Here is a 53,999-nt window from a genome sequence, read left to right on the forward strand (position 1 = left end):
GACCAGCGGCAGCGGAGACCAGCGGCAGCGGAGACCAGCGGCAGCGGAGACCAGCGGCAGCGGAGACCAGCGGCAGCGGAGACCAGCGGCAGCGACCCCAAGCGCCAGCGCTATCTCGGTGAGGTAGGCGAGAGCGTCTCGCGAATGACCCTCTCCGATTCCCGGGCGGGGAAAACGGGCTTCGTGCCGTCCGTGAGGTCCACCCCTCATCACTGCTTCCGCACCTGGGCGCCCAGTTCGCCCCGTTTCACGTGAAACGCCAGCATGTCTGTCCAAATGCGCCGGCGAAGCCAGCCCTCGACTCGAGATCCATCCGCAGCCTCACCGAGAGGCAGACTCAGTTCACGTCGAGAGGCGACAGCGGCGTCCCACTCCTGATCGAAGCAGACAGACCGCGAGCGTCCGCATGTCGTGAACTGGATCCAAGCCGACTCACTTCAGAGACGGAACCAACGGGGGCTCCGACGACCCTCGGTGACTCCTTCCCTGCGCTAGTGTCGTCAGCATGGAGGGCGCGGCCGGCATGGCGATCCTCGTCTGGCTGTCTCCGATTCTCGTTCCGATACTCGCGGCTGGGGTCCTCGTCTTCGTGCAGCCCCTCCTGGTCGGAGTCGCGGTGGCGATAGGCACGTTAGTTGCGCAATCCGTCTATTGATTGACTCCTCGCCAGGACGGGCCGGGCGACGAAGTCCTGGGTTCTGACGACCCCTGGTCGCGTCTCGTTGCTCTCAGCGAATCTCCCCGAGCCCCGGGGGGTGGGGCGCAACCGGCCGACGAGTCGCCTGACCGAACGGTCCCAGGTCCAGAAGCGAACACCACTCGATGACGAAACGCGCGACGTCCGCCTCACACAGGCACATCACATCGCGCGAGCGCGCTGACACATGCGGCTTCCGCGATTGCCACACGTCCCGCTCGCAACGACACTGAAACCACGCGCGGCACGCCACCTCGTTGGCGCCAGCACCTCCGCCCGCGCGCTCGTTCCGAGCAGTTCCGCGACGCCACCCTCGCAAAACCAGGACGAGAAGCCGTCATCGGCAGCCCGAAAAAGAGCGGAAACGGCCGGCCGGCACTCCCACGGAAGGCCTTAGAACGGCTCTCACGCAAGCGAAGCGCGTGCTTCCGTTGTCTAGGAGGCATTCTCGGCCGCCGGCGACGGCGCCGACCTAGCGAATGACGGCCCGAATCACGCGGGTGACTTCATCCAGAACGCCTTCCCCGAGCATCAGAACCTCGATGTCGTGCACCGCGAACTTGCGGATCTCCTTTGCGGCAGCCTCGACCTCGGAGCTGGCGGCGGCGCCCTTCATCAGAACGAGTTCGCCGCCATCGCGAACCAGGGGAGCGGTCAGCGGGAGGAGCTTCCGGAATGCACTGACCGCCCGAGCCGTCACCTGGTCCAGCGGTCGGTCGAGCCGTGCATCCTCAGCCCGCGCGCGGGAGACCGTCACATTGGAAAGTCCCAGTTCATCCACCTGCTCCTTCAGCCACGCAACCCGGCGCTCCATCGGCTCGATCAGAACGAAGGACACATCCGGACGCGCAATTGCCAAGACCAGCCCTGGCAGGCCGGCGCCGCTTCCGACGTCGCCGACAAGGCCGGGCCGTAGCAGGGGAGCGACGATCACACAGTTCAGAATGTGTCGCGACCAGAGGCGGGGGAGTTCGAGCGGCCCGATGAGACCACGTTCTTCACCTTGATCGGCGAGGTTCCGGGAGAACTGCCGCGCGAGCCCGATCCGCTCGCCGAAGAGACCGGCCGCTGCGGAAGGTTCCTGTTCGAAGTCCGTCACTGTTTCACGTGAAACTTACGCAGCGGAGATGACGGTGTGGCGGTCGCGCCCCTCACCGTGCGACGTCGATACGTACCCGCGCTCCGAGACGAGGTCGTGCACGAGCTTGCGCTCATACGACGACATGGGCGGCAACTCCGCCTCGGCGGCGCCTTCCGTCAGTCGCTCGATGGCACGGTCTACGAGCCGCGCAAGCTCCGCCTGGCGTGCCTCACGGGAACCCGCGATATCGAGGATCAGACGCGAATAGCCGCCGGTCTTGTTCTGAACCGCGAGGCGGGTCAGCTCCTGGAGAGCTGCCACGGTGTCCGCCTGCGACAACACAGCGAGGTTGGAATCGTTCTCCGCGTTCACCGAGATGTACGCGCGACCGTTGCGCGTGTCGATGTCGATGTCGCCATCGATATCCGCGATGTCGAGCAATTCCTCGATGTAGTCGGCAGCGATGTCGCCTTCGCGATCGAGATCCGCCGGCGTCGGAGTTTCGGTGTCCTCGACGAGCGGAACGTTCTCGGAGACGTCCGAGGGCTCGGGGGAGGAGGTCTGCACGTCGGTCATCGGTTGGAGGTCCTCACTACTTTCCGGCCTGCTTCTTGGCGCGCGTCTTGCTCACGGGCTGGACGCGCTGGGCAGGCTGTCTCTTCGGCTGCTCTTCGACCGCCAGAACGGTTGAACCATCCTGAACCAGCTTGCCCTTCTTGGCGAGGCGTACCTCGCGCGCCTTCGCGGCATCCGATCCTGGCGTCGGCATGTTGCGGATCACCAGGAACTGCTGACCCATGGTCCACAGGTTCGAGGTCAGCCAGTAGAACATGACACCCAGGGGGAACGCGAAGCCCGAGAACAGGAAGACGAAGGGGAGCAGGTACAACAGGATGCGCTGCTGCTTGAACTGCGGGCTCGCCTTGGTCTCCGGCGACATGTTCTTGGAGACGATCTGCAGCTGAGTGAGGAACTGCGACCCCGTCATCAAAACAACCATAACGGCTGCTATCACCATGACGGCGATCTGCTGAGGGTGGGAGTTCATCGCTCCCTGGAAGCTCTGGTGCAGGGGAGCGACCCCGAACAGGGTCGAATTCCCGAACTGCTCGGCCAACTCTGCATTCAGAGGGCCGACTCCGGCGTGACCGCCCTGCGCACCGTTCAGCACCTGGAACAGCGAGAAGAACACCGGCATCTGCAGCAGCAGAGGGAGGCACGAACTCAGCGGGTTGGTACCCGTCTTCTTGTAGAGTTCCATGGTCTCGCGAGACATCGCCTCGCGAGAGAACTGGTCCTTCTTGCCCTTGTACTTGTCCTGGATCTTCTTCAGCTGGGGCGCGATCTCCAGCATCCTTCGCTGGTTCTTGATCTGTCGCACGAAGATCGGAATGAGGGCTGCACGAACGACCACCGTCAGACCGATGATCGCCAGCACCCAGGTGCCACCTGCTGCGGGGTCCAGCCCCATGAACGTGAAGAGCCCGTGGAAGGCGACCAGGATCAGCTCCACGACCCACTTGATAGGCCAGAGGATGGTACCGAAAATGTCAGGCATGACTAACTGCTAGGCCTTTCCGTGGCTGATGAAGCCGCCGTGGCTGGTGGAGACGACGAATCCGAACCGGGTCACCCGGTAGCGAGGCTTCCTCGCCGGGGGGACGTCGTCGACCCCTCCGGCCGCCCACGGGTGGCAGCGGGCTATGCGCCGGATGGCGAGCACGGATCCCACGATCACGCCGTGCTGCTGAATGGCCTGCAATGCGTAGGCCGAACACGACGGGTAGTAGCGGCAGACATCACCGTAGATCGGCGAGATCACAGCGCGATAGGCACGCAGTACCAGCACGGCCGCGTTCCGCGGCGCGAGGAGCACTGCTGCGATCGCGGTGTTCATGGACGGACGCTGCCCTTACTGGTGTGACTGCGGGTGGAGAAACGGATCGAGGCCCCGAGGAGCTCTTCGTGCAGGCTAGCCCACGGCGCTTGGGCGGAGGCTGGCAATGCGCGGACCACCACATCCACTCCCTGCCCGCCGGAGCGGAAGCCGGGGAGCAGCTCGTAGGCGGCAGCCTTGAGCCGACGACGAACGAGGTTGCGTTGAACCGCGTTGCCCACCGACTTGCTCACGATAAAGCCGAAACGCACCACGTCGGAGCCGGCATCGGGACGGACGTACGTCACAGTGCTCGCTCCAGTGAAGCGAGCGCCGCGTCGTACCACCGCCCGGTAATCCGCACCTCGCGTGATGCGATTCGCTTTGGCGAGCACCGGGAAGGCCCTCTACCGGGGAGGATCAGGCCGACAGCGTCTCGCGGCCCTTACGGCGACGAGCCGCGAGGATCGCACGACCCGCACGCGTACGCATGCGGAGGCGGAACCCGTGGGTCTTCGCGCGCTTGCGGTTGTTCGGCTGGAACGTTCTCTTGCTCATATCAATCTCCGTGGTGGTCTCTTCACAGGCCTGTGCTGAGAAAACGGCCAGCACGGGGAGGCCAGGAAAGTTTCAGGGCAGCCTAAACGGCTGAAGTCAACTGATTAAAACTACGGCCTTGCGGGGGCGAGGTCAAACCGATCGACCGAAAACCACCGATTATGCACGGTATTGGCAGCGAAGCGGCTTGCGACGCGCCGACGTATGCCGCGGATCGGATTTGATCGACGTTCTGTGGACAAGTTACCGTGAGGTCGAAAGTTATCCCCAGCCCATCCCAATTCCGGCCGGAGATCGCTACGGTATTTCTCACACAGCGGTGGATAACTCTGTGAATACCCACCGGCGGCATCCGAGCCGCCAACCCGACGAGAGTCACCGGGGGCGACTCGTTCCCTCGTCGGGCTGACGGCATCCGCAACAGACGAAGACGGGGAACGATGGCAGGCGGCGAAGAGTCCATAGCTACGGCATGGCAGGACGTGCTCGGCAAGCTCGAGACCGATGACCGCATCACCCCCCAGCTGTACGGCTTCCTCAGTCTGGTCGAGCCCAAGGGCATCATGGCCGGGACCTTCTACCTGGAGGTCCCCAACGAGTTCACTCGCGGGATGATCGAGCAGCGCAGCCGGCTCCCCCTGCTGAGTGCCATCGGCTCCCTCGACCACACCCTCGAGGTCAACACCTTCGCGATCGTCGTCAACCCCGAGATCCAGCAGGAGACCATGGCCGCGCCCACGGCCGAGCCCGAGAGCGCACCCTCCTACGTGGATCAGCCGGCCACGATGGTCAGCCCTCCGGCCGAGATCACGGCACCACCTCGTGGCGGCGACACCCGGCTCAACGCCAAGTACAGCTTCGACAACTTCGTCATCGGTCAGTCCAACCGCTTCGCGCATGCGGCTGCGGTCGCCGTGGCCGAGGCACCCGCGAAGGCGTACAACCCGCTCTTCATCTACGGCGACTCCGGGCTCGGCAAGACCCACCTCCTGCACGCCATCGGCCATTACGCCATGAGCCTGTACCCGGGCATCCGCGTCCGGTACGTGTCGTCGGAGGAGTTCACCAACGACTTCATCAACTCGATCGCCAACAACCGGGGGTCGTCGTTCCAGGCGCGCTACCGGAACATCGACATCCTGCTGATCGACGACATCCAGTTCCTGCAGCGAGCGGTCGAGACGCAGGAGGCGTTCTTCCACACCTTCAACACGCTCCACGACCACAACAAGCAGGTGGTCATCACCTCGGACCTCCCGCCGAAGCACCTGACGGGCTTCGAGGACAGGATGCGGTCCCGCTTCGAGTGGGGACTGATCACCGATGTCCAGGTTCCCGACCTCGAGACGCGCATCGCGATCCTGCGCAAGAAGGCGCAGAGCGAGAAGATCCAGGTGCCCGACGACATCCTCGAGTTCATGGCGTCGAAGGTGTCCAGCAACATCCGCGAGCTCGAGGGGACGCTGATCCGCGTCACCGCCTTCGCCAGCCTCAACCGCACGCCGGTCGACATGCCGCTGGTGCAGACGGTGCTGAAGGACCTGATCACGCTCGACGACGACAATGTCATCGCTCCGACCGACATCATCACCAACACGGCGGAGTACTTCAAGCTCAGCGTCGACGACCTCTACGGCTCGAGCCGCTCACAGGCGGTGGCCACCGCCCGTCAGATCGCCATGTACCTGTGCCGTGAGCTGACCAACCTCTCCCTTCCGAAGATCGGCCAGCTCTTCGGCGGACGCGACCACACCACCGTGATGTACGCGAACAAGAAGATCAGCGAGCTCATGAAGGAGCGGCGCTCGATCTACAACCAGGTGACCGAGCTCACCAGCCGGATCAAGCAGAACCACCGCTACGGCAAGTAGTCGACGACTCGTCGAGCGCCTCTGGACCCGCGAGTTATCCACATATCCATCCCCAGAGTGGGGAGAGTGCGTTATTAACACTTGTGGATAACTTGTGGATAGCTTCCGGACAACTCACCCCTTAATGGGGACGAACACCGAGCCGCTGTGAAAAGCGCCGCCTCGGGCCAGGGCCGACGGATCACTGTGAACACCCGGATTCCTCAGGTCATCAACAAGTCACCGCGGTGTAGTTCCCGCTGTTCGCCTGGCTTCAACAGAGTTATCCACATTCTCCACAGCGGTTAACACGATTACTTCTTAACTCTTCTTGAAGGGGGCGGGCGAGAACCTCAAGGGCTGAGGCCTTCGCCGCTTCCGCGTCACAGGCCAGGGGCTAGGATTTGTCACGTCCGTTATCCGTGAGCCGACAGAGGTGACTTCGTGAAGTTCCAAGCCAATCGGGATGTGTTCAGCGAGGCCGTCTCGTTTGCCGTGAAGCTCCTCCCTCAGCGGACCACCCTCCCGATCTTGAGCGGTGTGCTGATCGAGACGACCGACGCCGGCCTCAGGCTGTCGTCGTTCGACTACGAAGTCTCGGCCCAGACCGAGATCTCCGCCGAGGTGGAAGAACCGGGTCGCGTCCTCGTCTCCGGACGACTGCTGGCGGAGATCGCCTCCAAGCTTCCGAACGCACCCGTGCAGTTCTCGACGGAGGAATCGAAGATCGTCGTCCGCGCCGGTTCGGCGAACTTCACCCTGCTGTCCATGCCGGTCGAGGAATATCCGAGCATCCCGCAGGTCAGCGGCGAAGCGGGGCTGGTCCCGGCCGAGGAGTTCGCGGAGGCGGTCGCTCAGGTCGGTGTCGCCGCGTCGCGAGACGATGTGACCCCCGTGATCACGGGCGTCCAGCTCGAGGTCGGGGACAACACCCTCGGACTCGTCGCCACCGACCGGTATCGCGTCGCCGTCCGGGAGATCGACTGGGACAACGGGACCACCTCCGGCGAGTCCGTGACGGCACTGGTGCCGGCTCGGACCCTGACAGAGATCGGCAAGACGTTCGGCCACAGCGGCACCGTCTCGATCTCGATCACCAATCGCGACGACCGTGAGCTGATCGCCTTCACCGCCGACAAGAAGACCGTGACCTCCCTGCTGATCAAGGGCAACTTCCCGCCCGTCCGGCGGCTCTTCCCCGAGCAGGTCGACAACTACGCGGTGATCAACACCGCCGAGCTCATCGAAGCGACCCGCCGCGTCTCGCTGGTTCTCGAGCGCGAGGCAGCGCTCCGCTTCACCTTCACCGCCGATGGACTGACGCTGGAAGCGATCGGATCCGAGCAGGCGCAGGCATCCGAGAGCATCGACGCTCTTCTCACTGGCCAGGAGACGGTGGTTTCATTGAAGCCGCAGTTCCTGCTCGATGGTCTCGGGGCGGTGCACTCGGAATTCGTGCGCATCTCGTTCACCAAGACCGAGAATCCCAACAAGCCGGGGCCTGTGCTCATCACGAGCCAGACGTCGAAGGATCAGTCGGGAGCGGACTCGTACAAGTACCTGCTCCAGCCGAACCTGCTCCTGCGCTAGTTCCCGGCGCCGCTGAAGCAACAGAAGAAGGACAATCATGCACATCGGCCTCATCGGACTCGGACGCATGGGCAACAACATGCGCGCCCGTCTCGAGAAGAACGGCATCGACGTCACCGGTTACGACACGAACCCCGAGGTCTCGGACGTCGCGACGATCGCCGACCTGGTGGCCGCCCTTCCGGCCCCGCGCACTGTGTGGGTCATGGTTCCCGCCGGCGCCATCACGGATTCGGTCATCCGCGAGCTCGAGCCCGTCCTGGAGAAGGGCGACCTGGTCATCGATGGAGGCAACTCCAAGTTCACCGAGGACTTCGCACATTCGGCTCTGCTCGCTCCGCGGGGCATCGACTTCATGGATGCCGGAGTCTCCGGTGGCATCTGGGGCCTCGAGAACGGGTACGGACTCATGGTCGGCGGCTCTGCCGTGCAGGTGGAGCGTGTGATGCCGGTGTTCGACGCCCTGCGTCCCGAAGGTCCGCGCGACGAAGGTTTCGTCCATGTCGGCGAGGTCGGTGCCGGTCACTACGCGAAGATGGTGCACAACGGCATCGAGTACGCGCTCATGCAGGCCTATGCCGAAGGCTACGAGCTCCTCGACACCCGCAAGGACATCATCAAGGACGTCACCGGGACCTTCAAGGCGTGGCAGCGCGGAACCGTCGTGCGCTCCTGGCTGCTCGACCTGCTGGTGCGCGCACTCGAGCAGGATCCGGAGTTCGAGCACATCGAAGGCTACGTGCAGGACTCGGGCGAAGGCCGCTGGACCATCGAGGAAGCGCTCAACAACGCCGTCCCGGTTCCGACGATCAGCGCCTCGATCTTCGCGCGGTTCGTCTCGCGCCAGGAGGACTCGCCGGCGATGAAGGCTGTCGCCGCGCTGCGCAACCAGTTCGGCGGCCACGCCGTGAAGGCTGTGGACTGAGAATCCCGGCCGGCCGAAAATCTCTGTGCGTGTCACACATCTCTCCCTGACCGACTTCCGCAACTACCGCACGGCGGAGGTGCCGTTCGCGGCCGGCGCGAATCTGTTCGTCGGCCGCAACGGCCAGGGAAAGACCAACCTCGTGGAGTCGCTCGGCTACCTGAGCACGCTCGGATCGCATCGGGTGTCGAGCGACCAGGCGATGATCCGCAAGGACGCCGACGCCGGGATCGTCCGCGCCAGGATCCAGCACGACGGCCGCGAGCTCCTCATCGAGGTGCAGCTGAACCGCGGCTCGGCCAATCGGGCGCAGGTCAATCGCGGGGCCATCAAGCCCCGCGAGCTGCCGCGATACTTCTCCAGCGTGCTCTTCGCTCCGGAGGATCTGGCGCTGGTCCGCGGAGAGCCGGGCATCCGTCGCCGATTCCTCGACCAGCTGCTGATCCAAAGGAATCCGCGGTTCTCGGCCGTGATCGCCGACTACGAACGGGTGCTGAAGCAGCGCAACACCCTCCTCAAGTCGGCCCGTGCCTCGCGGGTGCGCGAGGACCAGCTCGGCACCCTGGAGATCTGGGACGACCGCCTCGTCCAGCTGGGCTCTGAGCTGATCGACGCACGACTCGACCTGATCGAACGGCTGAGCGATCCGCTGATCGCGACGTACCGCTCGGTTGCGGGCGACGATCACCATCCCCGGCTGATTCCTCAGCTCACCATCCTCGGCGCGCATGTCGAGGACGACGATGGGGCGGAGCCCGACGATGTGACCGGCTCAGCCGGTGTCGCGACGACCGAGGCGTTCCGCCGCGCACTGTCGGCCGTGCGCCGCAAAGAACTGGAGCGCGGACTCACCCTGGTCGGACCGCACCGGGATGACGTGCTGTTCGAGCTGAACGAGCTCCCCGCCAAGGGCTACGCCAGCCATGGCGAGTCGTGGTCCTTCGCTCTGGCTCTGAAGCTGGCGTCCGCGGAGTTGCTGCGGCGCGAGTCCACCACGGGCGACCCCGTCCTCATCCTCGACGACGTGTTCGCCGAGCTGGACCAGGCCCGGCGTCGGAAGCTTGCAACCGCCGTAGCCGGTTACGAGCAGGTCCTCATCACGGCGGCCGTGCTCGACGATGTGCCCGAGGAGCTCACGGCGCACACCGTGCGCATCGAGGCCGGCGCGATCGTGGAGGATCCGGATGCCTGAACGGATCCCGAGGGGAGTCGATGCAGGCGACAGCAGTGAAGCGAGCGCCGTGTACCTGCGGCTCAAAGCGCTCTTCACCGGAACGCCGTCGCGGGGCCGGCGGACCGCGCGACGCGAGGATCAGCCAGGGGTGAGCAAGCCGTTCGGCTCGGGCCGGGATCCGCACGGCGTCGGGGATGTTGTGGATGCGCTGGCCGCGCAGCTCGGCTGGACCTCGCCGCTGGCCCAGTCCGACCTGCTCGACGGCTGGCGTGAGCTGGCCGGCGAGGAGATCGCGAAGCACGCCATCCCGGACCAGATCGCCGACGGTGTGCTGGTCGTGCGCTGCGAGTCGACCGCGTGGGCGACGCAGCTGCGCATGATGAGGTCTGAGCTTCTCGCGCGGATCGCGGATCGCTTCCCGAACGCGGGCATCGAGTCGATCCACATTCAGGGCCCCGACGTCCCCTCGTGGAAAAGAGGCCCCAGGTCGATTCCAGGGCGCGGTCCGCGCGATACTTACGGCTGAGAGCGCAAAAGAGGTCGCCTCGTGCAGGAAAATGCGTCAGACGGCCGTTTTCGGGCAATTCGCCGCTTCGCACTTGGTAGAATGGAGAGTCACTGTCGAGTGCGGTCAGGAGCCTAATTTCATATGACGATGGAACCGAACAGGGCCGAGGCGGAACACGATTACGGCGCGAATGAGATCCAGGTCCTCGAAGGTCTCGAAGCCGTCCGCAAGCGACCCGGAATGTACATCGGTTCCACCGGTCCCCGGGGTCTCCACCACTTGGTCTACGAGATCGTCGACAACTCGGTCGACGAAGCGCTCGCGGGGCATGCCGACAACATCGAAGTGACCATCCTCGCCGACGGCGCCGTGCGCGTGGTCGACAACGGCCGCGGCATCCCGGTCGACGAGCATCCGGTCGAGAAGAAGTCGACCGTCGAGGTCGTCCTCACGATCCTGCACGCCGGCGGAAAGTTCGGCGGCGGCGGATACGCCGTGTCCGGTGGACTGCACGGCGTCGGCAGCTCGGTCGTGAACGCGTTGTCCGCGCGGCTCGACATCGAGGTGTACCGGCAGGGATACGTCTGGCGCCAGAGCTACCGCAATGGTGTGCCGGAGGCGCCGCTCGAGCAGGGCGAGGCATCCGACCGGACCGGGACCACGATCACCTTCTGGCCCAGCACCGAGACGTTCGAGACGGTGGTCTTCGACTACGAGACGCTCCGGACCCGCTTCCAGCAGATGGCCTTCCTGAACAAGGGGCTGCGGATCGCGCTGACCGACGAGCGCCCGCCGGAGATCGAGCCGGTCGAAGGCGAAGTGGATGACGAGATCCTCACCGCGCGCCACGACGTCTTCCGGTACGAGAACGGGCTGATGGACTACGTCCACTACCTCAACTCCGCCAAGAAGGCGGAGGTCGTCCACGACGAGATCATCTCGTTCGAGTCGGAGGACACCGATCGCAAGATCGCCCTCGAAGTCGCCATGCAGTGGACGACGAGCTACAACGAGAGCGTCTTCACCTACGCGAACACGATCAACACGCACGAGGGCGGAACCCATGAAGAGGGCTTCCGCGCCGCGCTCACCACGCTGGTCAACCGGTATGCGCGCGAGAAGGGCATCCTCAAGGAGAAGGACGACAACCTCTCCGGCGACGACGTGCGCGAGGGTCTGACCGCAGTGATCTCCGTGAAGCTTTCCGAGCCGCAGTTCGAAGGCCAGACCAAGACCAAGCTCGGCAACACCGAGGCGAAGGCGTTCGTCCAGAAGGTCGTCGGCGACCAGCTCGGCGACTGGTTCGACCGCAACCCGAACCAGGCGAGAGACATCATCCGCAAAGCGCTGCAGGCGGCCACCGCCCGCCTCGCCGCCCGCAAGGCGCGCGAGACGGCGCGACGCAAGGGCCTCCTCGAGAGCGGCGGGATGCCCGGCAAGCTCAAGGACTGCCAGTCGAAGGACCCGACGGTCTCCGAGATCTTCATCGTCGAGGGCGACTCGGCCGGCGGTTCCGCGGTGCAAGGCCGCAACCCCGAGACGCAGGCGATCCTGCCGCTGCGTGGCAAGATCCTGAACGTGGAGAAGGCCCGCCTCGACCGGGCCCTCGCGAACAACGAGGTCCAGGCGATGATCACGGCGTTCGGCGCCGGGATCGGCGAGGACTTCAACCCGGACAAGGCGCGGTATCACAAGATCGTGCTCATGGCCGACGCGGATGTCGACGGCCAGCACATCACGACGCTGCTGCTCACGCTGCTGTTCCGTTACATGCGCCCGATGATCGAGCTCGGCTACGTCTATCTCGCGCAGCCGCCGCTCTACCGGCTCAAGTGGACGAACGCCGACCACGAGTACGTCTACTCCGATCGCGAGAGGGACGCGTTCATGGCGGACGGGCTCGCGGCCGGCAAGCGCATCCCGAAGGACAACGGCGTGCAGCGGTACAAGGGTCTCGGTGAGATGGACTACCAGGAGCTGTGGGAGACCACCATGAACCCGGAGACGCGGACGCTGCTCCAGGTGACGCTCGACGATGCGGCCGCCGCGGACGAGATCTTCGCCACGCTGATGGGCGAGGACGTGGAGTCGCGCCGCTCGTTCATCCAGAAGAACGCCAAGGACGTGCGGTTCCTCGACATCTGACGCTGACGCGCCGATGAACTGCTGAGTGACCACGAGGAAGAGAAGACTGTGACGGACGAAGAGAACGTGTCGGGAGACGGAGCCGGCTTCGGCATCCACGGGAGGATCGACCAGGTCGACCTCCAATCGGAGATGCAGCGGTCGTACCTCGACTACGCCATGTCGGTCATCATCGGGCGCGCGCTGCCCGAGGTGCGCGACGGCCTGAAGCCGGTGCACCGCCGCGTCATCTATGCGATGTTCGACGGCGGTTACCGGCCGGACAAGGCGTTCTCCAAGTGCGCCCGTGTTGTCGGCGACGTGATGGGCCAGTTCCACCCGCACGGCGACTCGGCGATCTACGATGCCCTGGTCCGGCTGGTCCAGCCGTGGAGCCTTCGCTACCCGCTCGCGCTCGGCCAGGGCAACTTCGGCTCCCCGGGCAACGATGGCGCCGCGGCGCCGCGGTACACCGAGACGAAGATGGCTCCGCTCGCACTGGAGATGGTGCGCGACATCGACGAGGAGACCGTCGACTTCCAGGACAACTACGACGGTCGCACGAAGGAGCCGGCGGTCCTGCCCAGCCGCTTCCCGAACCTCCTGGTGAACGGATCGGTCGGTATCGCGGTCGGCATGGCCACGAACATCCCGCCGCACAACCTCCGCGAAGTCGCGGACGGCGCCCTCTGGTACCTGCAGCACCCGGACGCCCCGCGCGAGGAGCTGCTCGAGGAGCTCATCAAGCGGATCAAGGGACCGGACTTCCCGACCGGGGCGCAGATCCTCGGTGTGAAGGGCATCCAGGACGCGTACCGCACCGGCCGCGGTTCGATCACGATGCGTGCCGTCGTCACGATCGAGGAGATCCAGGGCCGCGTCTGCCTCGTCGTCACCGAGCTGCCGTACCAGGTGAACCCCGACAACCTGGCCATCAAGATCGCCGACCTCGTCAAAGAGGGCCGTATCGGCGGCATCGCCGACATCCGCGACGAGACCTCCGGCCGCACCGGACAGAGACTCGTCATCGTGCTCAAGCGGGACGCCGTCGCGAAGGTCGTCCTCAACAACCTCTACAAGCACACCCAGCTGCAGGAGAACTTCGGCGCGAACATGCTCGCGATCGTGGACAACGTCCCGCGCACGCTGTCGCTCGAGGGGTTCATCGTCGCCTGGGTCGACCACCAGGTCGAGGTCATCGTCCGCCGCACCCGGTACCGGCTGCGGAAGGCGGAGGAGCGTGCGCACATCCTGCGCGGATACCTCAAGGCGCTGGATGCGCTGGACGACGTCATCGCGCTGATCCGCCGTTCTCCCACCGTCGAGGATGCGCGCGACGGCCTCAAGGACCTGCTCGACGTCGACGACGTGCAGGCGGACGCGATTCTGGCGATGCAGTTGCGCCGGCTCGCGGCGCTCGAGCGTCAGAAGATCATCGAGGAGCACGACAAGATCGAGAAGGAGATCGCCGAGTACCTGGCGATCCTCGACGACCCGGCGCGTCAGCGCTCGATCATCAGCGAAGAGCTCACCGAGATCGTCGACCGGTTCGGCGACGACCGGCGCACCGAGATCATGTTCGGCTACGACGGCGACATGAGCGTCGAGGACCTCATCCCCGAAGAGGAGATGGTGGTCACCGTGACCCGCGGCGGCTACATCAAGCGGACGCGGAGCGACAACTACCGCAGCCAGCACCGCGGCGGCAAGGGCGTGAAGGGTGCGCAGCTGCGCGGCGAGGATGTCGTCGACCACTTCTTCGTGACGACGACGCACCACTGGCTCCTCTTCTTCACCAACCAAGGCCGCGTCTATCGCGCGAAGGCGTACGAGGTGCAGGAGGCCGGCCGCGACGCGAAGGGCCAGCACGTGGCCAACCTGCTGGCGCTGCAGCCGGGGGAGGACATCGCCGAGATCCTCGACATCCGCGACTATCAGGCGGCGAAGTATCTGGTGCTCGCCACCCGCGACGGACTCATCAAGAAGACCGCACTGGACGAGTACGACACCAACCGCACGGGCGGCATCATCGCCATCAAGCTGCGGGAGGGCGACGAGCTCGTCTCGGCGCTGCTGGTCGAGGAGGACTCGGACCTGCTGCTGGTCTCCCGCAAGGGCATGTCCATCCGCTTCACCGCGTCCGACGAGGCGCTGCGTCCGATGGGACGTTCGACCTCCGGCGTGATCGGGATGCACTTCCGCGGCGACGACAGACTGCTCGACGCGTCGGTCGTCTCGGACGAGGGATTCGTGTTCGTCGTCACCGAGGGCGGCTACGCGAAGCGCACCGCGGCCGACCAATATCGCCTGCAGGGCCGAGGCGGACTGGGCATCAAGGTGGCCAAGCTGCACGACGATCGCGGTGACCTCGTGGGGTCCCTGATCGTGGGCGAAGACGACGAGGTCCTTGTGGTTCTTGCCAGCGGCAAGGTGGTACGCTCTGCCGTGGCCGAGGTACCTGCCAAGGGCCGCGACACCATGGGTGTCGTCTTTGCACGTTTCGCCGAGTCGGACAAGATCATCGCACTGGCGAAGAACACCGAACGCGCCCTCGAAGTCTCCCTTCCCGCGGAGGACGACGAGGCGGTCGGGAAGGATGAAACCGTAGATGAGCAGTAGTGTCGCCGAGAAGTTGGCCAAGAAGTCGTCCCGACGACCCGCAACCGCGAAGCAGGTGCGGCTCAAGCTGGTCTATGTCGACTTCTGGTCCACCGTGAAGCTGTCGTTCCTCGCCGGCATCTGCCTGGCCGTCATCGCGATCGTCGGCACGTTCCTCATCTGGACCGTGCTCGACCGCACCGGCATCTTCGACCAGATCAACAGCCTGTTCAAGGACATCTCGGGCGCCGGCGGCAGCGACCTCCGTTCCATCCTGGGTCTCGGGCAGGTCATGGGCTTCTCGCTGATCGTGGCCATCCTCGACATCGTCGTGGTGACCGCTCTCGGCGCTGTTTTCGCCCTCCTGTACAACCTCTCGGTGAAGATCACCGGGGGCCTCCTGGTCGGTTTCACCAACAACTGATCGATTTCACAATGCCTGGGCGGATCGGGTAGTCTCGTATCTGCCCATTCGGGGATATAGCTCAGGCGGTTAGAGCGCTTCGCTGATAACGAAGAGGTCCGAGGTTCAAGTCCTCGTATCCCCACCCTGTGTCCATTCGGGGCCTTAGCTCAGTTGGTAGAGCGCCTGCTTTGCAAGCAGGATGTCAGGAGTTCGAATCTCCTAGGCTCCACATTTGCGGACACGCGCGTGGCGTGTGTCCGCGGGGGAAGCTAGGCTTGACGCGCAGGACGCCCCCGGGCCTCCCGCACCCAGCCAACACCCCGCCCCGCGGGGCGTTGTGTTTTCTACGGGTGCCAGACGTATTCGTCCACCGTGATGGATCGGATGCGCGCGACGATCTTGTAGAGCTGCGTCTGGTTCAGTCGGTGGGCGGGACGACCGGGCGGCTGGGGATCGGGCTCGAGTAGGAGACGCTCGTCGTGACGCTGCCGAGCGTCCCGACCGCGCCGCTGATCTGCTCCAGGTGCCGCATGGAGGTGGCGACCACCTTGAGGATGAAGCAGTCGTCGCCGGTCACGTGATGCGCCTCCACCACTTCCGGAATCCCGGTCAGCAGGTCGTACAGCGGCGAGTACTGGCTGCTCGGGTAGCGCAGCCGCAGGTAGGCGAGGATGCCGTAGCCGAGCCGTTCGGGCTCGACGACCGCACGGTAGCCCGCGATCACGCCTGCCTCCTCCAGCCTCCGGACGCGTTCCGCGACCGCGCTGTTCGACATGTGGACGGTGCGTGCAAGTTCGGCGATCGACTGACGGCCGTCGCGCTGCAACTCCGCGAGCAGCGTTCTGTCGGTGCTGTCGGCGATGAACGGAGAATTGGCGGCCATAGCGGGATTCTTCCACGAGATCGACGGTAGATACTGCCGGATGCCGTCGATCGTCTCTTCAGCGGCGGCCCCGGATTTCCTACTCTCGAAGCATGACGACACAGACCTCAGACGCAGCCCGTCACTTCGCCGCCAAGCTGCGGTTCGAGACCGACCCCTCCGATCTGAAAGCCGCGATGGATGCGGGCGAGCGCATCGTGGTCGTCGACAGCAGACGCGAGCCGGCGTGGCAGCAAGGACGGATCGCCGGCAGCATCCACCTCCCGACCGCCGAGATCGCCGCGCGAGCGGCGGAGCTGATCCCGCTCGACCTGCCGGTCGTCGTCTACTGCTGGGGCCCGGGATGCAATGGATCCACGCGAGCGGCCCTCGCGTTCAGCCTGCTCGGCTACGACGTCCGGGAGATGATCGGCGGCTTCGAGTACTGGGCGCGCGAAGGATTGCCGGTCGTGGACGACGCGGGCGACGTGCACCGGGATGCGGATCCCCTCACCGCCCCGGTCGCCGCGATCGACTGCGCCTGCTGACCGGCCGTGCTCTCCGGCCGCTACTTCAGAAGACGGGAGAGGACGCGGTCGGCCAGCGGCTTGCCGCCGGTCTGACAGGTGGGGCAGTACTGGAACGTCGAGTCGTGGAAGATCACCTGGCGGATGGTGTCGCCGCACACGGGACACGGCTGGCCCGTGCGTCCGTGAACCCGGAGGTTCGACTTCTTCTCGCTCTTCAACTCGGAGGCGGCGAGGCCGTCGGCACGCGACAACGCCTCCCGAAGCGTGGACTGCATCGCGTCGTAGAGGCGGGCGACGTCATCCGCCGGCATGCTCGCCGGCTTGTACGGCGACATCGTGGCGACGTGCAGGATCTCGTCCGAGTAGGCGTTGCCGATGCCGGCGATCACCGACTGATTGCGCAGCACGCCCTTGATCTGGGCGCGACCTTGCGCGGCCAGGATGCCGGCGAGGACATCCACCGTGAAGGACGGATCCAGAGGGTCGGGTCCGAGCCGGGCGATGCCGGGAACGTCGGAGGGCTCGTGCACGACGTAGATGGCCAGGCTCTTCTTCGTCCCGGCCTCGGTGATGTTGAGCCCGCTGCCGTCGTCGAGCACCAGGCGCGCGGCGAGCGGGCCGGAGCCCGGTCGCCCGCTCGGCGGGGGTGGTGGGCCGTCGCGCCAGCGGATCCAGCCCGCTCGGGCGAGATGCACCACGATGTGGAGGTCGCCGGCCGCGATGTCGAGGAACTTGCCGTGGCGGGAGACACCCGCGATCGTCAGACCCTTCACGGCCTCGACGGGAGGATCGAACGTCTTCAGCGCCGCGAACGCGAGGACGTTGAGCCGCTCGATGACGCGCCCCTTCAGCCGACGATCCAGGTCGGCGGCGAGGGCGGTGACTTCCGGCAGTTCGGGCATCGTCACTAGTCTGCCCGTCGCCTCCGACATTGGGCAGTACGTTGGTGCAATGGACATCAGGGTTGCTGCCTACGGCGTGATCACCGAGGGCGACCGGATCCTCCTCGCCCACTGGAACGAGGGCGGCCGGTCGGGCTGGACGCTGCCCGGCGGCGGGATCGAGCCGGGCGAGGACCCGGTGGATGCGGTGGTCCGCGAGATCGCGGAGGAGACCGGCTACCAGGCGGAGGCGGGCCCGCTGCTGGGCATCGACTCCAAGGTGATCCCGGCGGAGCACCGCTTCGTCCCGGAGGCCGGTCCGCTCCACGCGCTCCGGATCGTCTACCGCGCGAGCATCGTCGGCGGTCGACTGACGAACGAGCTGGACGGCACGACGGACGAGGCCGGCTGGTTCTCACTCACCGGCATGCCGAAGCGTCGTGTCGAGCTCATCGATATCGCGCTCGGGATGGCCGGCGCTCTCCAGGATTAGAGGGTCGCCGTCCTCGGCTGCTCGCCCGGGACGATGATCCACATCGCGATGTAGGCGATGAACTGCGGACCCGGCAGCAAGCACGACAGCAGGAACAGCAGGCGGACCGTCCAGGGCCGCATGCCGAAACGGTGTGCGAGACCGGCGCAGACTCCGCCGAGGATTCGACCTTCGCGAGGACGTGTCAAAGTGTTCATGCTGACCAGAATCGCAGGCGGCGCGCGTCCTGCGCCATCGGGGAAACCCCCGAAAAGACCCTGAGGCCGACTACAGCGCGGTGCTGTCGGACACCGGAGGAGTGGCCTCCTCGTCGGCGACCCAGAGCTCGTCGTCGGCGCGGAAGGTCTGCCAGACCGCATAGAGCAGGCCGACGGCCGCAATGACACCGAGACCGATGGCGATGACACCGCCTGCGCCGGGGCCGGACTTCGGCGGGGCCGCCTTCGGCTTCTTGGCCAGCTCTTTGCCGGCCTTCTTGAAGTCGCCGGCGAAGGCGGCAGCTCGGGCGGCGCGGGCGTGGTCGACCACGGAGAGAGCTGTTCCGACAGCTGTCCCGACAGCAGGGATGACGTCGCTCACCACTCGCCGGCGGGCCTGGTCGGCGTAGTGGCCTGCGGTGGACTTCGCCGTCTGGGCCGCCGGCAGCACGTACTGCTCGTATCCCTCACGGACCCGCGGCGCGAGCTCCTCGCGCGTGTAGTACGCCGCCTGCTTGCGGGCCTCGGCAGCCAGCGCGTTGGCGTTCGCCAGCACCTCCTGCTGCTGGGCCCACAGATCCTCGGCTCCGTTGCGCAGTCGCGTGAGCTCCTTCTTGCGCTTCCGTGTCAGGCTCATCTGTTCCTCCGTTGCATCGGGGTGGCGACTGAAGTCCATCTTGCCACCGAAAGGGCTGGGGATGGCCCGAGAGCTCCCGGGACGGCCCAAGTCGGCTATACGCGCTGTGCAAGAATTGGTGCCATGTCTAAGCACACCGCTGTCGCCACGCTCCACACTAACTACGGAGACATCAAGGTCAACCTCTTCGGCAACCACGCGCCCAAGACGGTTCGCAACTTCGTCGGGCTGGCGACAGGTGAGATCGAGTGGACGCACCCCTCGACGGGCGCGAAGTCGAACACTCCTCTCTATGACGGTGTCGTCTTCCACCGCATCATCCCGGGGTTCATGATCCAGGGCGGCGACCCGCTCGGTCAGGGTGTCGGCGGGCCGGGCTACCAGTTCGACGACGAGATCAACCCGGAGCTCGACTTCACGCAGCCGTACATGCTGGCGATGGCGAACGCCGGCATCCAGGGCGGCCGCGGCACCAACGGTTCGCAGTTCTTCATCACGGTCGGGCCGACCACGTGGCTGCAGGGCAAGCACTCGATCTTCGGCGAGGTGGCGGACGACGCCTCGCGCAAGGTCGTCGACAAGCTCGCCGAGCTCCCGACGGACGCACGCGACCGTCCGCTCGACGACGTCGTGATCGAGTCCATCGACGTCGAGCAGCTCTGAGGCACGCGGGCGAACGGTACCCATGACTCAGCCCGTCGACGCCCGCGCGAACTACTGCTACCGACATCCTGACCGTCAGAGCTTCGTCCTCTGCCAGAGGTGCGGCCGGACGATCTGCGGCGCCTGCCAGACTCCCGCAGCTGTCGGCGTGATCTGCCCGGAGTGCATGGCCCAGCAGCGCGCCACGCATCCACGGACCAAGCCGGCGTGGGTCACGCGCGCCACAGGGTCGGGCGCGCCGACGATCACGTACGCGATCATCGCGCTCTGCGTGCTCGTGTTCATCGTCCAGACGTTCGTGCCCTCGGTCACGCAATCGCTGGTCTATGCCGGGGCGTACTCGTACCCGGCATCGGCGTTCGGCGCCTTCCAACCCTGGCGGATGCTGACCAGCATCTTCGCGCACGCCAATTTCATCCACATCGGCCTGAACATGTACACGTTGTGGGTGTTCGGGATGGCGCTCGAGCCGCTCCTGGGCCGGGCCCGCTATCTGGCGCTGTTCCTGATCAGCGGGTTCGCGGGGTCGGTCGGCGTCCTGCTGCTGACCTCACCGTTGCAGCCCGTTCTCGGTGCGTCGGGCGCGATCTTCGGGATGCTGGGCGCGTTCTTCATCATCCAGCGACGGCTGGGCGGAAACGCGACGCAGATCCTCGTGCTCGTGGCGCTGAACCTGGCGATCGGCTTCCTCCCGGGATTCAACATCGCCTGGCAGGCGCACGTCGGCGGTCTGGTCGGCGGGTTCCTGGTCGGGCTGATCTACGTCGAGACCCGGCAGGCGCAGCGACGCCGGTGGCAGCTGCCACTGCTCGTGCTTCTCTGCGTCGCGCTCGTGGCACTGAGCCTCATCCACTTCTTCGTGTAGTTCCCACACCACGTGGATAAGTTATCCACAGGCTTATTAACACTGTGAGGAATTACACCGGCGTAACTCTCCACAGGCTTATTAACACTGGGGACACTGCGGGTGAACACGCGGGAACTACTCACAAGCGCCCTGTGGATAGTGTGGAGAACGACGAATCCGGGCCGGCGCAAGGCCGACCCGGATCCGGGAGACGAGAAGTGCTGGCGCGCTCGGTGCTAGCGCCAGCGCGTGGTCATCAGGAAGCCGATGAAGGCGATTCCGAAGCCGACCAGGATGTTCCAGGCGCCGAGCGCGGGGATGGGGTACTGGTTCTGGCTGACGTAGAACACGATGATCCAGACCAGTCCGAGCAGCATGAAGCCGAACATGATCGGCTTGAACCAGACCGGGTTCGGGGCCTCTTCGCCGGACGCAGCGGCGCTGCGCTCGGCTCGGACCGGTCGCTCGGGTCTCGTCTTCGACTTGCTGCGTGCCATAGCACCCCAGTCTAGCGGGGAAGGCCCAGAGGTTCCTGATGCCCCCGAACGGGGGATACGGGCGGACCCAGGGCTGTGGAGAGCGCGATCGTTTCCCAGCGAAGCTCTCTAGAATCTGGGACATGACCAGCCTCGAGACCCGGCCGCGCCGGCGGCGCCGGCCGCGACGCCGCGTCTCGGTCGTTGGCGTCATCGGAGAGCTGCTGATCACCGCCGGGGTGCTGGTCCTGCTCTTCCTGGGCTGGCAGATCTGGTGGAACAACCTCGTCGTCTCCGGGCAGCAGACGAAAGCCGCCGCCGAGCAGAGTCAGAAGTGGATCGATGACGCCCTCAAGGCGCCGAAGGCCGCTCCGGACACGAAGCCGGCCCAGGTGGACCCTCCCGTGATGGCGAAGCCGGCCCCCTACGAGCCGTTCGCGGTGATCTATGTCCCGCGGCTCGGCCCGGACTGGAAGCGCACGATCCGTCAGACGGTCGACGTCGAGCGCGTGCTCAACAGCTACACCGCCGGTGTCGGTCACTACATCGACTCGCAGCTGCCGGGACAGGTGGGGAACTTCGCTGTGGCCGGGCACGACTCCGGGTGGGGCAACACCTTCATCGACCTGTCGAAGCTGCACATCGGTGACCGTATCTATGTGCAGACGAAGGACGGCTGGTACACGTACGTCTTCCGCAACTTCGAGTTCGTCCAGCCGTCGGCCGTGCAAGTCCTTCTGCCCGTCCCGCGCCAGCCGCAGGCGACGCCGGTGGACCGGCTGATGACCATCACGACGTGCAACCCGCCGTTCCACGCGGGCGAGCGCCTGATCGCGTACAACGTGTTCCAGTCGTTCGCGCCTCCGCAGGACGTGCCGAGTGAGATCGCCGCCGCGGTCGGACAGGGAGGCTGACCGTGTACGGAGCGTTATGGCGCGTGCTGCCCGGGCCGGTGTGGCTGCGCATCCTCATCGTGCTGGCTCTCGTGGCGGTCGTGCTGTTCGCGCTGGTGAGCTGGGTGTTCCCGTGGGTGGATTCGCTCCTCGGTCCCCAGGAAGGTACCGTGGGGCCGTGACCCGAGTACTCGTCATCGACAACTACGACAGTTTCGTCTACACGCTGAACGGCTACCTGCGCGAGCTGGCCGCTGAGACCGTGGTCATCCGCAACGATGACATCGCGGCGGCCGACGTGCCGGCGACGCTCGCCGAGTACGACGCTGTCCTCATCTCTCCCGGTCCCGGGAAGCCGGGCGATGCCGGGGTGTCCATCCCGGTCGTCGAGGAGGTGCTGCGCACCGGTCAGCCTCTGCTCGGGGTGTGTCTGGGCCACCAGGCGATCGCGGAGGCGTTCGGCGGGGTCGTCACGAATGCCGAGGAGCTGATGCACGGCAAGACCTCGCAGGTGACCCACGACCAGAGCCGCCTCTTCGACGGCGTGGCGCAGCCCTTCACCGCCACGCGCTACCACTCGCTCGCCGTGGTGGACGGGACGCTTCCGGAGGACCTGACGGTCACTGCCCGCACGGCGGGAGGCGTCATCATGGCGCTGCAGCACCGCGAGGCACCCATCTACGGCGTGCAGTTCCATCCCGAGTCCGTGCTGACGGAGGGCGGCTACCGGATGCTCGGCAACTGGCTCGAGGTCGCGGGTCTCGCCGGTGCGGCGGAGGCCTCGCGCTCGCTCAACCCGCTGGTCAAGCTGGGCTGAGCGGCTCGCTACCGGGCCGGCTCGCTCAGCCCGAGCAGTAGGTCAGATCGACCGTGCTGCCCTGAGGAACGTCGCCGGGTGCCACCGATTGGGTGTGCACCATCGTGGCGCCCTTGTCCTGCGGACACGTCGGGTCGGGTTTCGGGTTGCCCGTCAGTCCCAGCTGGGACAGGATGCCCGTTGCCGCCTGGATGGTCTGCCCGGTGAGGTCCGTGAGCGTCACCTTGCCACTCGACACATGAAGACCGATGGCGTCGCCCTCGTGGGCGGACGTGTTCGCCGCCGGATCGGTGGAGATGACCACATTTGCCGGGACGCTGGGCGAATTCTCGGTCGTGGTCGGTCCGACCGTCAGCCCTGCTTGCTGCAGCGCCTGCGTGGCCGCATCCACCGTCATGTTGTGGACGTCGGGGACCGACACGGTCTTCTTGCCTGTGGAGACGTAGAGCATGATGGTGTCGCCCGTCGCGACGACGATTCCGGCGGCCGGATCGGTGCGGATCACCTGGCCTTGCGAGTAGGTGGGGCTGGACTCCGTGGTCTGCGACCACTTCAGCTTCATGCCGTCGAGCTCGGAGGTCGCCTTGTCGATGGTCTGCCCCGACAGGTTGGGCACCTTGCGCGAGCTGTCCGGCATCGTGGTGCTCGGAGCGAGACGCAGGACCCACCCGAGCACAGCGACGATCACGACCGCCATGATGGCGATGCCGGCCCAGATCCAGATGACGGGAGGGCGCCGCTGGGTGCGCGTCATCGTCTGGTCCTCGGCGAGCTGACGGAAGGCCGCTTCCGGTCCCGACACCGTGCTGGGCGGGGGGCCGAACAGGGTCTCCGCGAACTCGTCCTCGTGCTTGCGCTTCGGGACGCGGCCGGCCGCGGCCTCCTCGAGGTCGGCCCGGAACTCGGCCACGGTCTGATAGCGCTCGAAGCGGTCCTTGGTCAGGGCCCGGGCGACCACCACATCCATCGCGGGAGAGATCTTGGGATTCACCGTGCTCGGCGCGACCGCGGTCTCGCTGACGTGCTGGTAGGCGATCGCGACCGGGGTGTCGCCGCGGAACGGGGCGCGCCCGGTCAGCATCTCGAAGAGAACGACACCGGTCGAATAGAGGTCGGTGCGAGCGTCGACGGACTCGCCCTTGGCCTGCTCCGGTGAGAAGTAGCTGGCGGTGCCCAGCACAGCCGTGGTCTGGGCGACCGTCGCGGACGAGTCGCTGATGGCGCGGGCGATGCCGAAGTCCATCACCTTCACCTGGCCGGTCTTCGTGATCATCACGTTGCCGGGCTTGATGTCGCGGTGCACGACGCCCGCCCGGTGCGAGTACTCGAGGGCGGTCAGGATGCCCTCGGTGATGCGCACCGCCTCGGACAGCTCGAGCGGACCCTTCGCGATGAGATCTTTCAGAAGAACGCCGTCGACGTACTCCATCACGATGAAGGGCAGTTGCGCCTCGTGCCCGTTCGGCTCGCGCACCGTCTCTTCGCCGGCGTCGAACACGCGGACGATGGTGGGGTGCGTCATGCGGGCCGCGGCCTGCGCCTCCTGACGGAAGCGCGTGCGGAACGCGGGATCGGTCGCCAGGGACGGCTTGAGCAGCTTGATCGCGACCGTTCGCCCGAGTCGGGAGTCGGTGCCGCGATGAACGTCCGACATGCCGCCCCGGCCGATGAGCTCGCCCACCTGATATCGGCCTGCGAGCAGGCGGCTATCTGGGCTCAATGCGGACTCCTTCTGGCGTGATGACTCGGGTTAGTGTAGCGGGACCTGCCTGGAGATCTCCCCGAGCAGCGTCGTCGCGATCACTTGTTCCCGCCGCTCCCGCCCGCGGACGGGGGCGTAGTGGGGCCGCCGACCTCGTAGGCCAGCGCCGGCGACTGGCCCGACTCGACGGACTCCCCGCAGAAGATGGTGTACGTCAGCTGGTAGGTCCCCATGGTGGTCGGCGTCCAGGTCGTCTTGGTGTCGTTCACCGGCGTCTGGGGCTGCCCGTTGACGTACAGCCGGCGGCCGATCAGGTTCTGGCCGGCCGGGCAGGTGGCGGAGCCGAAGCTCACGGCGATCTGCGAGTTCGGGGCGCCCTGTCCCGAGGGCGGCGTGGCGGACACCGTATCGGTGGGCGTCGGGACCGGGGCGACCGGGCCGTAGACCTTGACTCCGATGGTCGCGCCCTTCGGGACCGGACCGGTCGGGTTGACCGAGTAGACCTTGTTCGCCTGATCCTGCGTGGTGGCCGCGGTGCCCTGCGACACGTCGGCGACCATCCCGAGCGACTGCAGCTTCGCGCGCGCCTGGTCCGCCGTGAGCCCGAGGAAGTCGGCCTCGGTGATCTGGACGGTGTTGCTGGTCGGGGTGGCCGAGGGCGTTGGCGACGGAGACGCCGAGTGGCTGGGGGTGTCCGAGGGAGTCGGGGTGGGTACGGGCTTCGGCTGCGCCAGCAGGGTGATGAGGGTGCCGATCAGCACGAGGGCCAGCAGCGCGATCAACGCGATCAACGGCCAGGTCCAGCGGCTGCGCTTGCGCTCCTCGACAGGAGCGACGGTCTCCTCCTCGGTCACCATGGGGGCGACCGCCGTCGCAGGCAGGACCGTCGTCGCCGCAGTGGGTCCGGCCGGCGACGACATGAGCACCGTCGCCGCGTCGGTTGCGACGGCGGCGCCGAGGATGGCCGGGACGGCGACCGCTGCTGCGCGCACATCCCCGCGCCGCAGGGCCTGAGCGGCCCGGGCGAGGTGGGCGGCGGAAGCGGGACGGTCGGCCGGGTTCTTCGCGATGCAGGCGAAGACGAGGTTCCGCACGGGCTCGGCGACCGTGGCCGGCAACTCGGGCGGCGCCTCGTTGATCTGCGCCATCGCGATCGCCACCTGCGACTCGCCGGTGAACGGCCGGCGGCCGGCCAGGCATTCGTAGGCGACGATCCCGAGCGAGTAGATATCGGTGGTGGGGGAGGCCGGGTGGCCGGACGCCTGCTCGGGCGAGAGGTACTGGACGGTTCCCATCACCTGACCGGTGGCCGTGAGCGGCACCTGGTCGGCGATGCGGGCGATTCCGAAGTCGGTGATCTTGACCCGGCCGTCCGGGGTGATCAGCAGGTTGCCCGGCTTGATGTCGCGGTGGACGAGGCCGGCGGCGTGCGCGGCGTGCAGGGCGGCGGCGGTCTGCGCCACGATGTCGAGGGTGCGATCGGTGCTGAGGATGTGTTCCCGCTCGAGGATGCTGGAGAGCGCCTCACCGGGGACGAGCTCCATCACGAGGTAGGCGCTGCCGTCCTCCTCGCCGTAGTCGTAGACGTTCGCGATGCCCTCGTGGTTGACCAGGGCCGCGTGGCGGGCCTCCGCGCGGAAGCGCTCGAGGAAGCCGGGGTCCCCGAGGTATTCGTCCTTGAGGATCTTGATGGCGACGGTACGGCCGATCACGAGGTCGGTGGCCTGCCACACTTCGCCCATGCCGCCGATCGCGATCCGCGACTGGAGCTCGTAACGTCCTCCGAAGGTGAGCCCTGCTGTGGGTCTCATTTATTCAGCACCGCCTCTAGTACTTTCCTCGCGATCGGAGCGGCGATGGAGTTACCCGTGCCGTTCTGACCCTGACCACCGCCATTTTCGACAACAACCGCCACAGCGAACTCCGGATCGTTCGCCGGCGCGAACCCCGTGAACCACAGCGTGTACGGGTCGTTCTCGCCGTTCTGCGCTGTGCCCGTCTTACCGCCGACTTGGACCCCGTCTATTCTTGCATTGCTCGCAACGCCGTGATCGACGCCGTCCACCATCATCTGCTTGATGACGTCGGCGTTCTGCTGGGTCAGTGGACGCGAGAACTCCTTCGGCTGGAAGGACTCCTGCGTCTGCATGTCCGCCGAGCGGATCGTGTCGACGAGGTTCGGCGTCATGAGCGTGCCGCCGTTGGCGATCGCCGCCGAGACCATCGCCATCTGCATCGGCGTCGCGCGGTCCGACATCTGGCCGAACGAGCCGAGGGCGCGCTGCGCCGGGTCCGTGTAGAGCGGGTAGATGCTCTTCTCCACCGGGATGGGGATGTCGAACGAGGTGTTGAAGCCGAACTTCTCGGCCTGGTCCTTGATCACCTCCGGCTTCAGCTGCATCCCGAGCTCGGCGAACGGGATGTTGCACGACAGGATCTGCGCGGTCGCGATGGACACCGTCGCCCCCGGGCCGCAGGTGGTGAGGGAGTCGTTCTTCACGACCGTGCCGGAGCCGGGCAGCGGAAGGGAGGCGACGTTCGGCAGCTGGCTGTCCTTGGTGTACTGCCCGGTTCCGAAAGCGGCGGAGCTCATCACCGGCTTGAAGGTGGACCCCGGAGGATTCAGGTTGCCGCCGATGGTGCGGTTGATGAGCGGGTCGCCGGGCGCGGTCAGCAGCTGGTTGTACGTCGTGTCGACCGCCTTGCCGTCGTGTGAGGCGAGCGTGTTGGGGTCGAACGAGGGCTTCGAAACCATCGCCAGGATCTTGCCCGTCTTCGGCTGCAGCAGCACGACGGCGCCCTGGTTGTCGCCCAGGGCGTCCCAGGCCGCCTGCTGTGCGACCGGGTCGATCGTCGTCTGGACCGTGGCGCCTTGAGGACTCTTCCCGGTCAGGATGGCGTTGATGCGATCGAAGAACTGGGAGTTCGAGGAGCCGCTGAGCTTCGCGTTGAGGGCGCCTTCCAGCCCGGTCGGTTCGCCGTTGATCGGGAAGAACCCGGTGACCGCCGAGTACAGCGGCCCATTGCTGTAGACCCGCTGCCACTTGTAGACGTCTTTCGAGGGCACGGACTGCGCGATCGGCTGGCCGGCCACGAGGATCGCTCCGCGCTGCGCCGAATAGCTGTCGTTCAGTGCGCGCGTGTTGCGCGCATCGGCGCCCAGCGCATCCGCCTGGAACACCTGGAGGATGGAGGTGGACACCAGCAGCGCCAGGAACATGACGAGGACGATCGTGCTCACGCGCTTGATCTCGCGGTTCATGTCAGCTCACCACCAGTCGGGGTTGATTGCGGACCGTGTCGGACAATCGCAGCAGCAGCGCCACGATGATCCAGTTCGCGACGAGGGAGGAACCTCCGGCCGCCAGGAACGGCGTCGTCAGACCGGTCAGCGGGATGACCCTGGTCACGCCGCCGATCACGATGAAGCACTGCAGTGCCACGGTGAACGACAGTCCGACGGCGAGCAGCTTGCCGAAGTCGTCCTGGCCGGCGAACCCGATCCGGAGGCCGCGCGCGGCGAAGATCAGGTACAGCGCGAACAGCGCGAACAGCCCGGCGAGGCCGAGCTCCTCGCCGAGGCTGGCGATGATGTAGTCGCTCTGGGCGACGGGCGTGATCCAGGGCTGGCCCTGTCCGAGGCCCGTGCCGATGAGACCGCCGTGCGCCAGGCCGAAGAGACCTTGCACCAGCTGGAAGCTGCCGCCCTGCGCGTTGTAGACGCCCTGCGAGAACGGGCTCAGCCAGTTGGCGAACCGGTCGTGCACGTAGGGCAGCACCTGGCTCGCGACGACCGCACCGCCCACGATCAGCAGCAGGCCCAGGACGACCCAGCTGATCCGGGCCGTGGCGACGTACAGCATGACGAGGAACAGCCCGAAGATCAGCAATCCGGTGCCGAGGTCGCGCTGGAACACGATCACGGCCATCGACATGAGCCAGACGATCAGGATCGGGCCGAGGTCCCGAGCGCGCGGGAACCGCATCCCGAGGAACTTCTTGCCCACCATGGAGAGCGAGTCGCGTGCCTGGACGAGGTAGCCGGCGAAGAACACGGCGAGGCACAGTTTCGCGATCTCGCCCGGCTGGAAGCTGAACGGGCCGATGCCGATCCACACCCGGGCGCCGTAGATCTCCTTGCCGATGCCCGGAAGCATGGGGAGCAGCAGGAGCAGCAGTGCAGCGAACCCGAAGAGATAGGTGTAGCGCTGCAGGATGCGGTGGTTGCGGATGATCACGACGACGAGGATCGCGCAGACGATCGCGATGGCGCTCCAGACGATCTGCTTGATGCCGGCGCTGTCCCATCCGGAATCCCCGTAATGGATGTCGATGCGGTAGATCTCGGCGATCCCGATCCCGTTGAGCAGGGTCGCGATCGGAAGGAGGAACGGGTCCGCCTGCGGCGCCACGAAGCGGAGGGCGATGTGCGTGCCGACGACCAGGGCCGAGAGGCCGGCGCCGAGGTAGACGAGCGTGAGGTCGACATGACCGAGGGCCCCGAGCTGGACGAGCACGATGGCGGCGGCGTTGATCCCGCACGCGATGACCAGGAGGAAGAGCTCCAGGTTGCGCAGTTTCGCCGGAAGGTGCAGCCGCTTCACCGGCCCGGTGGTGGTCCGGGCCGGTCTGGCTTGCGCGCGCTCGGGGGCTCTACTGTCGGCCGGCATCGCTCAGCTGTTCCACGATCGTCTTGGCCGCCTGGAGGTCGTCGGCGTTGATGGTCTGCTCCACCTGCTGCTTGTCGTACTCGGGGAGGTCGTCGACCGTGACATTCGACTCCTCGTACAGGTGGGAGAGGCCGATCGGACCGATCCCCTGCTGCACGCCCTGGTAGATGGCGACCTTGCCGTCGGGGGAGGTTCCGACGAAGTAGCGGGACTGCGTCCACTCGTAGCCGAAGAAGATCGCGAGCACGATCGCGACGACGAGGGCGATGAGGCCGATCATCCAGGTGAGGCGCCGTCGCCGGACCCGGCGCGCGTCCTCCTCGATGAGCTCGTCGAGGTAGTCCTCGGACTGCGGCTCGAAGTGCGTCGGGCCGGTCGCCGGGCGGATGGGGTGCAACCGCAGGCCGGGAAGGCGCGCCGGGCGGGCGGTCGGCTTCGGCTCGGCGCCGAACTGCAGAGGGGCGGCGGCGGAGCCGACGGTGACCGGCTCCTTCACGATGTCGCCGCGGGCGGTGTCGGCGATGTCGACGATCACGGCCGTGACGTTGTCAGGGGCTCCGGCGTCGAGGCTGTGCTTCAGCAGCCGCTCGGCGACCTGCTTCGGTCCGTCCTTGGAGGCGAGCGCCGCCTGCATGTCGTCGTGCTTCACGACACCGCTGAGGCCGTCCGAGCAGATCAGCCACCGGTCGCCGGGCCGCGTGTCGAGCGTCCAGGTGTCGATCTCGGGGGACGCATCCACATCGCCCAGCACGCGCATCAGCACGGACCGGCGAGGATGGACCATCGCCTCCTCCTCGGTGATGCGGCCGCTGTCGACGAGGCGCTGCACGAAGGTGTGGTCGGTGCTGACCTGTTTGAGCTCGCCGTCGCGCAGCAGGTAGATGCGGGAGTCGCCGATGTGGGCGAACGCGATCTGGTCGCCGACGCGGACCATCGCGCTCACCGTTGTGCCCATACCGGTCAGCTCGGGGTGCTCGAAGACGGTCTCGGCGAGCAGGGAGTTCGCCGCGATCAGTGCCGACTGGAGTGCGAACTCGGCCTCCGGCGCCGACGCGTACTCGCGGTCGGCCTCGCGGATGCGGGACACGGCGATCGCCGATGCCACGTCGCCTCCGGCGTGGCCGCCCATCCCGTCGGCGACGACGAAGAGGTCGCGGCCGGCGTAGCCGGAGTCCTGGTTGTTCGAGCGGATCTTCCCGACGTGCGAGACGGCCGCTGCCCTGTTCGCCGCCACGCCTACCGCCGCAGCTCGAACGTTGTCGTGCCGATCTTGATCGGCGTGTCGAGTGGGATCTGGGTCGGGACGGTGACCCGGCGGCCGTCGAGGAAGGTGCCGTTGGTCGAGTCGAGATCCTGGATCATCCACTCGTCGTTCCAGAGGAGCAGGCGGGCGTGGTGGGTGGAGGTGTAGTCGTCGCGGATGACGAGGTTGGACTCCCCGGACCGGCCGATGGTGATCGGGTCACGGCCGAGGGCCAGCTCGGTGCCGGAGCGGGGCCCGGAGGTGATCACCAGGCGATGCGCGGATTGGACGCTCGCGTTGGCGTGGCCGCCCGCGCGGTTGGCGCCCGATGGGAGGGACGAGACGGGGGCGGCCTTCATCACCGGCTCGGTCGGGCCGGCGGGCACGGGATGGGCGCTCGCCGCTGGGCTCGCTCCGGGGCCGGCCGGGAAGGGGGATGCGCCGCTCGCCTGAGACTCGGGCAGCTTGCGCACGCGCTGCCCGAACAGGTCGGTGCGCAGCGCATAGACGATGCCGAAGACGAACAGCCACAGCAGCAGGAGGAAGCCGAACCGCAGCACCAGCAGCGTCAGCTCGCTGGGGTTCACGAGGGACCCCAGAAGTTGCCGGCGTCGTGTCGGCGCGTCGGGTCGTTCGCTCCTCCACGCGGTGCCGGTGCGGCCTGGGGGAGAACGCGGAAGACGATCCGGGTCCGGCCGATGGTGATGACGGATTCGGGCTCGAGGATGGCCTTGCGGAGGGGCTGTCCGTCGAGCTTGGACCCGTTCGTGGAGCCGAGGTCCTCCGCCTGTGCGCGGTGTCCATCCCACGTGATCATGATGTGCCGGCGGGAGATGCCGGTGTCGTCGAGCGTGATGTCGGCGTCCGCGCCGCGGCCGACGACCGTGCGGGAGTGGCTGAGGGGATAGTGCCTGCCGTCGATGTCGAGCACCGGCGTCCAGGCGACATCGCCCTTGACGTTCTCGGACTCGACCTGCAGCATCCCGACGGACAGATCGGCGTCCTGCACGAGGTCGATGGAGATGCCGCCCGCGAACTGATAGTGCTGGGCGGCGGCATGCTTCTGCACGAAGTCGATGAGCTCGTCGGTGAGCGCGGCGCCCATCGACCGCATCCGCTCGTAGTCGGCTCCGGCCATGCGCAGCACGAAGCGGTTCGGCGCGAGCACGCGGTCGCGCGCGACCACGGCCGCCTTCGTGTCGAGCTCCTTGCGGAGGGCGCTGGTGAGCTCGACCGGCTGCAGCCCGGAGCGGAAGGTCTTCGCGAAGGCGCCGTTGACGGCGCGCTCCAGCCCCCGCTCGAAGTTGTCCAGAATGCCCACAGTCTCCCGCTTCCGGCTCGATGACTACATGCATGTTAGTCGGAACGGTTGGAAAGGCACTGGCTATCGGGTGAAGATCAGCCGTCGGGAGGACGCCACGATTGGTGTGCGATCCGGCCACCGTGTTAGAGTTCCTGGGTTCGCGCGAGTGGCGGAATTGGCAGACGCGCTGGCTTCAGGTGCCAGTGCTCGAAAGGGCGTGGGGGTTCAAGTCCCCCCTCGCGCACGAAGGGTTGGTTGCAGTTCCTACCGGAATTGTTTGCAATACCCTTAGCGAACACATCAGGCGCCCGAGAAATCGGGCGCCTGAGTCGTTTCTGGCCTATAACCCGCTGGTTGAGGCTTATAGGCCAAAAAGAGTGGATGGTTTGGACGTGTCTCATGATGTCCCGGCGGTGAGACCGCTCGTGGGACACGCATTGTCCCGTCCCGATGAAGGCGTGTCCCCGAAGGGGTCTCATCTTGGGTCCCAGGTAGGGGTCGAGTAGATCGGGTCCTTGTCTCTGGCCTTGTCCCTGCCGTGGCGGATATGTGGGGACGTCACTTGGCCTTCGGTAAGGACGTACCGGCCCCGGGGCTTCGCGGGTGTTTCAGTTGACGCCGACGACGAGTGTCCGGATCAGCGAGACCAGTTTCGTGGTGTCGAGTCGGCCCTTCAGCAGTGGTGTGCGGGCGGCGCGAATGATTGAGTCCATGCTGCGGGCGGCGTCCAGCCGTGTGCCTTGCAGTGGCGCCTGGTCCAACTGCCAGCGCCCGATCTCCGACCTGTGCTCTCGAACGACCAGGAGCAAGTTGTAGAGATCGACAGCGTCGCGCGGTGCTTTTCGCGCGTCCCAGGCGAACGCTTTGAGGATCACCGCGCCCTCGAGTGTGGGAACTTTGGTGGTGAACGTGAGCTCGTCACCGTTCGTGAGAAGAGCGGTCACGTCGATGATGATTGGGTCTTCGGCGAGGGGGACGAGCAGCGCGGGCGTGCTGTCGAACGTGTGCTCACCGATGGTGACAGGTTGACTGCGTGCGTCTAGGTCTCGGACCAGCAGGTCGATGACGAGCTCTTCACCGTCGGCCGGCGTTCGAAGGTAGCGGCTGCCTCCTGCGGGCCGCGCTTCGTAACCGCGTTCGGTTAGAGCGGCGTGGATTTCACCGCTGGCGGCGGCTTCTGGGGCAAGGCCGCCGTCGGCGTCCCGTGTGCGCCGTTCGATGGTCCCGGGTGTGGGGAACGCGGTGAGCAGCAACTGGACCATGTGTCCACCGATGATGCGAGCGTTGACCGGTTCGATCGCGTGGCTAAGGTCAGTGAGCGCGCGGAGTGCGAGGTCATCGGCCCGACTTGTCGCGACGAGATGGGCTGTACGGGTCAGGGGTAACGCCTGCTTTCGAGGAACCGTTTGAGTTGGGCGACGGCTTGGTCGGCGTCGCTGTCGGGGGACTGGGTGAGCTCCCACGCTGCGATCACCGGGTCTGTGAATTGCTCCGGTCTCGTGCGGTCTTTCGCCCATGCGCGGGCAGTGTGGAAGATCGAAGCGTCGGAGGGGATCCGTAGAACGATGTTCGCCTCTTCTGGTGATGCTTCGGCGACACCGTATCGGGTCATGTCGATTCCGGTCGGGAAGTAGAGCGCGAGGCGCGTGACCGATTTCCAGGGAGCGTATTCGTCGGCGGCGAGGTCGCCCCCGATCAGGGCGTTGTTGATGCCGATCACGTCGCGCAGCTTGTGCGCAGTCTCGGCCGCATGGTCGAAGCCGTACCAATAGGTGGTGATTCCGCCTGGTCCCGGGTATTCGGTGATCGCATAGTCGATCAGGGCACGGAGGCTGTGGGGACCTTCGAGCTGACCGGGGTCCACCGGAAGGAGCTGACGGTCGCGTAGTTGTCGGAGCGCTTGGCTGACTGCGGCTTGGCTGATCCCGGTTTGAAGCGCGATGGTGGTTTGGCTCTCGCGGTGTCCGTGATGGCGGATGATCTCGCGAACAGTGGCGAAACGACCCCACGGGCGACGTCGGACTGGGCGCTCGGGTGCTTGGTCCTCACCCAGGGTGATCACGTTTCCTTTGAACACGATCGTCTTGTCGTCGAGCCCGATCGCTGCCAGCCGAGGGTTGCTTTGGGTGATCATCCTGATCGTGTTGTTCGTTCGCGGCAGCAGATAGAGGAGAACGTCCGCGTCAGCTTCGTATTGAAGGTCGCGATGGATGTTCTCTGGGCGGGGGATCCGGTGGCGGTCGACGATACGTGCCTGCGTGATGCCGCCGTCATCGATGATGATGTCGCGCGAGGTCACGGGAACAACTTTGAAACCAGCCTGCGCGAGCAGGTCGAGGTGTCTGCTGATGTCCATGTCAACTTCCCGTATAGGTTCCCGCACCGACTCTACATAAGTTCTGATTCTGCAAACCTATAAGTTTTAACCCATTTTTTGGTTATAAGTTTTAACCCGTTTTTGGGATTTCGCTTATATTTGCTGCGCACCACCGAGAGTCCTGTGTTCTCCGAATACCACTTGGAGAAGGTGTTCGCCCCCTGTTTCATGGTGCGGCTCGGCCACTTCAAATACATACTCGTGCACGAGCACGATGAACAACTGTTCGACCTGGACGCCGACCCGGGGGAGCGGACAGACCTGAGCGGGATGCGATGCGACACAACGGCACGCATTGGGACTACGAGCCCCGGTTCGACCCGACCACGCAATTCGTTCGGTGAAGGGACCTCTGCGATCGCATCCACTCTGTTGAACTGTCTGAAGGAAGAGCCGCTGATACCAGGCAGCTTTCGTTTCTGGGCCTGCCGGTCGATACAGCCACGAGTACCGCCGCACACTGAGAGCGTGATGATCGATGCTCCCCTCCGGGGGTGAGGAGGCGGTGGACGAGCATTCCGCTCGTCGCGTCCGACCGCTCACCGCGCGGATCACGTGGATCGGATGCCCGCGAACAGCAGGTCCAGCATCCTCCCCGCCTGCCCGGGTTGGAGCGAGTCCGTGGCGAGGAAGATGCCGACCAGGCTGGCGGCGACATCCTCGGCTCGCACGTCCTCGCGGAGCGTGCCGGCCCGTGCGCCCGCATCCAGGAAGCGCTGCAGAGTCTCGGTGATGAGGGCGCGAGTGTCGGAAACGTTGATCACTCCTGCCTTCGACAGCGCGCGCAACGACTCGGCCATGCCGCGTTTGCGGCCGACGAAGTCGGCGTATTCGTCCATCCAGAGTCGAAGAGCGGTGGCGGGATCGTAGGTGGCGAGCAGTTCCGCGGCGCGGGCAACGACCAGCGCGAGTCCGTCGCGGTGAACGACCTCGACGAGCGACTCACGTGTGGGGAAGTGCCGGTAGAGGGTGCCGATTCCGACGCCGGCTTCCCGGGCGATCGCCTCGAGGCTGACCTGCTCGGCTCCTGAGGAGAACGCGGCGCGTGCCGCCGCGAGGATCCGCTCCCGGTTTCGTTGGGCGTCCGCGCGGACGCGAGGTGGGATTCGCTCCGGGGCGCCGGCGAGCGTCGGCTCGGCGATGGGATGCTCGGGAACCATAAGCGGAGGTGCCTCCGTTAATGCTATCGTTCGGGTTGCGGAGGAGCCTCCGCTACGTTCCAGTATCTCAGAGGAGCACCGCACATGTCAGAAACCACCACCCTCCGGCCCGGCGGCGAAGCGCTCCTGGCCGGCCGCCCTGTCGCGCGCATCGGGTACGGGACCATGCAGTTGGGCGAGCTGCCGGTGCACGCCGGCGCGGAGCCTGACGAGGCCGTCGCCCTTCTGCGTCACGCCGTCGAACTCGGCGTCAACCACTTCGACACGGCACAGTTCTACGGCTCGGGCTTCGCCAACGAGATGCTGCGCCGAGCGCTCGCGCCGTTCCACGACGACATCGTGCTGGTGAGCAAAGTGGGCGCGAAGACCAGCCCCGAAGGCACGGGATTGGTGCCGGCTCAGAAGCCGCACGAGCTGCGCGAAGAGGTCGACGCCAACCTCGCGGGCCTCGGCGTGGACCGGCTGGGAGCCGTGAACCTTCGGCGCACCGGCGGGGGAGTCGGACTGCAGTCGGTCGGCGACCAAGTGGTCGATCTCGACGATCAGCTCGCCGAGATGATCGCCCTGCGCGATGAGGGCAAGATCGGCGGGATCGGCCTGAGCAACGTGACGCTCGAGCAGCTGCAACAGGCGCTGCCCGCGGGCATCGTCACCGTGCAGAACTCGTACAGCATGCTGGATCGCTCCGATGAACCGCTGCTCGAACTCGCCGAGCGAGAGGGCATCACCTGGGCGCCGTTCTTCCCTCTCGGCTCGGCCTTCCCCGGATTCCCCAAAGTCACCGAAGCACCCGAGGTCCAGGATGCCGCCAAGGCCCTCGGCGTCACGCCCGCCCAGATCGGACTCGCCTGGCTGCTGCAGCACTCGCCGCAAATGCTCCTCATCCCGGGCACCCGCAACCTCGCCCACCTCACAGAGAACGTCGACACCGGCCGCATCGCACTGGACGCAGCGACAGTCGCAAAATTGGACGCGCTCGCCGGCGACCAGCGGTGATCGTCCCGCAATAGACGATCGCCGGTCAGAGCGGCGCGGCCTTTTCGTCGAACGTTACGTCGCTGACCAGGTCTGTGTGTTCGGGTCCCATTGTGATGCGGCGTCGACCTGGCCGGAGTAGACCGGGTCAAGAAACGCAACGATGTCGGCGAGCTGGTCATCCAGTTGAGCTCTAGTACGCCCTTCCAGCCCTTCCTTGCGGCACCAGGCGGACCATTTCGCCTGCATGTCGCGGACGGATCCGTACCCGGCGACGTAGCCGACGAGGGGTTCCAACTCGAACCCTCGATGGCGTGCGACAGCGGTCGCAGCCTGATGAATGTCTCCGGCGGCGAAGGTCTTCGACATCAGGAAGCCACGGATGTCCACATAGTCACGCCAACGTGTGCTGGTCGTTCCCCTCTGCAGAATCGTCATCGACTTCTCCGCGATCACGGTCGGAACGGGGTGACCGATCACCCTGACCTCCCTGCCGAGCAGGCGGGGAAGAGAGACCGTCTCCGGTCCATGCCAGATCGGATCACCCGTGCTGACATCGAGCTGGATCTTGACATCCCTGAGATCAAGTTTCGCCTTCACTGTGACCCGCAGCCCGGAGTACTCTGCGTCGTCTCGTATCTGTCCCACGGTTGTGCCGCCGACATCGATGACAATCCCATCGTCATCGCCGAGGGCGGCCACCGCCGCAACGACAGCGCGAAGATGATCCTCATCGAGCTGGAAATCCATAGCCTGGAGGTCAATGTCCCGAGTCGGACGACGCAGCTGGTACGCGGCGACCAGTAGACCGCCCTTGAGGACGAAGTCCTCCGCGAACTCGGTTCGGCCGAGACGGTCGAGGAATCTCTCCAGCGAATAGAGGACCTGCAGCTCGTACAGGTCACGGCCCTGCTCACGCGCCAGGTTGCTGAGCTGGCTGTTGATGTGCGCCGCGGTCGTCAAGACAGGAACTCCAGTGCAGTACGAAGCGGCCCTTCGGACCGAGGGATTTGACGGGCGAGCATGATCAGCTGACCGGGTCGGGCTCCCGGTCTGCGCAACCAGTTCGCGAGTGCCTCGTGCGCTATTTCGTAACCGACATACCCCCGAAGCCGAAACGCGTCGACGATGCACCGCTCGGGGCTGTACATACCGATGGTGAGGTGGGTGCCCTCGATCATCTCCGCCTGACGTTCGAGGTCGAAAGTGCTCCGGTCGAACGAGTGCCAGCGGACCGGAGCTGTCGTCTTCGGAGGCCGCGATCCGCGCGGTAGCGCGACCTCAAGCGCGGACGGGATGGCGTCGACCAAGTCGTATCGGGCCAACGCGGTAGTCAAGCAGATCGTGGATCGAGGGGCGCGAGTCGCGATTTCGATGAGATTGAGATCAGCGACCCCCGCGTTCGCCTTCCTGTAGACGCCGCGACCGATGCGTATGAGGTTCTTTCCGCCGACGAGGTCCTGAAGGTCTCTGGTCTGGAGGCCGGCCGCCCTCGCTTCTTGGAAGCTGAATGTGTCGGCGTCGATGATGTCGATTTTTGACTTCACGAAAGCTCCTCCTGCATCTGATTGCTTACAGATAAGTGTATCTGTAAGCAGTTAGGTGCGGCGGGCCAACCTCGACGTCTGCATCTAACTGTATACAGATAATGCGATCCGTAAACATTTGGATGCAGATGTCGGCTCGCCGAGGACGTGGGCGAAGAAGAACCCCTAGCCCAGGTGGTCGAGGTACCGCAGGATGATGCCCTCGCGGAGGGCCCACGGGCACACCTCGAGCTCCTCCACGCCGAAGGCGCGCATCGTCTCCCGCAGCACGACGCCGCCGGCCACGATCTGGAAGGTGCGGTCGGGCGTGATGCCGGGGAGGGCCGTGCGGGCGTCCGCGGGCATCCTGCCGAGGCGCGGCACCCAGTCGGCCAGTCCCGAGCGGGTGAGGGTCAGCCGGTCCGCCCCTCCGGGGCGCGTGGTGGACGAGCCGGCGAGACGGGCCAGCGAGCGGATCGTCTTGGAGGTGCCGATCACGTGCTCGTCGCCGGTCCGGTCGAAGCCGGACACGGCGGTCTGCAGCAGGCCGCGCGCGTGGTCGCGCAGGGCATCCACCTGTTCGTCGCGCGGAGGGTCCTCGTGCAGGAAGCTGATGGTGCTGCGGCCGGCGCCGAGCGGGACGGAGACCGCGGTGTCGGGGTACTCGTCCGTCCCGGTCGCGAGTTCGAGCGAGCCGCCTCCGATGTCGAAGAGCAGGATGCGGCCGGACGACCATCCCAGCCACCGCCGCACCGCAAGGAACGTCAGCCGGGCCTCGTCGGCGCCGGAGAGGACCTGCAGGTCGACGCCGGTCTGCTCCCGGATCCGCGTGAGCAGGGCCGGGCCGTTCGTCGCCTCGCGAATGGCGGACGTGGCGAAGGGCAGCAGATCCTCGATCCCCTCCTCCTCGGCCACCCGCATCGCGGACGAGATGGCGTCGAGGATCGCGTCGCATCCCTCGTCGCTGATCGCGCCGTCCGTCGTGATGTACCGCATGAGCCGGAGGACCGACTTGTGCGTGGCCGCGGGGATGGGACGTGCGCCGGGGTGCGCATCCACGACGAGCAGGTGAATCGTGTTCGAACCGACATCGAGGACTCCGAGGCGCACCATCAGAGACTACTGGCGGCCGAGGGCTCCGGCCGCCTCGGCGCTAGCGCAGGGTGACCGAGTTCGCCTGGTCGTTCATCGAGCCGAGGCTGGAGGCGTCGACGGCGTAGCCGTAGGAGGCGCCTGAGTAGCCGGTGCCCTGCCAGAGCTTCGTGCTGCAGCCCGAGAAGCTCTTGAACGAGCTCACCCGGCCGGACCAGCCGACGTTCCCCAGGGGTCCGAAGTACCAGACCGTGCTGCCGTTGCAGGAACTCGAGTTCGTGATCTGGAAGAACGCGCCGCCGTAGCCGACGTCGTCGTACAACTGACTCTGAACGAAGGTGGTCTGCACGCCGGCGGGTGTCGCTGAATCGACGACAGCTCCGCGCGCGTTGAGAGGTGCGACCACCCGGAGATGGGCTCGGTCGAGCACGGCGCGGTTCAGGTCCTCACCCGGGTGGACGCAGACGAGGGTGGCGGTGCCGAGGTCGTACGAGCAGGAGTCGCCGGCGCCGGCCGCCCGGGCATCCCGCACTCCGTCCGCCGGTGCCGCCGTCGCGGCTCCCGGCCCGGACAGGAGGGCGGCGAGCACGGAGGTCAGGCCGACAGTCCCCACCACGACGCGCGCACGAACAGCTTTCGAGAATCCCATTGGTCGCTCCCCCTGAAGCCCGGCCCCTGCCGAGCACGCCCATTCTGCACCACGAAGCACTTCGGAACAGGAAATCGACACTTCGTTGAGAGGATTCGACGGGGGGAGACATTACCTGAGTATGAGCGAGTTGGCGGAGCCGCATCCCGCGGCCGACGAGGGGGAGAGGTCCGTCCCGGCGGACCTCGACCTGCTGCGTCAACTCGCCGACGGCAGCAAGGCCGCCTTGGCGGCGCTCTACGACCGCTACAGCCGCGTCGTCTACGCGTACACCGCCGCGCGGCTTTCGTCCCGGGAGGACATCGAAGAGATCAGCCAGGACGTGTTCGTCACGCTCTGGCGGAAGCGGGCGACGATCTCGATCGCCGGCGCTTCCGCCCTGCCGTGGCTGCTGGTCACCAGCCGCAACCTGATCGCCAACCGGCGGCGCTCCCTCCAGGTGGTGGAGAAGCGCCGCAGCGACAGCCCTGTGGACGGATCGCTCGCCGACTCCCGTCCGGGGCCGGAGGAGCTCGCCGAACGCGGCCAGCTCCTCGCCTACGTGGAGGACGTGGTGGCGGCCCTCCCGGAGCCGGACCGCACCGTGTTCGAGCTGTGCATCCGCGGTGACCGGAGCTACGAGGAGGCTGCGGCGCAGGTCGGACTGAGCGAGGGAGCCGTGCGGAACCGGCTCTCCCGCCTCCGCGCGCGGCTCCGGAATGAGCTCCGCACCCTCAGGGGGACGCCATGACCAACCACAACCTCCTCCCCACCGACGAGCGCTTCGAGCAGATCAAGGAGCGACTGCTCGATGTGGTCGCCGCCGACGACCGCCGCCGGACCCGCAAGCACCGGCTGATCGCCATCGGTGTCGCCGGCGCGATCGTCGCGGGCACCACGGGCGCGGCGATCGCGATCGCCCTCGCGTCGCAGGGCCGGATCAACTACGAGACCGACTGCTATGCGGCCGCCGACCTGGGGTCGCGCCACGGGAGCTCGGTCCCGGTGACCGCCGATCTCGGCGAGAAGACGCCGACACCCCTCAGCGAGCGCATCCGCCTCGCCGAGGACATGTGCGCCGCCACCTGGCGGATCGGCACCTTCTCCCCGGAGGGGTCCTCGAGCACGGCCGAGTACCCCGTCCCCCACCTGGAGACCTGCCAGCTGCCCGACGGGCGGCTCGCGGTGTTCCCCTCCGACCAGGCCCTCGGCGAGCTGTGCTCGCGGCTGGGCCTCACCATCCCGCACGAGTGATGAACAGGGGTAGTCCACCACGTGCGGGATAAGGGACGGTGCCCGCCGCATCGAACGCCGGGGGATGGCGGCGGCGGGCACCTACCGACCCGATAGCTGAAGACCGGACCGGATGCACCCAGTGTGGCGCACCGGAAGAGAGGAAGGAGACGGCATGACCGCAATCGATCCGGCCGCTTTGGAGCTGCCGCCGACGGAGCCCGTCGACATGACCATCCTGATCCAGCAGGCGCTCGACCGGGGCCGCTGACGACGCGCTGGATTGATGCCGCTGACGGGTTCCATCGCGTCCATTGTGATCCAGCGCGCGCGCCTACGTGCCCGCGCGCCTGCTCAGCTGCGGCGGGGGATCCGCACCGTGACCACCGCGCCTCCGGCCGGGCGATTGGATGCGTCCACGGTGCCGTGGTGGCGGGTCACCACCTCCGCGACAAGGGCCAGGCCGAGCCCGTAGTGGCGGCCGCGCTCGGTGCCGGCCTGTGCATCCCGTGAGGTGGCGAAGCGCTCGAACGCGCGACTCTCGACACCGGCGGAGAAGCCGGGTCCGTCGTCCTCGACCGAGAGTGTGACGGCGTCCCCGGTGTAGGCCACGGTCACCTGCACCCGGGAGCGGGCGTGGTCGAGGGCGTTGTCGAGCAGCGCGACGATCATCCTCCGCAGCGACACCGGGGCACCGGTGACCAGGGCGCCCGACCCGGCCTCGGCCTCGACCCGGATCCCGCGCTCCTGGATGCTGCCCTCGGCCGAGCGGACGACGGCGGCGGCGAGCTCGCCGAGGTCGACGCCCTCGCTCTCGGCCGTCTGGCGCGGGTCGGCGGCGGTGAGCAGGTCCTGCACGATCTCGGTGAGCGCCCGGCTGTCGTCGACGATCTCATCCAACCCGGACAGGAGCTCGTCGTCCGCGGCCGCCGGCTCCCGGGCGACATGGCGGCGCAGCAGCTGGGCGCGCGTGCTCAGCAGGGTCAGAGGTGTCCGGAGCTCGTGTCCGGCGTCGGCGACGAAGCGCCGCTGCAGGGACAGCGCCTCCGCCATCGGGCGGAGCGAGCGGCGCGCCACCACCAACCCGATCCCTGCCGCGGCCAGTGTGGCGATGAAGCCGGAGACGACGAGGGCCACCAGCAGCCGATTCAACTCCTCCTGCTGCTCGCCCAAGCCGTAGGAGACCTGTACGACCTTGCCGCGGCGGACGTCCGTCTCGGTCAGGTAGCGCTGGCCTCCGGCCTCGACGATGCCGGATTGCGAGCCGCCGCGCCGGAGGACGTTCTGCAGCGCGGCCTCATCCGGGAGTCCCTCGGGCAGGTTCGGCGAGCTGTCGCGTCCCTCCGGGCCGACGACGGTGACCAGGAGGTCGCGCGGGGCATCGTGTACCGAGTCGACCATGGACGCGTCGGACAGCGCACGCTGGGCCGCCTCGACCTGTCCCGCCGAGACGACGCTGAAGACGACGACCCCGAGAGCCACGAACAGGCCCACGATGATGAGCGCGAACTGGGCGGCCAGCCGGAGGGATGCGGTGCGCAGCTCCCGCTCGTCGGAGCCGATCACGATCGGCCGCTCGTCACGAGAGCGAGCCCATCCGGTAGCCGACGCCGCGGACGGTCTCGATCAGCGTCCGGCCGAACTTCCGCCGGAGATGGTGGACGTACGTGTCGACGACGCCGGGATCGTCGGCGTCCGCGAACACGTCCTCGAGGAGCAGCGCCCGCGAGAAGACCTGGGCCGGGCGGCGGGCGAGACACTCCAGCAGGGCCGACTCGCGCTCCGAGAGGACGGTTCTGCTGCCGTCGGTCAGGGTCACGGTCCTGCTGTCGGTGTCGAGGCGTCCACCGGGGAAGCGCACGGTGGGGACCGTCGAGGAGGCGCGGCGCGTCAATGCGCGCACCCGGGCGACGAGCTCGTCGATGTCGAACGGCTTCGCGAGGTAGTCCTCGGCGCCGGCATTGAGGCCGTCGACGCGGTCGGGCGCGGTTCCGAGTGCCGAGAGCACCAGGATGGGCGTGGTGATCCCGTTCTCCCGCAGCCGGCGCAGGACATCGAGGCCGTCGACGGCGGGGAGCCCCCGGTCGAGCACCAGGACATCGAACGGCGAGGTGAGGCCGAGGTGGAGTGCGCGCTGGCCGTCGCGGGCGACCTCGACGTCGAACCCCTCCGAACCCAGCAGGGTGTCGAGCATGCTCGCGAGGCGACTGTCGTCCTCGGCGATCAGCACGCGCTGGTTCTCGGTCACCTGCGCAGTATAGGGCTGGCTTTCCCCGTGGCCGGCCCCATCCGCTTCCGGAGCGATGGCCGTCACCCCGCGCTCGCCGGCTGCGCGAAGGCGAGTTCTCCGGCTCCGAGGATCCGATCGTCGGCGTCGACGGCCAGCACCCCGCGTGCGCCCGCGTCGATCGCCCACGGGATGCCGCTCGGGCCGAGGGCGAACACCGCGGTCGCCAGAACGTCCGCGGTGGTCAGGTCGTCGGCCACGACGGTCACGCTGAGCAGGGAACGCGCGACGGAGCCGTCGCGCCCGTCGACGATGTGGGATCCGCGTTCGTAGGCTCCGGAGGTGGCGACGCCCGCATCGGTCACGGCGAGCACGGCCAGCATCTCGTCGGGCGTGTGCGGAGAACGGATGCCGACGCTCCACGGCCTGCCGTCTCGCGGCGTCCCCGCCACGACGACGTCACCGCCGGCGTTCAGGCAGTAGTCGCGGAGACCGGAAGCGGCGAGTTCCTGTGCGGCGCGGGCGGCAGCCCATCCCTTCACGACCCCGTCGAGGTCCCACGTGCCGTCCGGGCGGCGGATTCTGAAGGCGCCTCCGGACGCGGCGCTCGCCGCGTCCCCGATGGCGACGACCTCGCGGAAGTCCGTGCTGTGCTCGAGTCCGGCCGCACCCGCTGCATTCGCCCGGCTCACTTCGCTCTCGGGACGGTAGGCGCTGAAGCGCTCGTCGGCCTCGCGCAGAACCCGGAAGGCGCGCTCGGCGGCCGGGGCCGCATCCACGTCGTCGCGGATGTCGATCGACATGGGGATGCCCATGACCGTCTCGAGGAACCTCATCGCTTGTCGATCGCCGACTGCACCGACTGGATGTAGCCCTCCGAGGTGTAGGTCGCGCCGGACACCGTGTCGATGTTCGCGGACTGCGAGGAGAGCACCTCCTGCTGGAGGATCGGGAGAGCCTGCTGGTTGATCTCCTGGTCGCGGCCGTTGCCGTCCGGAGCCTGGACGGTGTCGACGGCCGTGATCGTGCCGCCCGTGAAAGTGAGCTTCACCTGGACCGCGCCGTACCGGGTGTCGATGGCCGAGCCGGTCACGGTCTTCGTCGCGGCGGCCTGTGCGGGCGCGGGCGTCGCGGTGGCGGAGGGGGAGGGCGATGCCGAGGCGGAAGCGGAGGCGGACGGCGTGGGCGTGCTCGTCGCGCCGGACGTCCCCGCTGTCGCCGCGGCGGTGGCCGCGTGCACCGAGGTGTCCGAGGCGGTGACCTGCTCGCCGATCCCGTAGAGCTTGAGGCCGACCGTCGCGCCCATCGTGACGAGGATCACGGTGAAGAGGATGGTTCCGCGCCAGGATCTGCTGTTCATGACATGCTCAGTTCTTCTCGGTGGATGAATCGCTTCGGCATCCGCAGGGCCCGGAGCGACGTCTCGGCCGTCTCGCCCATGCCCTCCGGGCCGCAGATGAACGCCTCCCAGTCGTAGAGGTCCGGGATGAGGCGGCGCAGCGCCTCCGGGTCGAGGGGGTCGTAGCCGAGCTCCGAACGCCGGCCCACCAGCGGGATGACGGTCACGCCCGGAAGCGACTGCAGCTCGCCCAGCAGCGCGAGGCGCTGCGCCGACCGCACGCGGTACAGGACGACCGGGCTGGCGCCGCGGCGGACGAGCTCCTCTGCCAAGGCGCGGATCGGGCCGATGCCCGCGCCGCCGGCGATGAGCAGGATGCGTGCGCGGCTCGCCCGGTCGGCGGTGAAGCGGCCGAACGGGCCTTCGACGAAGACCAGCGACCCGGGCTTCACGGCGGGCAGGCGGCTGGAGTGGTCACCCAGCGCGCCGACGGTGATCCGGAGGTAGCCGTCGGCCGGGACGGCGGACACGGAGTACGGATGCGCCGTGGCCAGATGGCCCCAGCTCAGGAAGCGGAAGAGGAGGAAGTTGCCCCCGCGCACGCCGAGCTCGTCGACGTGCGGCCCGGTCAGCCACACGCTGTTCACGCCCTCGCCCTCCGGGACCACGGTCACGACCCGCATCCTCCTCCGCCAGGCGTCGAGAGTCGGCAGGATGAAGCGCCAGGTCAGCACGGCGGACGCCGTCGCCAGGTAGAGAGCGATCCAGATCACCCGGTTGAGAGGGTAGGAGACGAAATGCGCGCCGCCGCTGAGCTGGTGCGAGAACGTCAGGAAGATCGCCACGTAGGTCGTCACGTGCAGCCAGTACCAGATCTCGTACGACAGCTTCGTGCGGAGGAGACGCGCGCTGCTCATCCCCACGACCAGGAACGCGATGGTCCCGACGAGGGCGGCGAGCATGTCCGGATAGGTCTGGAGGATCGACACGAACTCGGTCCACGGAGGGTTGCGGTCCGCCAGCTCGCCCCCGATCACCAGGAACAGCACGTGCGCGACGACGAGGAAGACCACGGAGGCGCCGAGCGAGCGGTGCCAGGAGACCAGCTTGTCGAGTCCGACCGCGTCCTCGAACCAGGGGACCCGGGCGATCAGGAGCACCTGCGCGCAGACCAGGAACGCGCCGACCATCCCGCTGAGCTCGCCGAGCGAGGTCAGGGCGTCGGCCGGGGTGGCCGCGAACCCGGCGGGAACGCTGAACCACCACATCCCGAGCACGCCCAGGGTTCCCAGCACGAGCGCCGCCCGCACCGCGCGCGACCCGGCGCGCGACGGCGTCGGGCGGGGCCGGATGCGCGGCCGGACGGCCGGTGCCGGAACGCTCAGGGTGGGGTCCATAGTGATAACGATGCATTCGCATTCTTGATGGATTCTTACGTGGCCTGTGCGCCGGCTGAAGGTACCGTATGGATCGGGCAGGCTCTTCCGTTCGCCGGTGCGGTAAATTCTTGATGTATCGACCCGCCGCCACGCGGCCCGGCCATCCGAAGGAGAGTGCGGTGCGGCCTTTCGCAGCGGATGACCTGCCCTGCGCACTCGTCGAGCTGGACGACGAGGGCCGCATCCGCGACGCCAACGCCGTCTTCGTCTCGTGGACGGGACTCTCGATGGAGGAGCTCGCGGGCCGGGCCTTCACCTCGCTCCGAAACCGGATCTCCGCTCTCGTCGGCACCTCCGACGGCCTGGTCCGCCTCGCGAACGTCGACGGGACTTCTCGCGCCGTGGTCGTCGGACGTCGCCGGATCGACGGTGGCGAAGTGCTCGCGCTGGTGGATGCCACCGAGCGCGCCGACCGCGAAGAGGCCCTGGTCCGCTCGCAGACGCTCCAGCAGCGCACCCGGAACCGTCTCGAGTTGATCATCGACTCGTCGATCGCCTTCTCCGCCGCCACCGATGAGCAGGCGCTGGTGGACATCCTGGCGACCACGGTCGCGAAGGCGTATCAAGCCGAGCAGTCCGCGGTCTACCTCATCGACGAGACCGGCGGGTTCAGGCAGGCGTCGGGCAGCAACCCCCTGCGCTCCACGGAGCAGACGGACTCGCTCCTCACGCAGGCCGCCGCTCCCCGCCGCGTGGTGACGATCAGCGGCGTCGCAGCCGCGGACGCCATCGCGCGGGTGCTCGGGCAGGCGATGCGGGATGCGGGAGTCGACGCGGTCCTCGTGTCGCCCATCCAGCACGACGATCTGCTCTTCGGGGTCTTCGTGGCGTTCTTCCTCCACCCGCGTCAGTTCGACTCGGAGGCGGCCCCGCTGGCGGACGCGCTCGCCGGCCAGGCGGCCCAGGCGATCACCACCCTGCGGCTGCAGCGACAGCTGGAGCACGCGGCGATGCACGACGAGACGACCGGACTGCCCAACCGGCGGCGGCTGGAGACGGAACTGCTGGAGTACCAGAGCTCGGCCTCGGCGCTGGTCGCCACTCTGTTCATCGACCTGGACGGCTTCAAGCGGGTGAACGACCACCTCGGCCACCACATGGGCGACCTGCTGCTTCGGGAGGTCGGCCTGCGGCTGCAGGCAGCGGTCCGGCAGGACGACCTGGTCGCCCGCTACGGCGGCGACGAGTTCGTCGTGGTGTGCGAAGTGCCGGACGCCGTCTCCGCGGAGGAGGTCGCGGATCGTATCCGGCGCTCCATCGAGCAGCCGTTCTCCGACCTCCCGCAGGACTTCCCGATCAGCGCCAGCGTCGGGATGTCCGTCGCACGCACCGCGGACCCGGACTGGAACCCCGACCGGCTGATCCGCGAGGCCGACCACGCGATGTACTCGGCGAAGAACGCGGGCGGCAACCGCGTGGTCGGGGCGCCGCTGGTCTGACGCGTCGAGTCGGTGGCTACGGGCCGGGCTGCAGGCGCTGCCCGGATTCGCGCGCGTCGTCGGCGACGTCGCCCGCACGGGCCGTGGCCTCCTCCTGCACGGTGGCCACCCCCTCCTGCGCGGCCTCCTTCACGGACTGCATGGCGTCCTGTGCCGGCTCCTTCAGATCGCTCGCCAGCTGCTTGCCCACCTCGGCGGCCTCCTGCAGCAGTGGCTGCGCGGCGTCCTTGGCGGCGGATGCGAGCTCCTGCTCCTTCTCGCTCGGCGGGATGAGGGAGGCGATCAGCGCTCCGACGCCGAAGGCGATGAGGCCGACGGCGAGCGGGTTGCCCTGCGCCTTGTTCACCACGGTGCGGCCGGCGTCCGCGATGGTGTCGCCTGCGTCCGACACCGCCGCTCCCGTGGTGCTCGCCACATCCTCGGCCGAGCCCATGATCTTCTCGCTGAGGGAATGGAATGCGCCCTTCACCCGGCGGCTCTGACGCTGGGCGATCTTGCTGGGCGTGACCTTGTCGGCCAGTGCGTCCACGTCGCCGCTCAGGTTGCGGCGGGTGGCCTCGATGTCGGCGCGGATGGCGTCGGGGTCGTCGGTCATCGGTTCTCTCCGTTCGGTTTCAGAGTTTCTGGGATTTCCTTGACCGTCGCGACGGTCTGTGGGACGCCCTTCACGGTCTCCAGCTGCCTGCGCCCGACCAGATACAGGATCAGCGCGACGATCGCCCAGATGATGGCGACGATCACCGCCGACCAGGCGTTGCCCACCAGGTAGCCGAGCGCCCACCAGAGGGCGATGGACAGGAAGAACACCGCCATCAGGGCCGCGTAGCCGGCGCCGCCGAGAAGCCCGGCGCCTTTGCCTGCGCGGGTGGCGGTCTGCCGGATCTCGGCCTTCGCGAGTTCCATCTCCTGCCGGATCAGGGTCGAGAGGTCACGGCTGGCCTCTCCGAGCAGCTCGCCGAGCGAGGTGTTCGCCGCGCGCTCCTCCGCCGGACTCGGCTCGTCGGTCATGCCCGGCCCCCGGTGTAGCCCGCCCCCGGAAGGTCGGGGAGTTCGTCGCCGGGTGCGATGATGCCGGTGGTGGGAGTGGTCCCGACCGTCGTTCGCGCGGCGCTGTCGCCCGTTCTGTCGCCCGTTCCATCGCCCCCGTCGGCCAGTGCCCGCGTGAGGCGGCCGGCCAGTGCGCCGGCGATGGCCGCGGCCGCGATGAACGTGCCCGGGTTGCGCCGGGCATACGACTTGACCTCGTCGATGAGCGATCCGGGATCGCGCGCATCCAGCCAGCCGGCGATCGCGTGGGTGCGCTGCGCCGCCTGCCGGACGAGATCGCTTGCCACTCCGTCGGTCTCGGATGCTGCGGCCATCTGCTCGAGCTCGTCGCCCACCGAGCGGAGGCCGTCGGCGACCCGCTCCTGCTGCTGCGCAGCCTGCTCGCGCAGCTCCTGCTGGGTCTGGCGGTACAGGTCTCTGGCCTGATGCTTCGCCTCGCCCGCGACGTTCCTGGCCTGCTCCGCGGCGGTGGCGGCGACGTCCTTGCCCGCCTCGGCGGCCGAATCCGCGACGCGCCCAGCCTCTTCGCGGACGCCGCCCGACTCACCACCGCTCGTACCCCCGCCGTAGCCCCCGCCGTAGCCCCCGCTCGCGCCCCCGCTGTAGCCCCCGTTCGGCTGCCCGCCGCTGCCCCCTGGCAGCACGGTTTCGGGCAGTCCCGCCTCCGGGTCGAGAGCGTCGCGCCTGCTGTCGAAGATCGGCGTCTCGGCGGACGGGTCGTCTGACATGGTCATGACTGACGTTTCCTTTCGATGGATGTGTCCGGTTGCGATGTGCCGTCCACTGAAGACACCGCAGAGAGGCGGGTCCAGCGATTGACGGGCCTGCGTCGCGGGAGTACGGACAGCTCTGTCCGCCGGCTGCACCGCGGACTAGCGTGGAGCGCATGGATGTGACCGACTGGCTTCTGGACTCCGATCCGGCTCTTCGCTGGCAGGTGCTGCGCGACCTCGCAGACGCGTACCCGGAGGAGGTCGCCGCCGAGCGCGCGCGTGTCGCCACCGAGGGGTGGGGTGCGAGATTCCTCGGCGAGCAGGCGGAGGACGGCCTCTGGGACGGAGGCACCTACCGGCCGGGATGGATCCCGCCCGAGCGGGACGGCTTCGACGCCTGGAGCGGGACGCACTTCAGCCTCCAGCAGCTGGTCGACTTCGGCCTCGATCCGGAGAGCCCGCACGCCCGCCTCGCGATCGGCCGCGTCCGCGAGAATGTGCGCTGGGAGCACGACGGCGAGCCCTACTTCGAGGGCGAGACCGAGCCGTGCATCAACGGGGTGACGCTGACCATCGCCTCCTACTTCGGCGAGGGCGGCGACACCATCGTGGAGAGCCTGCTCGGCGCCCGCCTGGCGGACGGCGGCTGGAACTGCTGGGCCGAATACGGCGCGCAGACGTCATCGTTCCACTCGACGATCTGCGCGGTGGAGGGGTTGCGGGACTGGCAGCGCGCCGGCGGCTCCGACCCGAGGGTGGAGGAGGCGGCGCTCGCCGGCGAGGAGTACCTGCTCGAGCGCAAGCTCTACCGTCGCCGCTCGGACGGGTCGGTGCCCGATCCGCGGATGACGATGCTCTCCTATCCGGTGCGCTGGTTCCACGACATCCTGCGCGGCCTGGAGCACTTCCGGAGGCAGGACCGGCGCGATCCGCGGCTCGCGGATGCCGTCGAGCTGGTCCGGGGGAAAGCGGACGCCGACGGTCGCTGGACGCTGGAGAACATCCACGAGGGCTCGGTGATCCTCGAGTTCGAGCGGGAGGGCGATCAGAGCCGGTGGGTCACGCTGCGCGCGCTGCGCGTGCTGCGCTGGTGGGATGCCGCCTGACCGGTTCTCAGGACCTGTCGACGCGGTAGTGGAGGGCGACCGTCCCGCCCTCGAAGCGGCGCTCGTCCAGCAGGTCGAGACGGACGAACAGGTCGCGGGGGAGCGCCGGCGTCCCTCCACCGACCGACACGGGAACGAGGATGAGCGTCACCTCGTCGACGAGACCGGCCGCGAAGGCGCTGGCGGCCAGTGTCGGGCCGCCGATCGACACATCCGCGTCGGCATCCTCCACCAGCTCCCTCACCCGCGCGGGGTCGAACCGGCTTTCGAGCCGCGTCCGCGGCGTGCTCACCCCGGTCAGCGTGGAGGAGAACACCACCTTGTCGGCGCCCTGCCAGACCGCCGCGTAGTCGGCGATCACCGGCTCGGGGGAGTCGCCGGGAAGGTCCTGCCAGACGCGCATCGTCTCGTACATCCGCCGGCCGTACAAATAGGTGCCGACGTCGCGTTCGAGGTCGTTGACGAACGCATGCACGTCTCGCTCGGGGTGCGCCCACTCGAACGAACCGGACGAGTCCACGGTGTAGCCGTCGAGGGACGCGATGGCGGAGAAGAGGAGTCGGGCCATGCCCGCGACTCTACGGTCTGCGGGAGGACGAAGGCCAGGGCGGATCAGCCGGCGCCGGGATCAGCCGAGCTGGGGCAGCAACGTCTTCAGCGCACGCAGCTCGCTGTCGAAGATCCACGGGACGGTGACGTTCAGCAGAAGCCCGATCCCGAGCAGGAGCACGACGGCGCCGGCTGCGAGGAGCACGAGGGTCAGCAGCAGCTGCAGGTAGCCGTTGCCGGTGACGGCGGCGAGCAACCCCCGCGCCCGCCGCCGTCCCGGGACCGATGCCGTGCCGAACGTCGGTGCGGTTCGCAGTCCGTGGCCCAGTGTCGTCATCGGTCTCCCCCTTCGCGTCGGGGTCCCGGGCGGGGTGCCCGGGCCGACGTTGTCGAGTCAACCGTTCACGCACCTCTCCGGGCATCGACCCGAGGTCGCGACGGGGTCATCCCCCGGGATGATCCGGCGTACGCGTCAGACGGACGCGACCGTGCACCCGCAGCCCTCTGCGGCTTCCGGGATGCGGTGCTCGGCGCCCACGAGCCGCCGGGCGAGGAGCTCGCGGCGACGTTCCAGCTGGGCGATCGCCGCATCCAGTTCCGCCAGTCCGTCGCGGTAGGCATCGCGGGAGGCCGGGCACTCGTCGCTGTGAGCGTGGCCCGATCCGAGGCAGTCGATGAAGGGCCGCGCCTTGCCCGGCGGGATGCCCGTCGCGGCCAGTTCGCGGATCTCCCGGACGGCGCGCAGATGCTCGTCGCGGTATTCGCGATAGCCGTTGCCGAGCCGCTCCGGCGAGAGGAGACCGAGCCGTTCGTAGTAGCGCACGGCCTTCACGGTCACTCCCGCACGTTCGGCGAGCTCACTGATGCGCATGCGATCCTCCGCTCTCAGGGTAGACCTCGACCCGCGGGGGGAGGGTCCATACGTACTACTATTAATTAGTGCACTAACGAATCGAGGAATGATGGCGGGACGCTTCGCCGGCTGGTATGCGCGGTGGAACGAGAAGCTGATCCGGATCGCCGGCCCGGCACAGCTCGGCGCCGGGCACGCGGAGGCTCCCGACCGCCGTTCCGCGGGCGCGCCCTGCCCGATGTGCGGCCGTCCGATGACCGAGCACGACGTGCTGCGTCCTGGAGGCCAGCGGGAGGCCACGCGCCTGGTGTGCCCGGCGTCCACCGTCGACTGAAGCGGCCGGGTCAGCCGTCCCGGAGGGCCGCAGCGGTGATCCGCTGCAGGCTGTCGCGCAGCTCCTCCAACTCGGAGAGGGGGATCCCGAGTTGCGCGACGATGCTCCGCGGGATCTTCTCGGCCTCCGCACGCAGTTCCCGCCCCGCCGGCGTGAGCCGCACCTCGAGCGCGCGTTCGTCCGCGGTGCTGCGTCGCCTCTCCACGTAACCGGTCGCCTCCAGCCGCTTCAGGAGGGGCGACAGTGTCGCCGGCTCGAGCGCCAGCGTGTCGCTGAGGTCCCTGACCGAGCGCGGTTCCCGCTCCCACAGCGCGAGCATCACCAGGTACTGCGGATGCGTCAGGGAGAGCGGCTCCAGCACCGGCCGGTACAGGCCGATGACGCTCCGCGCGGCGACGGCGAGGCCGAAGCACACCTGGTTCTCGAGCGCGAGGAGGTCATCCGCCCTCCGTCCGCCCTGGGTCTGCGGCTCAGTACTCATCGGTCCGGCGCTCGACGACCCGCTCGCCCGTCGCCGGGTCCACGCGCTCCCGCCGCACGGTCCGGTACGGCCTGCGGCGAAGCGCGAAGACCAGCGAGATCACGAAGATCACGAGACCGGCTCCCATCAGGATGTAGCCGGTGATCCTCAGGTCGATCCAGTCCACCTGCACTTGCACGGCCAAAGCAAGGATCAGCCCGACCACGAAGATGAAGATGCCGCTTCCGATGCCCATGCGTCACGCTCCTCACGTCCGGCCTCAAGCTACTCCTGAACGGTGCCGGCGCGCAGTACAGCGCCGGTGACGGCACGCGACGGTGACGGTTCGATCACTCAGCGCGGGAGAACTCCGACGCGCGCGCGACCTGCTCGGGGGTGAGGGCGACGCCCGTGTAGCGCTCGAACTGCCGGGCCGCCTGCAGGGCGATCACCTCGGCCCCGGTGATGACGTGCCGCTCTGCGGCGCGCGCTGCGGCGATGAGCGGCGTCTCGGAGGGGAACGCCACGACGTCGAAGACCGTCGAGGCACGCTCGATGACGGGGAGGTCGAAGGCGAGGACGCTCTCGGCATCTCCGCGCATCCCGAGCGGAGTCACGTTCACGACGACATCGAACCCCGGCTCCGGGTCGCCGGCGAGCCAGGTGTAGCCGTAGCGCTCGGCCAGCGCCGGGCCGGCCTCCGCGTTGCGGGCGAGGACGGTGAGCTCCTCGAAGCCGGCGCCCCGGAAGGCGGCGACCACGGCCTTGGCCATCCCTCCGGAACCGCGGACGAGCACGCGCTGAGCGGGGTCGACCTCGTGCTCGGCCAGCAACTGAGCCACGGCCTCGTAGTCGGTGTTGGAGGCGGTGAGCAGACCATCCTCGTTGACCACCGTGTTGACCGACTCGATGGCGATGGCCGACGCCTCCAGGTTGTCGACCAGCGGGATGACGGCCTCCTTGAACGGCATGGAGACCGAGCAGCCGCGGATGCCCAGAGCCCGGATGCCTCGGACAGCGCCCTCCAGGTCGTCGGTGGTGAACGCCTTGTAGACGAAGTTGAGACCCAGCTCGTCGTACAGGTAGTTGTGGAAGCGCGTTCCGATGTTGCTCGGGCGACCGGCGAGGGAGATGCAGACCTGCATGTCCTTGTTCAGGATGGGCATGCCTCCATCATCGCAGCGCCCTCAGCGCGTCGTCGCGAGCACAGCGCACCTCGTGCGCGATGAAAGGGCCCGGAGCGTCTGACGCTCCGGGCCCTTTCCCGGTCCGTCCCCCGACAGGACCGGTTCCCCCTGGCCGAAGCCTGATGAAAGGCTAATGCGGGCATTGAGACCCGGACATCGGTGGCAGCACGGATCCGGCGTGCGTGCATTCTCGTCCCGTCACCGCGGACGCGCCGGCCTGGTCGGAGGCATCGGGGACGACGTGGATGCGGTGCTCGCGTCCCGGCGGAGTGCCGCGCGGTAGAACTGCACCAGGTCCGCAGCGCTCGGGCTCTGCGCCGCCATGCCGGCCGCATCCACTCGTCGCGACGCCAGGTGGTGCCGCCACGACTCGGTGGCGCGCCGGTGGTCCCAGGCAGCGGCGGCGGCCGCCTCGAGGGTGCGGCACCAGCCGATGAGCTCGCGTTCGGCGGAGCTCTGGGCCCAGGTCACCACCCGGAACCACACGTCCGGGTTGTTCGGATCGCCGAAGGCGAAGCGCCGGATCACCCCGTACGGCGCTCCCAGCGACCCCTGGCGGAGCAGCCACTCGCTGGGCTGCGCATTCGCCACGGGATGCCAGGATGCGCTCACGGCGTCACGGTATGCGAGGCCGCCGACACGCGCCGCGTTCCGGGGAACGGAGCGCCGACATTCGTGACGAATCGCCGCTTCCTTCGCGTGTAGGTGCACATT

General features: G+C 67.5%; 61 protein-coding genes and 3 tRNA genes. 24 read left to right on the top strand and 40 right to left on the bottom strand.

The window, feature by feature from the left end:
- Nucleotides 1-1,169: 1,169 nt before the first annotated feature.
- Genes rsmG through rpmH form a run of 6 tightly spaced genes read right to left on the bottom strand, consistent with a single transcriptional unit; the run spans nt 1,170 to nt 4,212 of the window.
- Entirely contained in the window at nt 1,170-1,796 is a 627-nt protein-coding gene (gene rsmG / locus BM287_RS00010) for a 16S rRNA (guanine(527)-N(7))-methyltransferase RsmG (protein ID WP_090035563.1), read from the bottom strand.
- A 15-nt stretch (nt 1,797-1,811) separates the two neighbouring features.
- A complete protein-coding gene (locus BM287_RS00015; protein ID WP_090035562.1) occupies nt 1,812-2,354 on the bottom strand; it encodes a Jag family protein in 543 nt (180 codons plus the stop codon).
- 16 nt (nt 2,355-2,370) lie between these two features.
- On the bottom strand, nt 2,371-3,336 hold the full coding sequence (gene yidC / locus BM287_RS00020) for a membrane protein insertase YidC (RefSeq protein WP_090035560.1): 966 nt from the start codon (nt 3,334-3,336) through the stop codon (nt 2,371-2,373).
- A gap of 9 nt (nt 3,337-3,345) precedes the next feature.
- Nucleotides 3,346-3,675 carry a membrane protein insertion efficiency factor YidD gene (gene yidD, locus BM287_RS00025; RefSeq protein ID WP_090035559.1) on the bottom strand — a complete coding sequence of 110 codons (330 nt, stop codon included), beginning with the start codon at nt 3,673-3,675 and terminating at the stop codon, nt 3,346-3,348.
- On the bottom strand, nt 3,672-4,049 hold the full coding sequence (gene rnpA / locus BM287_RS00030; protein ID WP_090035557.1) for a ribonuclease P protein component: 378 nt from the start codon (nt 4,047-4,049) through the stop codon (nt 3,672-3,674). Before rnpA ends, yidD begins: the two co-directional genes overlap by 4 nt.
- 25 nt (nt 4,050-4,074) lie before the next feature.
- Nucleotides 4,075-4,212 (bottom strand): 50S ribosomal protein L34, encoded by a 138-nt coding sequence (gene rpmH, locus BM287_RS00035; protein WP_090035555.1) that lies wholly within the window; start codon nt 4,210-4,212, stop codon nt 4,075-4,077.
- 440 nt (nt 4,213-4,652) lie between these two features.
- On the opposite strand from rpmH, the gene dnaA reads away from it, so the two are divergent.
- The 10 genes from dnaA (at nt 4,653) to BM287_RS00085 (ending at nt 15,616) form a co-directional block, all read left to right on the top strand.
- Nucleotides 4,653-6,083: a chromosomal replication initiator protein DnaA gene (dnaA, locus tag BM287_RS00040; protein ID WP_090035554.1), complete on the top strand. Its 1,431-nt coding sequence runs from the start codon at nt 4,653-4,655 to the stop codon at nt 6,081-6,083.
- A gap of 423 nt (nt 6,084-6,506) precedes the next feature.
- Nucleotides 6,507-7,652, top strand: a complete 1,146-nt coding sequence (dnaN, locus tag BM287_RS00045; RefSeq protein ID WP_090035552.1) for a DNA polymerase III subunit beta — start codon at nt 6,507-6,509, stop codon at nt 7,650-7,652.
- Between the two features lie 37 nt (nt 7,653-7,689).
- Nucleotides 7,690-8,577, top strand: a complete 888-nt coding sequence (gene gnd, locus BM287_RS00050) for a phosphogluconate dehydrogenase (NAD(+)-dependent, decarboxylating) (protein ID WP_090035551.1) — start codon at nt 7,690-7,692, stop codon at nt 8,575-8,577.
- 25 nt (nt 8,578-8,602) lie between these two features.
- Nucleotides 8,603-9,769: a DNA replication/repair protein RecF gene (gene recF / locus BM287_RS00055; RefSeq protein WP_090035549.1), complete on the top strand. Its 1,167-nt coding sequence runs from the start codon at nt 8,603-8,605 to the stop codon at nt 9,767-9,769.
- Nucleotides 9,762-10,277 (top strand): DciA family protein, encoded by a 516-nt coding sequence (locus BM287_RS00060; protein WP_090035548.1) that lies wholly within the window; start codon nt 9,762-9,764, stop codon nt 10,275-10,277. The genes recF and BM287_RS00060 overlap by 8 nt, the downstream gene beginning before the upstream one ends.
- A 123-nt stretch (nt 10,278-10,400) precedes the next feature.
- Entirely contained in the window at nt 10,401-12,404 is a 2,004-nt protein-coding gene (gyrB, locus tag BM287_RS00065) for a DNA topoisomerase (ATP-hydrolyzing) subunit B (protein WP_090035546.1), read from the top strand.
- Nucleotides 12,405-12,452: 48 nt separating this feature from the next.
- A complete protein-coding gene (gyrA, locus tag BM287_RS00070) occupies nt 12,453-15,002 on the top strand; it encodes a DNA gyrase subunit A (protein WP_090035544.1) in 2,550 nt (849 codons plus the stop codon).
- Nucleotides 14,992-15,405, top strand: a complete 414-nt coding sequence (locus BM287_RS00075) for a DUF3566 domain-containing protein (RefSeq protein WP_090035543.1) — start codon at nt 14,992-14,994, stop codon at nt 15,403-15,405. The genes gyrA and BM287_RS00075 overlap by 11 nt, the downstream gene beginning before the upstream one ends.
- A gap of 50 nt (nt 15,406-15,455) precedes the next feature.
- A tRNA-Ile gene (locus BM287_RS00080) sits at nt 15,456-15,529 on the top strand.
- 14 nt (nt 15,530-15,543) lie between these two features.
- Nucleotides 15,544-15,616, top strand: a tRNA-Ala gene (locus tag BM287_RS00085).
- Nucleotides 15,617-15,805: 189 nt separating this feature from the next.
- Here the strand turns inward: BM287_RS00085 and BM287_RS00090 are convergent.
- Nucleotides 15,806-16,270, bottom strand: coding sequence for an Lrp/AsnC family transcriptional regulator (locus BM287_RS00090; RefSeq protein WP_090035541.1), 465 nt, complete (start codon nt 16,268-16,270; stop codon nt 15,806-15,808).
- Between the two features lie 92 nt (nt 16,271-16,362).
- Between BM287_RS00090 and BM287_RS00095 the strand changes: the two genes are divergently transcribed.
- Entirely contained in the window at nt 16,363-16,797 is a 435-nt protein-coding gene (locus tag BM287_RS00095; protein WP_090035540.1) for a rhodanese-like domain-containing protein, read from the top strand.
- A 20-nt stretch (nt 16,798-16,817) separates the two neighbouring features.
- Here the strand turns inward: BM287_RS00095 and BM287_RS00100 are convergent, their stop codons facing one another.
- Nucleotides 16,818-17,681 carry an Fpg/Nei family DNA glycosylase gene (locus BM287_RS00100; RefSeq protein WP_090035637.1) on the bottom strand — a complete coding sequence of 288 codons (864 nt, stop codon included), beginning with the start codon at nt 17,679-17,681 and terminating at the stop codon, nt 16,818-16,820.
- Between the two features lie 49 nt (nt 17,682-17,730).
- On the opposite strand from BM287_RS00100, the gene BM287_RS00105 reads away from it, so the two are divergent.
- Nucleotides 17,731-18,153 (top strand): NUDIX hydrolase, encoded by a 423-nt coding sequence (locus BM287_RS00105; RefSeq protein ID WP_090035538.1) that lies wholly within the window; start codon nt 17,731-17,733, stop codon nt 18,151-18,153.
- On the opposite strand, the gene BM287_RS18240 is transcribed toward BM287_RS00105, so the two are convergent.
- The gene (locus BM287_RS18240) at nt 18,150-18,512 is read right to left on the bottom strand and encodes a PspC domain-containing protein (protein ID WP_348271686.1); all 363 of its coding nucleotides are present in this window, start codon (nt 18,510-18,512) and stop codon (nt 18,150-18,152) included. The two genes, BM287_RS00105 and BM287_RS18240, sit on opposite strands and share 4 nt — an antisense overlap.
- Nucleotides 18,421-18,987: a hypothetical protein gene (locus tag BM287_RS00115; RefSeq protein WP_090035535.1), complete on the bottom strand. Its 567-nt coding sequence runs from the start codon at nt 18,985-18,987 to the stop codon at nt 18,421-18,423. Before BM287_RS00115 ends, BM287_RS18240 begins: the two co-directional genes overlap by 92 nt.
- A 123-nt stretch (nt 18,988-19,110) precedes the next feature.
- Between BM287_RS00115 and BM287_RS00120 the strand changes: the two genes are divergently transcribed.
- Together BM287_RS00120 and BM287_RS00125 are read left to right on the top strand one after the other, a co-directional pair.
- On the top strand, nt 19,111-19,650 hold the full coding sequence (locus BM287_RS00120; protein WP_090035533.1) for a peptidylprolyl isomerase: 540 nt from the start codon (nt 19,111-19,113) through the stop codon (nt 19,648-19,650).
- A 22-nt stretch (nt 19,651-19,672) separates the two neighbouring features.
- Nucleotides 19,673-20,515, top strand: coding sequence for a rhomboid family intramembrane serine protease (locus tag BM287_RS00125; RefSeq protein ID WP_090035531.1), 843 nt, complete (start codon nt 19,673-19,675; stop codon nt 20,513-20,515).
- Nucleotides 20,516-20,733: 218 nt separating this feature from the next.
- Here the strand turns inward: BM287_RS00125 and BM287_RS00130 are convergent, their stop codons facing one another.
- Complete coding sequence (locus BM287_RS00130; protein ID WP_090035530.1) at nt 20,734-20,994, bottom strand: cell division protein CrgA; 261 nt, start codon at nt 20,992-20,994, stop codon at nt 20,734-20,736.
- Nucleotides 20,995-21,116: 122 nt separating this feature from the next.
- Here BM287_RS00130 and BM287_RS00135 point away from each other — a divergent pair, with 122 nt between their 5' ends.
- From BM287_RS00135 to BM287_RS00140, 3 genes are read left to right on the top strand one after another with little or no spacing between them, the layout of a single operon-like run.
- Complete coding sequence (locus BM287_RS00135) at nt 21,117-21,887, top strand: class E sortase (protein ID WP_090035528.1); 771 nt, start codon at nt 21,117-21,119, stop codon at nt 21,885-21,887.
- Nucleotides 21,888-21,889: 2 nt separating this feature from the next.
- Entirely contained in the window at nt 21,890-22,048 is a 159-nt protein-coding gene (locus tag BM287_RS17405) for a DUF4175 domain-containing protein (protein WP_139230579.1), read from the top strand.
- Complete coding sequence (locus tag BM287_RS00140; RefSeq protein WP_090035526.1) at nt 22,045-22,683, top strand: anthranilate synthase component II; 639 nt, start codon at nt 22,045-22,047, stop codon at nt 22,681-22,683. The genes BM287_RS17405 and BM287_RS00140 overlap by 4 nt, the downstream gene beginning before the upstream one ends.
- 25 nt (nt 22,684-22,708) lie before the next feature.
- Here the strand turns inward: BM287_RS00140 and pknB are convergent, their stop codons facing one another.
- The 7 genes from pknB to BM287_RS00175 form a co-directional block, all read right to left on the bottom strand.
- A complete protein-coding gene (gene pknB, locus BM287_RS00145; protein WP_170857366.1) occupies nt 22,709-24,403 on the bottom strand; it encodes a Stk1 family PASTA domain-containing Ser/Thr kinase in 1,695 nt (564 codons plus the stop codon).
- Nucleotides 24,404-24,483: 80 nt separating this feature from the next.
- Nucleotides 24,484-26,196, bottom strand: a complete 1,713-nt coding sequence (locus BM287_RS00150; RefSeq protein ID WP_090035523.1) for a serine/threonine-protein kinase — start codon at nt 26,194-26,196, stop codon at nt 24,484-24,486.
- The gene (locus BM287_RS00155) at nt 26,193-27,647 is read right to left on the bottom strand and encodes a peptidoglycan D,D-transpeptidase FtsI family protein (RefSeq protein WP_090035522.1); all 1,455 of its coding nucleotides are present in this window, start codon (nt 27,645-27,647) and stop codon (nt 26,193-26,195) included. The genes BM287_RS00150 and BM287_RS00155 overlap by 4 nt, the downstream gene beginning before the upstream one ends.
- A gap of 1 nt (nt 27,648) precedes the next feature.
- A complete protein-coding gene (locus BM287_RS00160; protein ID WP_090035520.1) occupies nt 27,649-29,055 on the bottom strand; it encodes an FtsW/RodA/SpoVE family cell cycle protein in 1,407 nt (468 codons plus the stop codon).
- Nucleotides 29,039-30,289 (bottom strand): PP2C family protein-serine/threonine phosphatase, encoded by a 1,251-nt coding sequence (locus BM287_RS00165; RefSeq protein ID WP_090035519.1) that lies wholly within the window; start codon nt 30,287-30,289, stop codon nt 29,039-29,041. The genes BM287_RS00160 and BM287_RS00165 overlap by 17 nt, the downstream gene beginning before the upstream one ends.
- A gap of 2 nt (nt 30,290-30,291) precedes the next feature.
- Nucleotides 30,292-30,885 carry an FHA domain-containing protein FhaB/FipA gene (locus BM287_RS00170; RefSeq protein WP_090035517.1) on the bottom strand — a complete coding sequence of 198 codons (594 nt, stop codon included), beginning with the start codon at nt 30,883-30,885 and terminating at the stop codon, nt 30,292-30,294.
- Nucleotides 30,882-31,619 carry an FhaA domain-containing protein gene (locus tag BM287_RS00175; RefSeq protein ID WP_090035515.1) on the bottom strand — a complete coding sequence of 246 codons (738 nt, stop codon included), beginning with the start codon at nt 31,617-31,619 and terminating at the stop codon, nt 30,882-30,884. Before BM287_RS00175 ends, BM287_RS00170 begins: the two co-directional genes overlap by 4 nt.
- Before the next feature lie 142 nt (nt 31,620-31,761).
- Here BM287_RS00175 and BM287_RS00180 point away from each other — a divergent pair.
- A tRNA-Leu gene (locus BM287_RS00180) sits at nt 31,762-31,845 on the top strand.
- A 364-nt stretch (nt 31,846-32,209) separates the two neighbouring features.
- Here the strand turns inward: BM287_RS00180 and BM287_RS00185 are convergent.
- The 3 genes from BM287_RS00185 to BM287_RS00195 all read right to left on the bottom strand — a co-directional run bounded on the left by BM287_RS00185 (nt 32,210) and on the right by BM287_RS00195 (nt 35,138).
- Entirely contained in the window at nt 32,210-32,863 is a 654-nt protein-coding gene (locus BM287_RS00185) for a hypothetical protein (RefSeq protein WP_090035514.1), read from the bottom strand.
- Nucleotides 32,864-32,976: 113 nt separating this feature from the next.
- Entirely contained in the window at nt 32,977-33,957 is a 981-nt protein-coding gene (locus BM287_RS00190; RefSeq protein WP_090035512.1) for a hypothetical protein, read from the bottom strand.
- A 572-nt stretch (nt 33,958-34,529) separates the two neighbouring features.
- The gene (locus BM287_RS00195; protein WP_090035510.1) at nt 34,530-35,138 is read right to left on the bottom strand and encodes a TetR/AcrR family transcriptional regulator; all 609 of its coding nucleotides are present in this window, start codon (nt 35,136-35,138) and stop codon (nt 34,530-34,532) included.
- An 84-nt stretch (nt 35,139-35,222) separates the two neighbouring features.
- Here BM287_RS00195 and BM287_RS00200 point away from each other — a divergent pair, with 84 nt between their 5' ends.
- The gene (locus tag BM287_RS00200; RefSeq protein WP_090035508.1) at nt 35,223-36,134 is read left to right on the top strand and encodes an aldo/keto reductase; all 912 of its coding nucleotides are present in this window, start codon (nt 35,223-35,225) and stop codon (nt 36,132-36,134) included.
- A 54-nt stretch (nt 36,135-36,188) separates the two neighbouring features.
- Here the strand turns inward: BM287_RS00200 and BM287_RS00205 are convergent, their stop codons facing one another.
- The 4 genes from BM287_RS00205 to BM287_RS00220 form a co-directional block, all read right to left on the bottom strand.
- Complete coding sequence (locus BM287_RS00205; RefSeq protein WP_170857367.1) at nt 36,189-37,076, bottom strand: nucleotidyl transferase AbiEii/AbiGii toxin family protein; 888 nt, start codon at nt 37,074-37,076, stop codon at nt 36,189-36,191.
- Entirely contained in the window at nt 37,073-37,660 is a 588-nt protein-coding gene (locus tag BM287_RS00210) for a type IV toxin-antitoxin system AbiEi family antitoxin domain-containing protein (RefSeq protein WP_244527786.1), read from the bottom strand. Before BM287_RS00210 ends, BM287_RS00205 begins: the two co-directional genes overlap by 4 nt.
- Nucleotides 37,661-37,825: 165 nt before the next feature.
- Entirely contained in the window at nt 37,826-38,749 is a 924-nt protein-coding gene (locus BM287_RS00215; RefSeq protein ID WP_090035634.1) for a Ppx/GppA phosphatase family protein, read from the bottom strand.
- A 43-nt stretch (nt 38,750-38,792) separates the two neighbouring features.
- Complete coding sequence (locus tag BM287_RS00220; protein ID WP_244527787.1) at nt 38,793-39,380, bottom strand: hypothetical protein; 588 nt, start codon at nt 39,378-39,380, stop codon at nt 38,793-38,795.
- A gap of 121 nt (nt 39,381-39,501) precedes the next feature.
- On the opposite strand from BM287_RS00220, the gene BM287_RS00225 reads away from it, so the two are divergent.
- Complete coding sequence (locus tag BM287_RS00225) at nt 39,502-40,110, top strand: RNA polymerase sigma factor (protein WP_090035505.1); 609 nt, start codon at nt 39,502-39,504, stop codon at nt 40,108-40,110.
- Nucleotides 40,107-40,613, top strand: coding sequence for a hypothetical protein (locus tag BM287_RS00230; RefSeq protein ID WP_090035503.1), 507 nt, complete (start codon nt 40,107-40,109; stop codon nt 40,611-40,613). The genes BM287_RS00225 and BM287_RS00230 overlap by 4 nt, the downstream gene beginning before the upstream one ends.
- A gap of 333 nt (nt 40,614-40,946) precedes the next feature.
- Here the strand turns inward: BM287_RS00230 and BM287_RS00235 are convergent, their stop codons facing one another.
- The 5 genes from BM287_RS00235 to BM287_RS00255 form a co-directional block, all read right to left on the bottom strand.
- Complete coding sequence (locus BM287_RS00235; RefSeq protein ID WP_244527788.1) at nt 40,947-42,158, bottom strand: sensor histidine kinase; 1,212 nt, start codon at nt 42,156-42,158, stop codon at nt 40,947-40,949.
- Between the two features lie 13 nt (nt 42,159-42,171).
- Nucleotides 42,172-42,840 (bottom strand): response regulator transcription factor, encoded by a 669-nt coding sequence (locus BM287_RS00240; RefSeq protein ID WP_348271687.1) that lies wholly within the window; start codon nt 42,838-42,840, stop codon nt 42,172-42,174.
- 62 nt (nt 42,841-42,902) lie between these two features.
- Complete coding sequence (locus BM287_RS00245) at nt 42,903-43,655, bottom strand: FAD:protein FMN transferase (protein WP_090035500.1); 753 nt, start codon at nt 43,653-43,655, stop codon at nt 42,903-42,905.
- On the bottom strand, nt 43,652-44,179 hold the full coding sequence (locus BM287_RS00250; RefSeq protein WP_090035499.1) for an FMN-binding protein: 528 nt from the start codon (nt 44,177-44,179) through the stop codon (nt 43,652-43,654). The genes BM287_RS00245 and BM287_RS00250 overlap by 4 nt, the downstream gene beginning before the upstream one ends.
- Complete coding sequence (locus tag BM287_RS00255; RefSeq protein ID WP_090035498.1) at nt 44,176-45,555, bottom strand: ferredoxin reductase family protein; 1,380 nt, start codon at nt 45,553-45,555, stop codon at nt 44,176-44,178. Before BM287_RS00255 ends, BM287_RS00250 begins: the two co-directional genes overlap by 4 nt.
- 161 nt (nt 45,556-45,716) lie before the next feature.
- On the opposite strand from BM287_RS00255, the gene BM287_RS00260 reads away from it, so the two are divergent.
- Nucleotides 45,717-47,036 (top strand): GGDEF domain-containing protein, encoded by a 1,320-nt coding sequence (locus tag BM287_RS00260; protein WP_090035497.1) that lies wholly within the window; start codon nt 45,717-45,719, stop codon nt 47,034-47,036.
- A 16-nt stretch (nt 47,037-47,052) separates the two neighbouring features.
- On the opposite strand, the gene BM287_RS00265 is transcribed toward BM287_RS00260, so the two are convergent.
- Genes BM287_RS00265 through BM287_RS00275 form a run of 3 tightly spaced genes read right to left on the bottom strand, consistent with a single transcriptional unit; the run spans nt 47,053 to nt 48,817 of the window.
- On the bottom strand, nt 47,053-47,631 hold the full coding sequence (locus tag BM287_RS00265; protein ID WP_090035495.1) for a DUF3618 domain-containing protein: 579 nt from the start codon (nt 47,629-47,631) through the stop codon (nt 47,053-47,055).
- Complete coding sequence (locus tag BM287_RS00270) at nt 47,628-48,044, bottom strand: phage holin family protein (RefSeq protein ID WP_090035493.1); 417 nt, start codon at nt 48,042-48,044, stop codon at nt 47,628-47,630. Before BM287_RS00270 ends, BM287_RS00265 begins: the two co-directional genes overlap by 4 nt.
- Entirely contained in the window at nt 48,041-48,817 is a 777-nt protein-coding gene (locus tag BM287_RS00275; protein WP_090035491.1) for a hypothetical protein, read from the bottom strand. The genes BM287_RS00270 and BM287_RS00275 overlap by 4 nt, the downstream gene beginning before the upstream one ends.
- Before the next feature lie 152 nt (nt 48,818-48,969).
- Here BM287_RS00275 and BM287_RS00280 point away from each other — a divergent pair, with 152 nt between their 5' ends.
- Nucleotides 48,970-49,902 (top strand): hypothetical protein, encoded by a 933-nt coding sequence (locus BM287_RS00280; RefSeq protein ID WP_090035490.1) that lies wholly within the window; start codon nt 48,970-48,972, stop codon nt 49,900-49,902.
- A gap of 7 nt (nt 49,903-49,909) precedes the next feature.
- On the opposite strand, the gene BM287_RS00285 is transcribed toward BM287_RS00280, so the two are convergent.
- The 3 genes from BM287_RS00285 to BM287_RS00295 all read right to left on the bottom strand — a co-directional run bounded on the left by BM287_RS00285 (nt 49,910) and on the right by BM287_RS00295 (nt 51,322).
- On the bottom strand, nt 49,910-50,470 hold the full coding sequence (locus BM287_RS00285; protein WP_090035488.1) for a dihydrofolate reductase family protein: 561 nt from the start codon (nt 50,468-50,470) through the stop codon (nt 49,910-49,912).
- A gap of 60 nt (nt 50,471-50,530) precedes the next feature.
- Nucleotides 50,531-50,788, bottom strand: coding sequence for a hypothetical protein (locus tag BM287_RS00290; protein ID WP_090035486.1), 258 nt, complete (start codon nt 50,786-50,788; stop codon nt 50,531-50,533).
- Nucleotides 50,789-50,923: 135 nt separating this feature from the next.
- The gene (locus BM287_RS00295) at nt 50,924-51,322 is read right to left on the bottom strand and encodes a MerR family transcriptional regulator (protein WP_090035485.1); all 399 of its coding nucleotides are present in this window, start codon (nt 51,320-51,322) and stop codon (nt 50,924-50,926) included.
- A gap of 91 nt (nt 51,323-51,413) precedes the next feature.
- Between BM287_RS00295 and BM287_RS00300 the strand changes: the two genes are divergently transcribed.
- Nucleotides 51,414-51,638, top strand: a complete 225-nt coding sequence (locus tag BM287_RS00300) for a hypothetical protein (protein WP_090035631.1) — start codon at nt 51,414-51,416, stop codon at nt 51,636-51,638.
- A gap of 10 nt (nt 51,639-51,648) precedes the next feature.
- On the opposite strand, the gene BM287_RS00305 is transcribed toward BM287_RS00300, so the two are convergent.
- The 4 genes from BM287_RS00305 to BM287_RS00320 form a co-directional block, all read right to left on the bottom strand.
- Nucleotides 51,649-52,119 carry a MarR family winged helix-turn-helix transcriptional regulator gene (locus BM287_RS00305; protein WP_090035482.1) on the bottom strand — a complete coding sequence of 157 codons (471 nt, stop codon included), beginning with the start codon at nt 52,117-52,119 and terminating at the stop codon, nt 51,649-51,651.
- The gene (locus BM287_RS00310) at nt 52,109-52,354 is read right to left on the bottom strand and encodes a DUF6458 family protein (RefSeq protein ID WP_090035480.1); all 246 of its coding nucleotides are present in this window, start codon (nt 52,352-52,354) and stop codon (nt 52,109-52,111) included. Before BM287_RS00310 ends, BM287_RS00305 begins: the two co-directional genes overlap by 11 nt.
- A gap of 94 nt (nt 52,355-52,448) precedes the next feature.
- Nucleotides 52,449-53,264: a shikimate 5-dehydrogenase gene (locus BM287_RS00315; RefSeq protein WP_090035478.1), complete on the bottom strand. Its 816-nt coding sequence runs from the start codon at nt 53,262-53,264 to the stop codon at nt 52,449-52,451.
- A 219-nt stretch (nt 53,265-53,483) separates the two neighbouring features.
- Nucleotides 53,484-53,897, bottom strand: a complete 414-nt coding sequence (locus tag BM287_RS00320) for a hypothetical protein (RefSeq protein WP_139230580.1) — start codon at nt 53,895-53,897, stop codon at nt 53,484-53,486.
- Between the last annotated feature and the right edge of the window lie 102 nt (nt 53,898-53,999).

The sequence above is a fragment of the Leifsonia sp. CL147 genome, from assembly GCF_900114565.1.
Classification (GTDB): Bacteria; Actinomycetota; Actinomycetes; order Actinomycetales; family Microbacteriaceae; genus Leifsonia.

What these genes read in the sequence shown, in the direction of transcription:
- BM287_RS00130 (WP_090035530.1), bottom strand. Translation starts at nt 20,994, where the DNA reads ATGGCACGCAGCAAGTCGAAGACGAGACCCGAGCGACCGGTCCGAGCC.
- yidD (WP_090035559.1), bottom strand. Translation starts at nt 3,675, where the DNA reads ATGAACACCGCGATCGCAGCAGTGCTCCTCGCGCCGCGGAACGCGGCC.
- BM287_RS00255 (WP_090035498.1), bottom strand. Translation starts at nt 45,555, where the DNA reads ATGGACCCCACCCTGAGCGTTCCGGCACCGGCCGTCCGGCCGCGCATC.
- BM287_RS00160 (WP_090035520.1), bottom strand. Translation starts at nt 29,055, where the DNA reads ATGCCGGCCGACAGTAGAGCCCCCGAGCGCGCGCAAGCCAGACCGGCC.
- BM287_RS00285 (WP_090035488.1), bottom strand. Translation starts at nt 50,470, where the DNA reads ATGGCCCGACTCCTCTTCTCCGCCATCGCGTCCCTCGACGGCTACACC.
- BM287_RS00245 (WP_090035500.1), bottom strand. Translation starts at nt 43,655, where the DNA reads ATGAGGTTCCTCGAGACGGTCATGGGCATCCCCATGTCGATCGACATC.
- BM287_RS00200 (WP_090035508.1), top strand. Translation starts at nt 35,223, where the DNA reads ATGTCAGAAACCACCACCCTCCGGCCCGGCGGCGAAGCGCTCCTGGCC.
- BM287_RS00190 (WP_090035512.1), bottom strand. Translation starts at nt 33,957, where the DNA reads ATGGACATCAGCAGACACCTCGACCTGCTCGCGCAGGCTGGTTTCAAA.
- BM287_RS00125 (WP_090035531.1), top strand. Translation starts at nt 19,673, where the DNA reads ATGACTCAGCCCGTCGACGCCCGCGCGAACTACTGCTACCGACATCCT.
- BM287_RS00315 (WP_090035478.1), bottom strand. Translation starts at nt 53,264, where the DNA reads ATGCCCATCCTGAACAAGGACATGCAGGTCTGCATCTCCCTCGCCGGT.
- BM287_RS00270 (WP_090035493.1), bottom strand. Translation starts at nt 48,044, where the DNA reads ATGACCGACGAGCCGAGTCCGGCGGAGGAGCGCGCGGCGAACACCTCG.
- BM287_RS00290 (WP_090035486.1), bottom strand. Translation starts at nt 50,788, where the DNA reads ATGACGACACTGGGCCACGGACTGCGAACCGCACCGACGTTCGGCACG.
- BM287_RS00060 (WP_090035548.1), top strand. Translation starts at nt 9,762, where the DNA reads ATGCCTGAACGGATCCCGAGGGGAGTCGATGCAGGCGACAGCAGTGAA.
- BM287_RS00185 (WP_090035514.1), bottom strand. Translation starts at nt 32,863, where the DNA reads ATGGTCCAGTTGCTGCTCACCGCGTTCCCCACACCCGGGACCATCGAA.
- dnaA (WP_090035554.1), top strand. Translation starts at nt 4,653, where the DNA reads ATGGCAGGCGGCGAAGAGTCCATAGCTACGGCATGGCAGGACGTGCTC.
- rpmH (WP_090035555.1), bottom strand. Translation starts at nt 4,212, where the DNA reads ATGAGCAAGAGAACGTTCCAGCCGAACAACCGCAAGCGCGCGAAGACC.
- BM287_RS00300 (WP_090035631.1), top strand. Translation starts at nt 51,414, where the DNA reads ATGGCGGGACGCTTCGCCGGCTGGTATGCGCGGTGGAACGAGAAGCTG.
- BM287_RS00075 (WP_090035543.1), top strand. Translation starts at nt 14,992, where the DNA reads ATGAGCAGTAGTGTCGCCGAGAAGTTGGCCAAGAAGTCGTCCCGACGA.
- BM287_RS18240 (WP_348271686.1), bottom strand. Translation starts at nt 18,512, where the DNA reads ATGCGGTCTGGCAGACCTTCCGCGCCGACGACGAGCTCTGGGTCGCCG.
- gyrB (WP_090035546.1), top strand. Translation starts at nt 10,401, where the DNA reads ATGACGATGGAACCGAACAGGGCCGAGGCGGAACACGATTACGGCGCG.
- BM287_RS00280 (WP_090035490.1), top strand. Translation starts at nt 48,970, where the DNA reads ATGGATGTGACCGACTGGCTTCTGGACTCCGATCCGGCTCTTCGCTGG.
- BM287_RS00225 (WP_090035505.1), top strand. Translation starts at nt 39,502, where the DNA reads ATGAGCGAGTTGGCGGAGCCGCATCCCGCGGCCGACGAGGGGGAGAGG.
- yidC (WP_090035560.1), bottom strand. Translation starts at nt 3,336, where the DNA reads ATGCCTGACATTTTCGGTACCATCCTCTGGCCTATCAAGTGGGTCGTG.
- BM287_RS00275 (WP_090035491.1), bottom strand. Translation starts at nt 48,817, where the DNA reads ATGACCATGTCAGACGACCCGTCCGCCGAGACGCCGATCTTCGACAGC.
- gnd (WP_090035551.1), top strand. Translation starts at nt 7,690, where the DNA reads ATGCACATCGGCCTCATCGGACTCGGACGCATGGGCAACAACATGCGC.
- BM287_RS00155 (WP_090035522.1), bottom strand. Translation starts at nt 27,647, where the DNA reads ATGAACCGCGAGATCAAGCGCGTGAGCACGATCGTCCTCGTCATGTTC.
- BM287_RS00265 (WP_090035495.1), bottom strand. Translation starts at nt 47,631, where the DNA reads ATGACCGACGACCCCGACGCCATCCGCGCCGACATCGAGGCCACCCGC.
- BM287_RS00220 (WP_244527787.1), bottom strand. Translation starts at nt 39,380, where the DNA reads ATGGGATTCTCGAAAGCTGTTCGTGCGCGCGTCGTGGTGGGGACTGTC.
- BM287_RS00310 (WP_090035480.1), bottom strand. Translation starts at nt 52,354, where the DNA reads ATGGGCATCGGAAGCGGCATCTTCATCTTCGTGGTCGGGCTGATCCTT.
- BM287_RS00120 (WP_090035533.1), top strand. Translation starts at nt 19,111, where the DNA reads ATGTCTAAGCACACCGCTGTCGCCACGCTCCACACTAACTACGGAGAC.
- BM287_RS00105 (WP_090035538.1), top strand. Translation starts at nt 17,731, where the DNA reads ATGGACATCAGGGTTGCTGCCTACGGCGTGATCACCGAGGGCGACCGG.
- BM287_RS00015 (WP_090035562.1), bottom strand. Translation starts at nt 2,354, where the DNA reads ATGACCGACGTGCAGACCTCCTCCCCCGAGCCCTCGGACGTCTCCGAG.
- BM287_RS00295 (WP_090035485.1), bottom strand. Translation starts at nt 51,322, where the DNA reads ATGCGCATCAGTGAGCTCGCCGAACGTGCGGGAGTGACCGTGAAGGCC.
- BM287_RS00230 (WP_090035503.1), top strand. Translation starts at nt 40,107, where the DNA reads ATGACCAACCACAACCTCCTCCCCACCGACGAGCGCTTCGAGCAGATC.
- BM287_RS00150 (WP_090035523.1), bottom strand. Translation starts at nt 26,196, where the DNA reads ATGAGACCCACAGCAGGGCTCACCTTCGGAGGACGTTACGAGCTCCAG.
- BM287_RS00095 (WP_090035540.1), top strand. Translation starts at nt 16,363, where the DNA reads ATGACGACACAGACCTCAGACGCAGCCCGTCACTTCGCCGCCAAGCTG.
- BM287_RS00135 (WP_090035528.1), top strand. Translation starts at nt 21,117, where the DNA reads ATGACCAGCCTCGAGACCCGGCCGCGCCGGCGGCGCCGGCCGCGACGC.
- BM287_RS00100 (WP_090035637.1), bottom strand. Translation starts at nt 17,681, where the DNA reads ATGCCCGAACTGCCGGAAGTCACCGCCCTCGCCGCCGACCTGGATCGT.
- BM287_RS00305 (WP_090035482.1), bottom strand. Translation starts at nt 52,119, where the DNA reads ATGAGTACTGAGCCGCAGACCCAGGGCGGACGGAGGGCGGATGACCTC.
- BM287_RS00115 (WP_090035535.1), bottom strand. Translation starts at nt 18,987, where the DNA reads ATGAGCCTGACACGGAAGCGCAAGAAGGAGCTCACGCGACTGCGCAAC.
- BM287_RS00195 (WP_090035510.1), bottom strand. Translation starts at nt 35,138, where the DNA reads ATGGTTCCCGAGCATCCCATCGCCGAGCCGACGCTCGCCGGCGCCCCG.
- BM287_RS00250 (WP_090035499.1), bottom strand. Translation starts at nt 44,179, where the DNA reads ATGAACAGCAGATCCTGGCGCGGAACCATCCTCTTCACCGTGATCCTC.
- BM287_RS00090 (WP_090035541.1), bottom strand. Translation starts at nt 16,270, where the DNA reads ATGGCCGCCAATTCTCCGTTCATCGCCGACAGCACCGACAGAACGCTG.